This is a genomic window from Collinsella aerofaciens, assembly GCF_015561195.1.
In the GTDB taxonomy this organism is placed as follows: domain Bacteria; phylum Actinomycetota; class Coriobacteriia; order Coriobacteriales; family Coriobacteriaceae; genus Collinsella; species Collinsella aerofaciens_AC.
Genome location: NZ_JADMSU010000004.1, coordinates 1 through 57,671, shown reverse-complemented (window position 1 = coordinate 57,671; position 57,671 = coordinate 1). Strand labels below are relative to the sequence as shown.

Sequence of the window (57,671 nt, the reverse complement as noted above, 5' to 3'; positions counted from 1 at the left end):
CGGGCACCATGGCCGGTTGCGCGTTTGCGAGCATGGTCGAGCACTACATTGGCTCGTACGAGATGAACGCCCCCTACCTGGGTGGCTGCGCGCTGCACGATCCGCTTGCCGTCGCCGTGGCGATTGACCCCACGCTCGTGGGCGCGCTCGGCTGCAACTTGCGCGTCGACCTGCTAGGCGAGTACCGAGGCCGCACCATTTGCGACGAGCACCGCCTGTCCGATCCGGATAAGAGCGCGCTCGTGGCGCTCACCGTGGACGCCCCGCGTTTCCTCGCGGAGTTTAAGGCACGCATGGCCCGCATCCTTGGCTAAACGGTTTCTGCGCCCCGTTCCAGATTAGCTACCGAGTAAATACGCCCGTTGGGGGAATAGTCGCGTCGCTTCGCTTGACAACAGGCTAAACTAGCTATTAAACATTTACTATTCTGTTTAGATTGAATTTGCGGTCGTTTAGTTGTCGAGTCACGGGGCGGTCAGGCCACGATGCTCGACCGCGACCGTTACTAGGGGGAACAATGGCCAAAGCAAGTGTCCGCGAAATCAGCCGCATCACCGGTTTTTCGCCTGCGACCGTGTCCAACGCGCTCAACCGCAAGCGCAGCGTGAGCGAGGAAACCGCCAAGGTCATCCTGGAGTGCGCGCAGTCGCTCGGCTATCAGCAGTCGACGCAGCTCGAGAGCATCCAGTTTGTGCTCGCGCGCAAGACGGGCGCCATCCTGGACGAGAGCACCTTTCATCCCGCGGTCATCGAGGGCGTGGAGCGCCAGGCGCGTCGCCACGGCATGAGCACGAGCTTTGTCTCGCTCGACTTTAGCGATCTTGACGCCGTACGTCCGCAGGTCGAGGGCCTGATCGCCGACCCGTCCGCCGCCATCGTGCTGATGGGCACCGAGCTGGGCGAGGAGGACTACGCCCTGTTCGCTAACGCTGCCGCCCACCTGATTGTGCTCGATGGCTGGAGCGACCGCCAATACTTTGATGCCGTGGTCATTGCCAACACCGATTCGGTGCTGCGCGCCGTGGACTACCTTATCGAGAAGGGTCACAGGCAAATCGGCTATCTGGCTGGCGACCTTCGCATCCGCAACTTTAAGGACCGCGAGCGCGGCTATCGCCAGGCGCTTGAGGATGCGGACCTCGAGGCAAACCCGGCATGGCGCGTTACGCTGGGCACCACGCTCGAAGGTGCCTATCGCGATATGGGTGCATGGCTCGACAGCGTCTCACGCGACGACCTGCCGACGGCTTTCTTTGCCGAAAACGACGTGCTCGCCGTGGGTGCCATGCGCGCGCTCAACGAGCACGGCATTCGCGTGCCCGAGGATGTCTCGATCATCGGCTTTGACGACCTGTCGCTGGGCGCTTTTTCCAACCCGCCGCTCACCACGGTGCATGTTCCCAAGCACGAGGTGGGTGAGATCGCGGTGCGCCGCCTGGTGGGCAACATCCGCAACCCCAAGAGCTACACCTGCAAGACCGCCGTGTCGACCTATTTTGTCGAGCGCCAGAGCGTGCGCGAAATCTAGGCGAAGGCGGCATCGTCTGCGGCGTGCCAAAGCACGCTAGGGCAGTAAACATAGCGTCATTCAGAAGAGGATCCTTCGGGGTCCTCTTTTTGTTTCCCTTGTATGTTCAGTTCGTTTACATACCGTTTAGGCTGATTTCTCTACCGCCTACGGGTATTTCGCGCTAAACTTCTAAACAGAAGAGTAAAACATTTAGTAAACAGAACAAAACGAAACATGCGTCTGTTTACTGAACATGTGACTAGGGGAGGACGTACATGGATAAGATCAAGCTTGGCTTTGTGCCCACGCGCCGCAGTATCTTTAGCGCGCCGGACGCGATCAAGTATCGCGGCCTTACGGCTGATCGCCTGCGCGAGATCGGCGTCGAGATCGTGGATATCGACGACATCAACGACGAGGGCCTGCTGTTCGACGACAGCCATATCGCGCCTATCGTCGAGAAGTTCCGCGCCGAGGGCGTCGACGGCATCATGCTGTGCCACGCCAACTTTGGTACTGAGTACGTTTGTGCCCGCCTTGCCCGCGAGCTCGGCCTGCCCGTGCTGCTGTGGGGTCCGCGCGACGAGCGCCCCGAGCCCGACGGCACCCGTCTGCGCGATAGCCAGTGCGGCCTGTTCGCCACCGGCAAGGTCCTGCGTCGCTTCCAGGTTCCCTTCACCTACATGACCAACTGCCGTCTGACCGATCCCGAGTTCGAGCGCGGCGTCTGGGACTTTTTGGCCGTGTGCAACGTGGTCAAGACTTTCAAGCACACCCGCATCCTGCAGATGGCCACCCGTCCGTTCGACTTCTGGTCCACCATGTGCAACGAGGGCGAGCTGCTCGAGAAGTTCAACATTCAGCTTTCGCCCATCCCCATGACCGAGCTTGTCCAGGCCGTGCGCGACGCCCAGGCCGACGAGCAGGCCATGGCAGCCATGCTCGCCCACATTGCCGACAGCTTTGAGATCTGCATCCCCGAGGATAAGGTCCCCGCGGTCGCCGGTCTTGCCATCGCCATGAAGCGCCTGGTAAAGAAGTACGGCTGCAACGCCGGCGCCATTCAGTGCTGGAACGCCCTGCAGGACGAGTTGGGCATTATGCCCTGCGCCGCCAATGCCATCCTCAACGAGATGGGTATCCCCATCGTATGCGAGACCGACATCCATGGTGCCATCACCGCGCTGATGGTCGAGGCCGCCGACCTGGGCCGTCACCGCGGCATGTTCGCCGACTGGACCGTGCGCCATCCCGATAACGAGAACGGCGAGCTGCTGCAGCACTGCGGCCCCTGGCCCTGCAGCTGCGCGGCCGTCAAGCCCAAGCTCACCTACCCGCTGGCCTTCGATCACCCCGGCGCGCTGACGGCTGAGGCCAAGCACGGCGACCTCACCCTTGCCCGCTTTGACGGCGACAACGGCGAGTACTCGCTGCTGCTGGGCAATGCCCGCGGCATCGACGGCCCGGCCGGCATGGGCACCTACCTGTGGGTCGAGGTCGACAACCTCAAGCGCCTCGAGGCCAAGATCGTCGAGGGTCCCTACATCCACCACTGCGTCGCCATTCACGCCAACGTGGTGCCGGTGCTCTACGAGGCGTGCAAGTACATCGGCATTGCCCCCGACTTATACGACCCGATTGAAGAAGACGTCAAAGCTTACCTGCGAGGAGAGTAGAAATGGCAACTATCGAAGAGCTTGAATCCCTGCGTTGGGACCTTCGCCGCGATTGCGTCGATATCATCATGGCTGGCGCCGGCGGGCACATCGGCGGCGACATGTCGGTCATCGATGCGCTGATGACCCTCTACGCCAACCACCTCAACATTTCGCCCGAGACCGTCGACGATCCCAACCGCGATCGCTTCGTGCTCTCCAAGGGCCACGCCATGGAGGCCTACTACGCGGTGCTCTGCCACGAGGGCTATCTGGACCTCGACGACGTCAAGACCCGCTTCTCTAAGTTCGGCAGCCCCTACATCGGCCACCCCAACAACAAGCTCAAGGGCATCGAGATGAACTCGGGCTCGCTGGGTCACGGCCTGCCCGTGGCCGTCGGGATGGCGCTTGCCGGCAAGATGGATGGCCGCGACTACCGCGTCTACACCATCATGGGCGACGGCGAACTTGCCGAGGGCTCGGTCTGGGAGGGCGCCATGAGCGGCGGCAACTACCAGCTCGATAACCTGTGCGCGCTCGTGGACCGCAACCGTCTGCAGATCAGCGGCAGCACCGAGGACGTCATGAAGCAGGACTCGCAGGAGGAGCGCTGGGCCGCCTTCGGTTGGAACGTGCTGTCCATTCCGGGCAACGACGTCCAGGCCATCGACGCCGCGCTGACGCTGGCCGCCGAGACCAGGGGTAAGCCCACGGTCATCATCCTCAACACGGTGAAGGGCTACGGCTCGCCGGTTATGGAGGACAAGGCCGCCTGGCATCATCACCTGCCCAACGATGAGGAATATGCCCAGATCATCGCCGATTTCGCTGCCCATAAGGAGGCTATCAATGGCTAACAAGATCGCCAACCGCAAGGCTATCTGCGACACGCTGCTCGAGGCCGCCGCAACTGACAAGGACATCGTCGTTCTGTGTTCCGACTCCCGCGGCTCTGCATCGCTCACGCCGTTCTTTGACCAGTATCCCCAGCAGTCCATTGAGGTCGGCATCGCCGAGCAGGACCTGGTGAGCATCGCCGCCGGTATGGCCTCGTGCGGCAAGAAGGCCTGGGCCGCCTCGCCGGCGTCCTTTGTGACCACGCGCTCGTATGAGCAGTGCAAGGTCGACGTTTCGTACTCCAACACCAACGTCAAGCTCATCGGCATCTCGGGCGGCGTGTCCTATGGTGCCCTGGGCATGAGCCACCACTCTGCGCAGGATATCGCCGCTATGAGCGCGATTCCCAACATGCGCGTGTATCTGCCGAGCGACCGCTTCCAGACCGCCGAGCTTGTGCGCGCCCTGGTAGCCGACAACAAGCCGGCCTACATCCGCGTGGGGCGCAACCCGGTCGAGGACGTGTACGCCGAGGGCGAGTGCCCGTTCCAGATGGATCGCGCCACCTGGGTGCGTCGCGGTACCGATGTGACGCTTGTCGCCACCGGTGAGATGGTCCGCCATGCCGTGGACGCCGCCGATTTGCTGGCCGAGCAGGGCATCTCGGCTACGGTACTCGACATGTATTGCGTCAAGCCGCTCGATGCCGAGGCCGTGATCGAGGCCGCCGGCGCCACGCGCGCCGTCGTGACGGTCGAGGAGCACAGCCCCTTCGGCGGCCTGGGTTCCATGGTCGCGCAGGTCGTGGGTGAGCACTGCCCGCGTCCGGTCAAGTGCCTGAGTCTGCCCGATGCGCCGGTCATCACCGGTACGAGCCCCGAGGTCTTCGCGCACTACGGCCTGACGGGTGCCGGAATCGCCAAGACGGTCGCCGAGTTCCTGCCCGCAGAGTAATTGGTGCATCGGGGACAGGTTTGCGCCAATCCTTTTTGGTTGAATTTTGAGCAGGCCGGCTGCGCTCTCATGAGCCGGTCGGCCACTCGCTCCTTGTCCGTCGGGTTTTAGTTTTGAATCGACGGGGGAGACAGGAGAGTACATGAGCAAATACATCATCGGAATCGATCAATCCACGCAGGGCACCAAGGCGCTGCTGGTGGACGAGGGCGGCCATTTGATTCATCGTGCCGATCGCCCGCATCGCCAGATTGTCAACGAGGCCGGCTGGGTGAGCCATGATCCAGCCGAGATCGCCGCCAACGTGCTGGCCGTGGCGCGCGCCGTGGTGGAGGAGACCGGGGTCGATCCGGCCGACGTCGCCGGCATCGGCATCTCCAACCAGCGCGAGACTACCGTTGCCTGGAACCGCACGACGGGCGAGCCGCTGTGCGACGCCGTGGTGTGGCAGTGCGCCCGCGCCCGCGAGCTGTGCGACGAGCTGGCCGCGCGCGAGGGCGTGGCCAAGCTGGTGCGCGACACGACGGGTCTAGTGCTCTCGCCCTACTACCCGGCGGGCAAGATGGCCTGGATCCTCGCGAACGTTCCCGCGGCTGCCGAGGCCGCTGCGGCGGGCGAGCTGTGCCTGGGCACCATCGATGCCTGGGTGGTCTGGACGCTCACGGGCGGCGTGGAGTTTCGCTGCGACTGGTCCAATGCCAGCCGCACGCAGCTCTTTGACCTGCGCCGTGGCTGCTGGAGCGAGCCGGTGTGCGAGGCCTTTGGTGTCAATCCGGCGTGCCTGCCGCAGGTGACCGATTCCGATGGCCTGTTCGGCATGACGAACCTGGGCGGCTTTTTGCCGGCGCCCGTGCCCATTCACGGCGTGCTCGGCGACAGCCATGCCGCCTTGTTTGCTCAGGGCTGCCATAGCCGCGGCATGGCCAAGGCGACCTATGGCACCGGCAGCTCGGTCATGATGAACGTCGGCGACGAGTTCGTCGCCAGCTCGCACGGGCTTTCGAGCTCGCTCGCATGGCGCATGGACGGCGTGACCGAGTACGTGCTCGAGGGCAACGTGAGCTACGCCGGCGCCGTCAAGACGTGGCTGCGCGACGATCTGGAGCTCATCAATAACCCCGAGGAAGTTACCGACCTGTGCTACGCCGCCAATCCGGCGAGCCGCGTCTACTTTGTGCCGGCGTTTACCGGTCTGGGCGCGCCGCACTGGGCGAGTGACGCCGAGGGCTGCGTCTTTGGCATGACGCGCACCACGGGTCGCGCGGAGTTCGTGAAGGCCGCCGACGAGTCGATCGCCTATCAGATCTTCGACGTGATCGATGCGATGGTCGAGGATTCGGGCGCGGCGCTGGCCGAGCTTCGTGTTGACGGCGGCCCCACGCGCGACGCGTACCTGATGCAGTTTGAGAGCGACTTGGTTGGCTCGCCCATCCGCATCGCGAGCAACGACGAGATGAGCGGTCTGGGTGCGGCCTGGGCCTGCGGCATTGCGCTGGGCATGTACACGCGCGACGTCGTTGACGTCTACGGCGCTCGCGGCATCGTGGAGCCTGCCATGTCCGCCAACGAACGAGCCAAAAAGATCGCCGGCTGGCGCCATGCCGTGAAATCTACAATCGCGTACACCGCCTAGCATGATTATTCTGGGACGGGGATAAAAAACTCATTGTTCCCCGTCCCGGGTAGCTCATTTGGGACGGGGCTTTTTTGACTGGTATGATTGGTGCGACCATTCCAACTAGCTAAAAGAGCCCCGTCCTAAATTGACTACCGAGAGGATCTGCCATGGAGCGCATCGCGAGTTTTTCCGTTGACCATCTGCTGCTTGAGCCTGGCGTGTACGTGAGCCGCATCGACCGCGATCCGGCGACCGGTGCCGCCGTCACCACGTTTGACCTGCGCCTGACCACGCCCAACAAGGAGCCGGTCATGAACACGGCCGAGTGCCACACCATCGAGCACCTGGGCGCGACGTTCCTTCGCAATCATGCCGAGTGGTCGAGCCGCATTGTCTACTTTGGCCCCATGGGCTGCCGCACGGGCTTTTACCTCGTCGTTTTTGGTGAGCTGACGAGCGAGGAGATCTTGCCGCTCGTGCGCGAGCTGTTCGAGTTTGTCGCGGGCTTTGAGGGCGATGTTCCCGGTGCCGCTCCCGAGGAGTGCGGTAACTACCTGGACCAGAACCTCCCCATGGCAAACTGGCTCGCGCGTCGCTATCTCGACCGCGATCTGGCCAATATCGACGAGAAGCACCTGCACTATCAGCAGGCGTAAGGGCTTTATCGTCCAAAACGCGCGCATTGGGCGCCTTCGCTTATGCGGGGCGCCTTTTTGTTGAGTGGTCGGGATGAGCGTTCAAAATCGCTCATGTTTGTTCTAGAATGTTCGTACTATCACATAAACGAACAGGAGTGAACATGCATATCTACTCTGTCAACGATCCCGAGTTCAAATCCTATGGCAACGTTTGGGATAACGTTCCGTCCGAGCTCACGTCGCCCGTGCTCGAGGCGCTCTCTGCCACGCCCATTCCCGAGGGCAGCAAGTACGTAGCAAGTGCGCCGGAGCTCGAGGGCGTCAAGGATGCCGATAAGCTGGGCTTTCTCATGTACGGCGGCCGTCCCTTCCAGCTGGGCTGGTGCAACGGCCACAACACGCGCCTCAACTGCCTGGAGTATCACCGCGCCAGCGAGTTTAACCTGGGCGCCCGCGACTTTATCCTGCTCGTGGCGCATCGCTGGGAGATCGAGGATGGCAAGCTCGACACCGCGTGCGTCAAGGCGTTCCGCGTGCCGGCGGGTACGGTCGTCGAAGTCTTCAACACCACACTTCACTACACGCCCTGCATGGTCGACGACGGCGGCTTCCAAGTGATGGTTGCGCTGCCCGCCGGCACCAATGGTCCGCGCCCCGAGGCCGCAGCCAACATGCCCGCGGTCGGCGACAACTACTGCTACTGGAAGGCTGACAAATGGGTTCTCTGCCACGCCGACAGCCCCAAGGCAGCCGAGGGCGGCTACGTGGGCCTCATCGGCAAGAACCTCGACATCACCTGCGACTAGGGGGCTTCCTGTTTGTCTCGATCTGTAACATCTGACGGGCCAAATCGTCTCTTCCTGTTACAGATTGAGATAAACCGCAGAGGGTGCCCGAAAGATCTCGATCTGTAACACCAGGCCCGGTTTTGGCGGTCTACCTGTTACAGATCGAGACAAACCTGCCCAAACCACCACAAAGGTGCCTGTCCCCTTTGTGGTGGTTGGCGGTTTGGGCGGGCAGGTATCAAAAAGTGTCATACGGGGGCGGCTGCGGGGCGCCTGTGCGCGAAAAGAAGTGTCGGCCTGCGCCGTTGCCGTTGAGCGAGGCCCTATTTGCGGGGATACTGAAGCCACGACAAACAGCGTGTGAAAGGATCGATGTATGGCTTTCCGTAAAGACTTCCTGTGGGGCGGCGCGACGGCTGCCAACCAGTGCGAGGGCGCCTACGACGTGGACGGCCGCGGCCTGGCCAACGTGGATGTGGCCCCGCACGGCCCCGAGCGTTTCGCGGTGGTCTCCGGCCAGCGCAAGATGCTCGACTTTGAGGACGGCTATTACTATCCCGCGCAGACCGGCATCGATTTCTATCACCACTACAAGGAGGACATCGCCCTCTTTGCCGAGATGGGCTTTAAGACCTTCCGCATGAGCCTGGCGTGGACCCGCATCTTCCCCAACGGTGACGAGACCGAGCCCAACGAGGCCGGTCTGGCTTTCTACGAGGACGTGTTCCGCGAGTGTCAAGCGCACGGCATCGAGCCGCTCGTGACCATCACGCACTTCGACTGCCCGATCCACCTTATCAAGGAGTACGGCGGCTGGCGCAACCGCAATCTCATCGACTTCTACAAGAACCTCGCAACCACGATCTTCACCCGCTACAAGGGCCTGGTGAAGTACTGGCTTACCTTCAACGAGATCAATATGATCCTGCACCTGCCGTTTATGGGTGCCGGTCTGGTCTTTGAGGAGGGCGAGAACAAGGAGGCTGTCGAGTACCTGGCCGCCCACAACGAGCTCGTCGCCAGCGCCTGGGCAACCAAGATTGCCCACGAGATCGACCCCGAGGTCAAGATCGGTTGCATGCTTGCCGCAGGTAGCTACTACCCCTACAGCTGCCGTCCGGGCGATGTGCGCCAGGCGCAGATTGACAACCAGAGCAACTATTTCTTCGTCGACGTTCAGAGCCGCGGCTACTATCCGGCCTATGCCGTCAAGAAGCTCGAGCGTCTGGGCATTGACGTCGGTATGACCGACGAGGACCGCGAGATCCTGGCCGCCAACACCGTCGACTTCATCAGCTTTAGCTACTATAGCACCCGCTGCTCTGCCGGTGCCGACAACCCCGATGTCGAGCGCACCCAGGGTAACGCCTTCGCCGGCGCCAAGAACCCCTACCTGCAGCAGAGCCAGTGGGGCTGGGCCATCGATCCGCTGGGCTTTCGCATCACCCTCAACGACCTGTACGATCGTTATCAGAAGCCGCTGTTTGTGGTCGAGAACGGCCTGGGCGCCAAGGATGTTGTCGAGGAGGACGGCTCCATCAACGACGACTACCGTATCGACTACCTGCGCCAGCATATCGTCGCGATGCGCGATGCGGTGACCGAGGACGGCGTTGACCTGCTGGGCTACACCACCTGGGGCCCGATCGACCTGGTGAGCGCCGGCACGGGCGAGATGTCCAAGCGCTACGGCTTTATCTATGTCGACCGCGATGATGCGGGCAACGGCACCCTCAAGCGTTCCAAGAAGAAGAGCTTCGACTGGTACAAGAAGGTTATCGCCACCAACGGCGAAGATTTGTCCTAAGGGCACTGAGGCGCTCAACCTTGGGACTCCAACCCTCCTCGCGTACCTAAAGTACGCTTCGTCGGGCTTGTCGCTCCCAATTTCGAGCACCTCAGGTCCTTAGGAGGCGGACCTGACCGCCGTGTTTCGGAAGTCCTGCTTTGTAACGTCCTAACCAAGACACCCGGCGAGCAGCTTATGCCCGCCGGGTGTCTTGTTAAAAGAAGTGAAAGAAAGCAAAAGAAGTTAAAACTTGCAATTGCACTACGGCGCGAGAACATCCAGCGGAACAACTTGGACGCCGCGGTCAGTGACATAGGCTTGTGAGCCAAATCCAATGATTGCGACTTTCGAAACTGGCGGGTTGTTTCCGGCAGCGACCATACGCTTCTCGACAGCAACGAGACTGTCAGACGCCTCTTCGATTTGAGCAGAGCTGAGTTTAACTTCGATCGGAATCCACGTTCCACCGGGAGCCGCAATGACTGCATCGACCTCTAGATCGCGAGAATCGTGATAGTGATAGAGACCCATTCCATTTGCTTGCGCATAAACCCACAAATCATGAAGGGCCAACGATTCGAAAAGCAGTCCAAGCGTCTTGAAGTCCAGCAGTAATGTCTCCGGAGTCGCCCCGAGCGCAGCGGCCGCTAGTGACGGGTCAGCGAGATGATGCTTCTTCGATTCTCTTAGGTGCACTGGAGATCTCATTGCAGGGTTCCATGCGGGAATATCGCGAACGAAATTAACCCGAGCGAGAAGAGATATGTATGATGACGCCGTTTGTCTCGACACCTCTCCACCAAGATCGGCTACGAGCGTTTTGAGTGTCGCCAAAGTGGATTCATTGCGCGCAAGCGATTCAATGACAGCTTTGACCTTTTCAGGGTCGCGGCGAGAGCCGTCGACACGGGACAAATCTTCTTCGGCAACTATGTCGATGTATCGTTTGGCCATCGCGGACGCAGCCCGCGCATCGTGTCCGACCGCCGCAGGCCATCCACCACGAACAACGCACTCGGCAATCGAGGCAGAATCCAGCGATCCAAAAGCGCCATTGAACCTTTTGCCAGAAATAATGCCCGATAGCTTAACTGCACCGCTGGATTTCCCAAGTTCGAAAAGCGTCATGGTACCCATGCGCAGTTTGGCGAACCTTCCAGCGCCACTGTGCATCGGACGTTTGTCGTCTCGCGGTGTTGCCGACCCCGTAAATATGAACTGGCCAGGCTCACCGCCACGGTTGTCACACTCAAACCGTGCCGCGTCCCAAAGTTTCGGAACCTCCTGCCACTCGTCAATTAGCCGTGGCACCTCGCCGGAAACGGCAAGCGCCGGGTCCGTCTCGGCACGCAAGCGATTCTCGAAGTTGCGGGACGGGTCCATGAGAAGGAGCCTGGACGCCGCACGGGTCTCGGCTGTGGTCGTCTTCCCGCACCATTTCGGTCCTTCGATGAGAACGGCACCGAATATGCCCAGCAGCTGGTCGAGCTCATTTTCGATAATTCTAGTGTAGTACTTCTTTGGCATAATTTTCACCATTGTTTACCAGTGCGCTTAACCGAATTTACAGTTATTATTTAACCAAACTTCAACTCTTTGATTAACCATATTTACGCATTTCAATTAACGAAACATATTAAACATCTACTGTCTGAGTTGGCACTTGGGGACGTTCTTAAACGACTGGTTGCAGGTATTTTTCTCCTCTGGGAGCAGTTCAGCGCAAGAGGCGCCGCCTGGATATTCCGACGGCGCCCCATTTTGCACTTGGACGTTCTTGTTTGACTAGTCATTTAAGAACGTCCAATGAGTGCCCGCAGAATGAGAGTGGATAATCTCCCGTTTTTAGCCTGTTTGTGGGCTCAAAGTGGGAGATTATCCACTCTCGTTGTTTGGGTGTCCTAGGCACTCATTGGGGACGTACTTAAATGAGTGGCAGTTGGGGACACTCCTTGCCGAATGTGGCGGCTGTCGAATGTGGACGCCGTCCTTGTTATGCCACGGTTACAGCGACCTGGGCGTAGCGGGTGCAGGGGCGCTCGGCGCGCGTCTGGACGGTGAGGGTGAGCACGAAGCGGTCGCCGGGTCGTGCGTCGGCGGGCACGATGAAAGCGGTGCCTACCGTGCATTCTTGCCACATCGACAGATCCTGGACGCCTGCATAGCTCGATGGGTCTACGGCCACATCCCAATGTGCATCGAAGCCCTTGCCGTCGGGGTCGACGATGGTCGCTGTAAGGTTGACGCGCTCGCCGGCTGTGGCGCTGCGGTCGGCCGTGACCTCGATAACATGTGCCGGATGCGAGCAGATGGCCGGATCATGGGCACACCATTGCGCGCGGGCGGCAAAGTCTTCCTGATAGGCACGCAGATAGGGATTGAGATTGTCGTCTGCGGGCGTGCCGATGGAGGCAAAACCGGCGGGCGCGTTCGCATCGGGATGCCCATCAAAAAACATGCGGCCCAGCAGCGTATCGAAGTCGCGGTCGTCGATACCGCGCAGGCCAAACGGAAGCAGCGGAATATAGGTCATGCTGTCGCCTTCGGCCATAAAATCGCCGCGCTCAAACTGCACCGCGGGCATGCCTTCTAGGCCCCAATCCAGACGGGCATGCTTGCCAAACTGAAAGCGCTCGGGCTCGTTTTCGTAGACCTTACCATCGCCATAGAGCATATAGCGTGCCATGAGGGGTCCGTTGTCCTGCGTGAGATTCCGCTCAGGCCAAGGAGCCTTAAATAGCGGCAGCGTATCGGGCTGAGCCATTTTGGCGTCGACATAGCCGCCATACATATAGGGCACACGCCAAAAGATGAGCTCGGGAAAGAGCTCGCGCCCATGGTCGAGCCACGAGTTATCCTGCCCCACACCATCGGCAACGCCCATCACGCGCACTTTCTGATAGACCCGCTGCTGCACAGTGGGCCACTCGGGCGTGGCTCGATAACGCTCGGCAATACTCATGAGGGCGCGAACGATCGTATTCATACCACCCCAGCTGAGCAGCCACAGCGTGCAGGGGTCGTCGTCCATGATGGCATCGGCGATGACGCGCGACCCCTCAGTTTCCTCAGTCACATCACCCTCAAAGGCAACATTTCCCACAAACGTACGCTCGATCATCTGGGCAGGCGTGGGAAACGGCGGTTCACCGGCGGCGTCCGCATTTGCCTGCAGCTGCGGCCAAGCCTGGGTATATTCATTACTCCAGAGACTCTCAATCCAATGCTCGGGAAACGGACGATACTCACGAAGCTCCCCAGCCAGCGGATCGGGTTCATGAGGCACAACAGCCCACTCATAAGAGCGCCGCCCTTTGGTCCGCCAATGCGGATTCACCTCACCGAGCGTATGAACCCCATTCCCGAGAAAGTGATACTGCGAAGCCGTGTACACCACAGCCTGCACATCAAGCAAGTTAAGATACAGAGCCAAATGAACAAGCGAGTTCATATCGTCGACTTCCATATCGGTAGTAACAATCACCCGAGTCAACTTCTGGGACATAGGAACAGCTCCAACCAAAATCATTTCAGCCAGTTACGCGCAAGGCAAGACGGGACCCACGCCCCCATCGCCACCGACCCGGCGGCCCGCTAGAAGCGGCCGGCCAGCGTTTCGAACAACGTTGACTTAGGGGGCTCTGACCTTTAGTTTTGTAAACATTCCGCAGCGCGAGCCCGCTTATCCGATGCTCCGAAGGAGCAGGATAAGCGGGGCTCATGCGCGAGGACGTTTACAAAACTAAAGGTCAGAGCCCCCGATGGGATGGTTACCTCGAAACCCTGGCCGACCACTCCCAGCAGCCCACCGGCTCGCCGTCGATGAGTACGTTGCCCCCGTCGAAGTCTTGATAACACAGGTCGTTGAATTGGTGGATCCACACGCCGTGGTTGAACGTCTTTTTGGCCGAGCCGTCGGCCTCGCGATACACGCCGGTCAGGTCCTCGACATGGCTAAAGTACGTAAGGTGCACGTTGGCGCCGGCATCGCGCAGGCGCGCCGTGAGCGGCAGCACGGTCTGTTGCGGTGACACAAGCTCGTCGCCCTTGGAATGCGTAAACCACAGCGGCGTCTTGGCGAGCGCGGCCACGTCCTCGTCCGTGGCGTTGTACCACGGGGCGCAGCAGGGAAGGCCCGCGGCGAAGAAATCGGGGTAGTCGGCGCACAGGCGCAGGGTCATAAAGCCGCCGTTGGAAAGACCGGCGACCACGATGCGGTCGGTGTCGATGCGGTCGGCATGCTCGGCGACAAACTCGTCGATAAGCGCCTTGAGCACGGAGGAGTAGATGCTCTGGTTGGAGCGACCGAGTTGCTCGACGCCGTTGTCCATCCAAAACGTGGGCGACTGCGGCACGAGCACCCAGGCAAAGCCGCCAAAGTAGCGCTGGATCTGCGCCTGGCTAATGGCCGTCACGCGGTTGCCGATATAGGCGCGCGTGGCGCCTTCGCCCTGCGTGGCGCCCTTGCCCTCGCCGGCGCCGTGCAGATACACCACGAGCGGTGCCTTTTGGGGCACGACCGTCGCCTCGGGCGCAAAGGGGTTGAAGCATGCCGAGTCTTCGGCCTTAAAGCTGGGCTCAAAGAAGCCGTATTCGAGCGCGATGCCGTCGACGGCGGTCTTTTGCGTGGCGTTGCTCCAGCCTTTGAGCGCGGGGCAGATATCGCCACGGCAGGTGTCGAAGACCAGGCCGCAGGTGGGATCGTCGCCGTCGTTGCCGGGAAGAGCTGTGAGCTGCGTGATGCGCAGCTGGTCATCGAGCATGCGCGAGCCCATGACGCCGCCTTCGATCTTTTTGGTCAGGCGCTGCTCGGCGACCTCGAGCGCCACATGGGTGCCCACGGCGAGCTTACGTCCGTTCTCGTCGCACGGATATGCGGCGAGAATGTCGATGTAACCCACGGAGGGCGCGGCATGGTCGGCGCCGCGCTCCTTGCGCATCAGAACCTCGCCCGAGCGTTCGTGACGCTCTACATATATATGGAAGGTGTTCGCGTCGATGTCGTTGGCGCGCACGGTGCAGGGCAGGTCGAGTACGACCTTGCTGATCCAGGGGCCAAAGTCGCCCAAGGTGGTGACGGTTGCGTAGGTACACAATTTGAGTTCCATGAGCTGCCTCCCTTGCGCCGCTAGTGGGAAACAAAAGCGGCAATACAAACTAAACATGTTTAGTGTAATCTAAAATTGAAGAATAACCAGATGAACTCGGTAAACGGCAAAATTGAACACGTCGTGAACTACTAAACATATGTTTACTAGCTTCTAGCAGGGCTTCTGTTGATGAGTTAACAGGTCATAGAGGTATTTATCAAAATAAAAGCCCACGTAAAGAGCCATATATCAATAGACGGTCAAGGAGACCATCTCCCGCCATTTAAATACGCTCACTCCCGATTTCCTACCGTTCACCGGACTGTAGACGGCAAAATTGCCATAAATTCGGCGCTCCGTGTAAACTAAAGCCCGTAAACGTTCAGTAAACACCTTGTTTACAAAAGCGTATCCAAGGGTCCGGCAACCGTAAGGGGTTATAGTCGCCGGGCCAAAGGCGTGCCTGCGAACGAACGACCAGGCACACGAAGATATGGGGAGGGGTCCCATGGCAGTAGATAACAAGCAGATTGCCACCGATGTCCTCGAGCTCGTGGGCGGTGCGGAGAATGTCACCGTCGCCACCAACTGCATGACGCGCCTGCGTCTGACGCTCAAGGATAACAACAAGGTTGACGTGGAGAAGATCAAGAAGGTCAAGGGTGTTCTGGGTTGCCAGTTCGCCGGCAGCCAGCTCCAGGTCATCATCGGCCAGAACGTGCCCAAGGTGCTCGCCGAGTTCGTCGCCATCTCCGGCGTCAAGCAGGGTGAGGCCGTCAACGAGAACCTCGATGCTCCCAAGGAGAAGTTCGAGCTCAAGAACCTGCCGAACATCATCCTCGACTATCTGTCCGGCTCCATGACCCAGCTCATCCCGCTGCTCATGGCCGGCGGTCTGTTCCGCACCATCGCGGCCGTCCTCGGTCCCACCATGCTCGGTGTGCTCTCGGCCGACGACCCGACCTATACGTTCCTCTACACCACGCTCTACGAGGCAACGTTCACCTTTATCCCCATCTACCTGGGCTATGCCGCCGCTAAGAAGCTCGGCGCCAGCCCGGTGCTCGGCATGCTGCTCGGTGGCGCCCTCATGGCTCCTTCCGTGGTGAGCGTCGCCACCCAGGAGGGCGGCGGAATCATCTCCGTCTATGGCATCCAGATCGCCGCTGCCAACTATCAGCAGTCCGTCCTGCCGATCATCCTTTCGGTGCCCGTCCTCTACTTCGTCGAGAAGTTCTTTAAGAAGGTCATGCCCGACGTGCTCTCCACGGTCTTCACGCCGTTCTGCACCATGATCGTTACCATCCCCATCGCCTTTATCGTCCTCGCTCCGATCGGCAACGAGATCGGTACGCTGATCGCCAACGCCCTCTTCGGCCTTGCTGACCTTGGCGGCATCGGCATCCTGATCGTCATGGCCGTCCTCGGCGCCTTCTGGCAGCTCTTCGTGGTCTGCGGCATGCACATGCCCGTCATCCTGCTCGCCCAGGTTCAGATCATCGCTGCCGGTTACGACCCCTTCGTCTTCGTTTCCACCAACTGCGCTATGGCCGCTGTCTGGGGCTGCGCCTTCGGTGCCTTCCTCAAGATGAAGAACCCCGACGAGAAGTCTCTCGCCATCGGCTACGTCATCTCCGCTATCGCCGGCGGCGTCACCGAGCCCGCGCTCTTCGGTATCCTCATGCGCTTCCGTCGCACCATGTTTGGCATGTTCATCGGCGGTGCTATCGGCGCTGTGTTCTCCGGCCTCATGGGTGTTACCTACTACCTCGCAGGCGGTGCCTCCAACTTCCTGGTCTTCACCAACTACCTGCAGGGTGGCCAGATGAACACCGTCTGGGCTATCGTCGGTATGGCTATCTCCTTTGTCATCGCCGCTGCCGTCGTCTTTGTCTCTGGCTTCTCCAAGGAGGAGCTCGCCGAGATGGAGGCCTAAGGCCAAGCCATTCGGTCGCATATGACCTCACCTACACGACAGGGCCCCGTCAGGCGTAAGCCCGGCGGGGCCCTTCTTGCAAGGTAGACTGATGGAGGCGGGTGAGATTCGCCCGCGAGGGTTTGCCAAGCGGCGGGGGCTTTCGCGCGGGGTTACCGCGAAAGCCCCCGGCGGTTCGCAAATCCTTTATCAAACGAAAGGACATGCAGATGAGTTTGGGAAAGCTGACCGTCAACGGTCGCCAGGACGGCTTTTTGTGCGAGGGCAAACCGTTCTTCTGGTTTGCCGATACGTGCTGGAGCGCATTTACGAGCATCGCCGAGGACGACTGGGACTACTACCTGACCCGCCGTGCCGAGCAGGGCATGAACGTGCTGCAGATCAACACGCTGCCGCAGTGGGATCGCTGCTGTCCCGATCTGGGCATTTGGCCCTATGCCAGCGAGGACGGCGTGCACTTTGATTGGTCCTGCCCCAACCAGGCGTATTGGGATCGTGCCGCCGCCATGTGCCGCGTGGCCGTCGAGCACGGCATTCGTCCGGCGCTCGTGCTCATGTGGTGCAACTACGTGCCCGGTACCTGGGGTGCCAAGATCGCCGAGCGTTGCGGCGCCGAGGTTATGCCGCGTGAGGAGGTTCGCGCCCACGTTGCCCGCGTTGTCGAGAACCTGGGCGAGTTCGACCCTGTCTACGTGGTGACGGGTGATACCGATTTTGCCGGCGACGAGGCGATTGCCTATTACGAGGACGCGCTCGACGAGGTCGTCAAGCGTGCGCCCGAGGCGCTGCGCACCATGCATATCAACCGCGGCAATCGCACCATTCCGGCGCAGTATCTGGACCGTCTCGACTTTTACATGTTCCAACCCGGCCACAACTACGAGGGCCAGCCCGAGGCTTGGCGCTTGCCGCAGGACTTTATCGCCAACTATCCCAAAAAGCCGATGGTCAACTCCGAGCCCTGCTACGAGCAGATGGGCGCGTCGCGCAACGTGTACTGGCGTTTTACCGCGCAGGATTGCCGCGCGAGCGTATGGTCGTCGATTCTTGCCGGCGCCAGTGCCGGCGTGACCTACGGCGCGCACGGCGTTTGGAACTGGCAGACGTCGCGCAGCCAGGGTTCGGTCCTGGGCGAGGGCTTTGACATGCCCTTCCGCTGGCAAGAGTGCCTGCAGTTCCCGGGCGTGTGGGACTTTGGCGCGATCGAGCATGTGCTTGCCGGTCTGGGTGCCACAGCTGCCGATGACGCGCTTGCCGTGGTTCCGGCGCAGGAGCTGCTCGATGACGCGCGCGAGGCCATCCGTGTGGCGCGCGTTGGCGATCGCGTCGTCACGTACCTGCCGCGCACCACGGCGCTCAAGTTTAAGCTCGACGGCGCGCGTGGCTGGACGGCGACGGTCCTCGACATGGAGGACAAGCGCATCGCAAAACTGCCCGTCCGCGACAACGGTGACGGCACCGTGCGCGTGGCTCAGCATCCCTTTGAACACGACGCCCTGGTAATCCTTACCCCCGGGCGCTAGGCGGCTCTTCTCCAACAATTACAACCCAGTCCCTTTCATTAGGTTGCGGTGGAATAGTTCCCAAATGGCGGTCTCAAGCTGCCAAACAGGGACCATTTCACCGCAACTTCTTGGTGCCACTCATTTAAGTGCGTCCCCAATGAGTGAAACTACTCATTGGGGACGCACTTAAATGAGTGCTTAAATGAGTGGCAGTTGGGGACACTCCTTGCCGAGCTGCAAGCCGTGCGCGCCCTTTCTGGGCCTTGCGGCTCAAAATCGGTTTACGCTGTGGGCTGTTGGGGTCAAATTAGCGACATTTTGAGGATAGGTTCGATATTAGGACTGGTTCTCTAATAGAATGAGTTTGCAGGCCATTAAGCGACTGCGGGGGGGTATTCATGAAAGGTATGGGAGACACAACGGCGTATTTGCGTTGGGGCATTCGGGAGATTATATGCCTGGCGCTGTTCTATTTTACGTTTTTGGCTGGCGAGTACCTCTTCGACATGCGCGTGGCCGAGTTTGTGCCGCCGAGCGAGGTTGCTACCTACGAGACCCTCATCGTCGGTGCGAGCGTAATCGGCTTTTTTGTGCGTCCTATTCTGTACTATCGCCGCCCCCGCGCGATCGATACGACGAGCGACATCACGGGCGTGCTGCTGGTGTCGGCATTGCTGCTGATGATTATGGCGGTTCGGTTTGAGGTGGTAATTGCCGGCGGTTTGATGGCGTGTTGCACGCTGGGCTACTGCGGATCGACCGCTCATGCCAACTTTGCGCGGCGCTTTGCGCGGACGCCGTACTTGGCGCGCGCGGCGGCGCTTTCATATGCTCTGGGCGTCCTGCTTCAGGTGTTCAGCCACATGGTGATACCCGCGGGGATTCCGCAGCAGTTTGTTTTTGTTGCCTGTGCGGTCACGCAGGTGGCGCTCCTCCGCAGCGTCCGCCGTGCCAAGCTGCGCGGCGAATCTGAGTTTGGGCCTGAACCCGATATCGCCGAGCTTTCGGTGGATGCATCGGAGTTTGGCGCCAAATGGCAAAACGATCCCGAGTCAACGGCGGCTTTTCGGCGCGCCGTGGTGCGTCTGACGATTGCAACCGCCTGCCTTACCGGGTTGTTTGTCGCCCTCAATGCGGGGCTCACGATCTCGCACGCCGCCGGGTCCGTTGACTTGGGCGATTGGTCTCGCTTGCTGATGGGCGTGAGCGCTCTGCTCGCCGGCGCCCTATTTGACCTGCGCGGGCGCTCGTGTATGAACATCATCATGACCTGCGTCGCCATGTTGTCCACGCTCTCATTCGCTGTGCTTATCACCGATGCCAACGGCGCCAACATACTTGCCGCCACCGTCATCTTCTATCTGGGTGCGGGCTTCTTCGTGGTGTTTTTCACGGCGAAGTTTGCCGCTATTTCGGTTTATGCGCACTGGTCGTACCTGTGGCCGTGCATGGGCCGTGTCATCAATAACGTTTGCGCGATGCTCGTGACGGCACCGGCGGTGGCGATTGTCTCGAGCCAGAACGTGCTGTTGGCAGTGGGCGTGGGGCTTGTACTGCTTGTGGGCATTGCGATCTCGCTGCTGGGACAGTCTGGGCATCAGACCTATGACGTTGAAGTGCGCGGCGACCTGGCGTTTGCTGCTAGCGACCTTGGCACGGATCCCGTATCCGCTCAGAGCGAGCCCGCCCCCGCAGAGGTGCCGGAGTCCACACTCGACGAGCGTCTCGATACCTTCGCCGTCGCCTTTGAGCTTACGCAGCGCGAGCGCGATATTCTGGAGGCCTTGGTCGCATCGCATGAGAGTGTTCAAGACATCGCCGCAACGCTCTTCCTTTCGCGCTCCACGCTCTACCGTCATATCGCCTCGATCAACAAAAAGACCGGTGCCGCCTCGCGTGTGGCCCTCATCAACTTTTTCTGGTCCTGGACACCCAAGGACTAGCCAACCACCACAAAGGGGACAGGCACCTTTGTGGTGGTTTTGCCGGTTGACGACTCGGCAAAGCGCGCCTGCATCGACGCTTTGCCTGCGCTAAACTGGAAAGCACGTACGCGATTACGAGAGGAGCCCACATGGAGGCTTACAAGCAAGAGTTCATCAAGTTCATGGTTGAGTCCGACGTTCTTAAGTTCGGCAGCTTTACGCTCAAGAGCGGCCGTCAGTCCCCGTTCTTTATGAACGCCGGCGCTTACGTGACGGGCTACCAGCTCAAGAAGCTGGGCGAGTATTACGCCCAGGCAATCCACGATAACTTTGGCGACGACTTTGACGTGCTGTTTGGACCGGCCTACAAGGGTATTCCGCTGGCCGTCGTGACCGCAATTGCCTACCACGAGCTGTACGGCAAGGAGGTCAAGTACTGCTGCGATCGCAAGGAGGCCAAGGACCACGGCGCCGACAAGGGCAACCTGCTGGGCTACGAGCCCCAGGACGGCGACCGCGTGGTCATGGTCGAGGACGTCACCACCAGCGGTAAGTCCATCGACGAGACCTATCCCAAGGTCAAGGCTGCTGCCGATGTCGAGATCAAGGGCCTCATCGTGTCCCTCAACCGCATGGAGGTCGGCAAGGGTGGCGTGACCACCGCGCAGAAGGAGATCGAGGCCAAGTACGGTTTCCCCGTCGCGAGCATCGTCTCCATGGCCGAGGTCGTCGAGACCCTCTACAACCACGAGATCGACGGCAAGGTCGTCATCGATGACGAGCTCAAGGCCGCTATCGACGCCTACTACGAGCAGTACGGAGTCAAGTAGGTTCCGCCGTTCTGCCGAACGGCGGACCGGCCGACGCTGCGCGGGCCGCATTTGGACAATCTGACGTTCAACTTCAAGGGCGCGACCAGAAGGTCAGCGCCCTTTCGTTTCACGTCACCTTGTCTCAAATGCGGCCCGCTCGCTGTCCGTCCTCTGCCTGCGGCGTTATCTTGCTCCGGATGTGGCGCCTGGGGGCGTTCTTAAATGACTACTCAGGATGAGCGTCCAAAAATCCGCGCTCGTTCGATTGGTGCATGTCTACGCAGCGTAGGTTGTCGAGCCTGGCCTTCAAATGGATACTGACTGTCGAACCGGTTCACCCCATTTCTTCAATTTGATTGGACAGCCCATGAACCAGACACGGCAAACCAATGCCTCCCATACTTTTTTGGCAGCGCATGCCATCAAGCAGCTGCGCGAAGAGCGCGGCCTCACCCAGCGCGCCCTGGCGGAAAGCCTTGGCGTGACCGATAAAGCCGTCAGCAAGTGGGAATCCGGCCGCGGCCTTCCCGACATTTCCCTCGTTGAGCCTTTGGCCCAGAGACTCGGCATAAGCGTGGCTGAGCTTTTGGCTGGTGACATTCGGGCCAACGCCAACCGTGCAGGCAATATGCTCAAAGGCGTCTTTTACGTTTGCCCTATCTGCGGAAACGTTGTGCACGCGCTCGGAGAAGGCAGCTTTAGCTGCTGTGGCTCCACGATGTTTCCCCAGGAGGCCGAAGAGCCGGACGCGGACCACGCCTTTTCCATCGAGCGCATCGAGGACGATTGGTACGTCACGCTCGATCATCCCATGACCAAGGATCACTACATTAGCTTTGTAGCATATGCGACTATGGACGGCATCTGCTTTAAGAAGCTCTATCCAGAGCAATCGGTGCAGCCGCGCTTCCATATTACCGGGCGCGGCAGGATATATCTTTACTGCAACCAACACGGACTCTTTACGTCGCTGACGCCTCGCAAATAACGGCTGTCTATCCGCCCTCCTCATGCGTTCCCAGGGGACCCAAAATGAGCGTGGATAATCTCCCGGTTTTGGCCTGTGTGCGGGCTCAAAGTGGGAGATTATCCACGCTCGTTATCTGAGTGTCCAAAAATCCACGCTCGTCGCTATTTGAGCCCGGGCAGGCGGGTGTAGGGAAACGAGCGCTCTAAGAACTCGGAGCAGCGGGCGTAATCTTTGGCAAAGTAACTGCTGTAGAGCGAATCGAGCACGTATTGCACGGCGATGTGGCTGGCGAACTGCGTGATGCGGTGCGTCATGCTCTCATGATCGCTCACCGTGAGATAGGCGGCAAAGCCGGGGTGAATGCGGGCGCAGTACGGTGTGCCGATGACGATGACCGGGACATGTCGACTGCTGAGGATTGGCAAGATCTCCCTGAGGTTGGGGGCAAGGCCGCTGTAGGAGATAACAATCGCCACATGGTCGGTGCCCGAGGCGAGCGCCGTGCGCACCTGCGCCTCGACGCTGTCGTGGCACGTTGCGCTTTTGCCGGACGAGAGCAGGCGGTCGCGGAACATTCCCGCTGGATACAGGTTATGCGAGCCCGTGTAGATGTCCACGGTGCCGGCGCGCATGACGAGCTTGGCGGCCTGGTCGAGCTGCGTAGGGTCGAGCAGCTCCTGCGTTTCGGCCAAGGTGGTCTGGTAGAGCCCCTCCATGCGCTCCATCACCTGCGCAGGGGTGGAGGTGGCATCGAAGGGAAAGTTGATGTCCACGTCGCGCCGGTTGCCCGCCTCGGTCGCCTGACGGATGAGCTCGACCTTGAGGTCTTTGAATCCCTCGAGGCCGAGCTTTTTGCAAAAGCGGTGAACGCTCGCGACCGAAACGTTGGCGCGCGCGGCAAATTCCTTAATGGAAAGCCCGCGCACATCCTCGCCCATGGCGAGCGCCGTTTGCCCAAGTTGTTGCTCGGTGGGGGTGAGGCTTTTGCCCTGCGTGATCTTTCGCCTGATATCCATATGGCTCCTATGCGTTTGCGTCGCGATAAACCAATCATAGCGATAAATAAAACGTTCGGCTTGGCTGGGAGTTTTGGTCCGCCGGTCTATGAACGACGGACCGCTCGACGCTGCGCGGGCTCAACATAGGGCGCTGTCCTTGTTGGGCCGTTTGCGCCCGGGGCGTTACCCGAGCACGCGTACGGGGCCCAAGAGGCCGCTGGGCTCGGAGGGCTCGGTCATGCCGAACACGTCGGGGACGGCGTGGTCGAGGGTGTTGATGATGTCGATCGTAAGCGCGTGCCCGCCGGCCAAAAGCGCGCCGGCCTCAAAGCGGTAAGGCGGACAGATGCGCGTGCTGAGGGATTTGCCGTCGAGGGTGACGGTTGCGGTCTCAAAGACCTCGCCAAGGTCGATGACGGTGCGGGTGGCCGTTTCGCCCAGGACAAAGGAAGCCTGGTAGCGGAATGTGCCGGCCTTGCCGGGGAACTCGGCCGAGGAAAGGTCGTGCAGGTCTGCAAGCTCAACAGGTTCGCCGAAGGCATCGGTGCCAGGGGCAGAGAAGGCAACCGCCCAGGGCCCGTCGACGCATGCGGCTTCGTCTTCGGCGGTTGCCACGGCAACGGAACCTGCGGCCCCAAGGACCACGATGCAGCTCTCGTAGGGAGCCAGCTCGAGCGTGCCGTCAAAGGCGGCGGGCTCGGTGCCGTTGAGCAGATCGAGGCGCGCGCCTGCAATGGGCGTGCCGTCGGCAAGCGCAACCTGAGTGGAGATGCCCTGCTTGGGATGCTCGTTGACGAGCATCAGATAGGTCTCGCCCACCCGCTCGTAGCGCAGTGCGCGCAGCCAGGGCTGGGGCTCGGCACAAACCACGGCCTGCATGCCGGCGTCGGCGAGCGTGTCTGCGAGCTCGGTGGTCGCCAGGAGTTTGATGCCGGCGAGCGCGGTTGCATCCACGGAGGCAAAGCCCTCGCGGCCTGCAATGTCACCGTCGTAGCGTTTGCTCGGCAACTCATCCAGCGCGTACACGGCAACACCTGCGGCTGCGGCACGCGCGGCAAAGTCGAGCACGGCTCTGCCGACAAACTCGGCTCCGGGCATCACCAGGCAGCGGTACGCCTGGCCGTTCACGCTAAAGCCGCTACCGTCTGCGGCAATTTCAACGGCATAGCGCCCTGCATCCTCAAATGCCTCTGCCGGCACGATGTCAAAGTCGATCTGCGCGCGCATAAGCTCGGAGGCGGCATGCTGCATAAAGCTCGCCTCGCCTGCCCACTCGGCGTCCGCATGGTAGAGAAGCGCAACCGGGGTCGTTGCGCGTCCGCCGCTCAGCAGGCTCGCCGTACGGTTCATATAGCTCATGAGCTGCCCAAAGTGTACAAACTGGGGGTTTTGGCCATGCGCATAGAAATGCGGCGGGCAGTCCCAGTCGGGGAAGGCGGCCATGCTAAAGGCGTGCGGCACAAACCAATTGACGCCGCGCGCCAAAAAATGATCGGCAATCCACTTCATCTCGCGCAGGCCTTCGTGCCATCCAAATGCACCAAAGACCTCGGCCATGCAGCGCCCCTGCTTTTTGGGGTCGAGGTGCGCCGCCGAGGAGCCTAGCTTGGGCAGCACGTAGTTATAGAACTCGAGGTCCCAAACGCCGCGTCCGTAGCTGTGAAGGCCGCGGTCCATGCCGGGCACCAGCTGGTTGATCACGATGTCGACGCCCGCCATGTCCTGACCGCCCACGGCGCGGAAGTAGTGCCCGGCGCCCACGCCAAGGCGCGCGTGGCAGTCCTTATCCTCGATAACGTGGCCGATGTATTGCACGCCGTGCGCGCGGCACCAGTCGCCGAGCTGGTCGCAGAAGCACTCCTTATAGAGGGCGCTTGCGATGTCCATGTACATGTGACGCACGTGCGCGCCGGCCGGCTCGCGGTCCCACAGGTGCGGGAGCTCGGCCAGGTAGCGCTCGTCCAGCGCCGTGCGCAGGCGACGCTCAAGCTCGGCCGACCAGGGCAGGGGCGCGGCGGCCTTGCCGATGAGCGTATCCGAGATGCCGTCGGGGCCCGTGGTGCCCTTCTCGTTGGCAAATCCGGGCTCATCGGAGAAAAAGCCCAGGATCGTCTTGCCAAACTCATCGCCCAGATGTTCAAAATGCGGTTCGTAGACAGCATCGATGAGCTGCGCCACCGAGGCGCGGTCGACCATGTTGATGTAGTCCTCGTTGTAGGAGGTCTTGCCGCTCGTGAACATCACGCATGCCTGCGTGAGGCCCGCGGGTGCATCGAAGACCAGTCGGCTGGGGTTGCCGCCCGCATCGTCGATTACTCGGTAATCGATGTCGACGGGGCTGCCGTCCTGCATAAATGTCACGCCGTAGAAGCGCTCCGTTTTGTCGAACATGTTGGCGAGCGCGATGCTCGCGGCGGACGTGGGGCCCACGATGTCGAACGTGCGGTGCGTGAGCACGATCTTGCGGAGCTCGGGCACGGCCTCCTTGACGGCGCCGTTGGCAAAGCCCGTGGGGAAGTGCGCGTCGTCCAAGATCCAGAGCTTAAGGCCCAGCTGCTTGCACTCGTCAATGACAAAGCGCAAGTCGCGCCACCAGCCCTCGCCGCAAAAATCGGGGTGTGGGCGGCTTTCGAGACAGACCTCGTGGATGTCGGCGCCGGCGATCTTCTCCAGATACTCGGCAATGGTCTTATGGCTCTCGCCCTTCATCCACAAAAACGGAAGCACGTGGTTGTCGTATGTGCCCTCGAGCACCTGCTGATAGTACGCGGTCATGGATCCTCCTTGGCTCGATCGATCTGCTGCATAGCACAGATTATGGACGCGTCGGCGCGTTCTGCTAATATCTGAATCACGACGAACTATGACCAAATCAACGATTGGCAAGCCATGGAGATCGACGAGCTCGAGCGTAGGCTCAGCGAACTGAGCGCCAGTGAGATCGCTTATAAAGACGGCATGGCATTTGATTGGTCGATTATGACCGAGCATGTCGAAATCGACGGATGCCCAGTGCGCAAGATTGGGCAGCCAGGGTTTGCCTATGCCCAGCCCGGCATGCCGCGTGGCCTGACGATAAGGAAAAACTCGCGCTTTAATGCAGTTCCCGAGCACGTGCATGATTACGTGGAGCTGAGCTATGTGTATCGCGGACGCTGCCCGCAGACGGTGGCGGGGGAGAGGCTCGAGCTGGGCCGCAACGAGGTGCTTTTGCTCGACGCCCTCTGCCCGCATGCCGTGGCGGCGCTTGGTGAGGACGACATCATGCTGAGCATGACCGTTTCACGCTCTTTTTTGCGCCGGAGTCTCGAGTCGAGCCTCTCGCGCGAGAGCGCGGTCTCGCGGTTTTTGTTCAACGCGCTCAACAGCGAGACGGACCATCGGGGCCATGTCCGTTTTTACTGCGGCGAGAGCCGTCGGATTCGGCGCTACATGCAGGAGATGCTCTGCGAGCTGTACGACCCGAGCCCCAACGGTCCCGAGATCGTTTTGCGTCTGTTTCAGCTGTTTTTGGCCGAGCTCATGGATTGCTACGAGCGCGAGCTGGTGCGCGGCGCGGCGGACGGCGCGGCGGGGCCCACTGCCCTGGTGACGGGAATGCTTGGCTATATCGATCGCGAATTCGCTGCATGCTCCCTCGAGGGGATGGCGGCGGAGTTTGGCTTGAGCCCTAATTATGCGACGGCGCTCCTCAAGCGACATGTGGGCAAGACCTTTAGGCAGCTTGTGCAGGAGCGACGCCTGGTGCGTGCGGCCGAGCTTCTGCGCGGTGGCGCCACGGCCGGGGCGGCTGCGCATGCGGTGGGCTATGAAAACATGAGCTTCTTCTACCGTAAGTTTCGCGACAAGTATGGCTGCACCCCCGCGGCATACCGCCGGTAAGCGCGGGGCGGATCGTCTTCGCTCCTTCGGTGTCAAAAAGTTTCAGCTGCAGCGCTGTTGCAGCGCGCGTCTGCGAAAAGAAGTGTCCAAATCGGCGCCTTCGCCCTGGCCTGGAGCGACTCGGCGGCATACTCGTTTCATCAGCAACACGCATGAGCGAGGAGGCACTTATGGGATTCCCCGAGGGTTTCTATTGGGGCGGCGCCACGGCCGCCAATCAGTTTGAGGGCGCTTGGAACGTTGACGGCCGCGGTCCGTCGGTCGACGACCACTTCTTGGGTGGCAGCTACAAGGAGCCGCGCCAGATTACGATCGACATCGACCCCGACCGCTTCTACCCCAACCATGACGGCATAGATTTCTACCATCACTACGAGAAGGACATCGCGCTGTTCGCCGAGATGGGCTTTACCATGTTCCGCATGTCCATCTCTTGGAGCCGCATCTTCCCCAGCGGTGACGACGCCGAGCCCAACGAGGCCGGCCTCGCCTTCTACGACCGCGTCTTCGACTGCCTGCGCGCTCACAATATCGAGCCACTCGTGACCCTGTCGCACTACGAGATGCCCTATCACCTGGTCGAGAAATACAACGGCTGGGCGAGCCGCGAGCTCATCGGCTTCTTTGAGAAGTACTGCCAGACCGTCTTCGACCGCTATCAGGACAAGGTCAAGTTCTGGCTCACCTTCAACGAGATCAACTGCGGCACTCAGGACATGGGCAACCTCTTTGAGACCAGCATGATTCAGGGCTTTGAGGGCCCGGCTTCGGCGGTCCATACTACGCCGCAGGCTCGTATGCAGGCGCTGCATCACCAGTTTGTCGCCAGCGGCCGCGTCGTGCGCTATGCCCACGAGCACTATCCGCAGTTTAAGATGGGCAACATGGACTGCTTCATCCTCTCCTATGCCGCCACGTGCGATCCGGCCGACGTGTTCGCCACGCAGCAGGAGATGAATACCATGAACTGGTACTGCTCCGACGTGCAGGTGCGCGGCAAGTATCCGTTCTATGCCAAGCGCTTCTGGGCCGAGAACGATGTCGAGCTTGTGATGGAGGACGGTGACCTGCAGGATATCGCCGACGGCAAGGTCGATTTCTACACCTTTAGCTACTACATGTCCGGCACCGTGGGCACCCACAAGGATCACGAGATGACCGAGGGCAACATGACCTTTGGCGGCAAGAATCCCTATCTGGAGTCCACCGACTGGGGCTGGCAGATCGATCCGCTGGGTCTGCGCATCGCCCTCAACGAGATTTACGCCCGCTACGAGATTCCGCTGATGGTGGTCGAGAATGGCATGGGCGCCTACGATGAGGTCGAGGAGGACGGTTCCATCCACGACCCGTACCGCATCGCCTACTTGCAGAGCCACATCAAGGCCATGGGCGAGGCCATTGCCGACGGCGTCGACCTGATCGCCTACACCTGGTGGGGCCCCATCGACCTGGTGTCCGCCGGCACCGGCGAGATGCGCAAGCGCTATGGCTTCATCCACGTCGATAAGTACGACGACGGCACCGGTACCTACGAGCGCCGCCGCAAGGACAGCTTCTACGCCTACCAGAAGATCATCAAGTCCAACGGTGCCGAGGGCCTGGATTAATCGACAATATGAGTGCCACCGGGGAAAAGCGTTGGGATGGGCTCGCGATTCGAGTCCCCACCTTAGCATTTGAACCATTTGGCACTATAATCACCATAGGCATGCGCACAACGTTGCGCTTAATCAAGAGGAGAAAACGTATGGGTCTGTTTGACATGTTCAAGAAGAAGGCTGAGCCCGCGACTGCCGCTGCTCCGTCCTCCATCTCTGCTTCTGCCGGCGCCGACGTGCTGTGCTCGCCCGTCAAGGGCAAGGTCATCAAGATGGCCGACGTGCCCGATCCCGTCTTTGGCGGCGAGGTCCTGGGCAAGGGCTGCGCCGTGTGGCCCGAGGACGATCTGGTCTACGCTCCCTGCGACGGCAAGGTGACCGTCACCATGGGCCACGCCGTGGGTCTGCAGTCCGATAGCGGCATCGAGGTTCTGGTGCATGTTGGCGTCGATACCGTCAACATGAACGGCGATGGCTTCGAGGGCTTCGTCAAGGCCGACGACGTCGTAAAGGCTGGCCAGCCCATGCTCAAGATCGACCGCGCCAAGATCGCCGCTGCCGGTTACAAGGACTGCGTCGTGGTGGCCGTGTCCAACACCGCCGAGTTTGCCGATGTCGAACTCGCCGTCGAGGCCGACTCCGCTGTCGCCGCCGGTGACGCCATCGTTAAGGTCGTCCGCAAGTAAACTGCGGCATCCAAAGGATGTGCAAGGGTGGTCGGGTTTTCCGGCCACCTTTTTTTATTGCATCGCGGGGAAGCGTTTTATTGCACGTTGGGCGGGCTTGCAAACCGTTCGGACGCTAAAACGAACCGACCGCGCCTTCGCGTTGCCGAGGATGTTCATAAGTGGATAGTATGGGCTTACTTATTACAACGTGCGCCGCGTCTGGGAAGCGCGGTGCCGCTCATTGGGAGGAACAACATGAAAAAGAAGCTGCTGCTTGCGCCCCTCATGGCCGTCTTGGTTGCATGCGTGGTCGTGCTTTCCGGCTGTGGAGGTCCTTCGGTTGAGGAGCTCATCACCGAGGATCTTACGACGCAGTTTGACGAGGTCAAGAACGGTGGCGACGACTTCCTCTCTGGTCTGGAGGAGGCTTCGGGCGACGAGTTCGAGCAGCTGGGTATCGATCCCAAGGAGTACGCCAAGACCTATCTCGAGGGCTTTGACTACAAGATCGGCGACGTGACGGTCGACGAGGACAAGGGTGTCGCGACCGCCGAGGTCTCCATCACCTGCAAGTCCATGAACAAGATCGTCGAGGACTTCTCCACCCAGTATCAGGAGAAGGTCGCCGCGCTTGATACGGTTCCTTCCGATGACGAGCTGTACAAGATGGCAGGTCAGGTTATGGTCGATGTGACCAAGGCAACCGAGCCCAGGAAGACCACGGTTATCTTCAAGTACACCTGCAACGACGACGGCGAGTGGTCTGCCGATGACTCCGTCAACTCCGAGATGATGGATGCAATGCTGAGCTAGTTTGTTGCGGCGTTTTACCAAACGCCGCAACTGCTCGACGCTGCGCGGGCACCAGAGCGACAACTTGTCATTCAAAGAGGACGGCATGACCAGAAGGTCTATGCCGTCCTCTTTTCATGCCAATTTGTTCGCTCTGGTGCCCGCTCGCTGTCCGTCCTCTACCTGCGGCGTTGCCATGGTAGTCATTGGGGCGGCACTTGGGGACGTTCCTTTTCTGCCGGCAGTTGGGGACACTCCTTGCGTCAGCGTTGCATCGAATGCTCGGGAAAATACGAGCCGGTATTTGGCCGAATAGCGGGTCGCGGTTTCCGGATGGGTTGGGTTGCGGAAAGTGCAACCCGGAATATTGCTCTGAAACGGGATGCCGATTCCCCGACAAGGCTCAACCGGAAAGCGCATCCCATTCTGAGGCGGCAAAACGGGATGCGCTTTCCGCGCGACAGAATCTATGCAGCCGTGTTGAGCGACAGCCCCGCTACTCGCCCAGAATCAGCGCCGCGAGCTCATCCTGGGTGTCCACCACGTAGTCGGCGCCGGCGGCTTCCAGCTCTGCGCGGCCACGGAAGCCCCAGGCGACGCCGGCGCTCTTGAGGCCGGCGTTGTGACCGGTCAGGATATCGACATTGGAATCGCCCACATAGAGCGTGGTTGCCGGGTCGGCGCCTAGCTCTTCCATCACATGCAGCGTAACAGGCGCCTCGGGCTTGGGAGGAAACGCATCGACGCGGCCCTGCACCAGCGCAAAGCGCTCGGAACCAAAGTATTTTTCGATAAGCGGAGCGGCCGAAACATGGTCCTTGTTGGTGAGCACGGCAAGCTGCACGCCCGCGGTGCGCAGGCGGTCGAGCATCTCGATCGTACCGGCGTACGGTGCGGTGTGGTCCTCCTTGTGCTCGCCGTAGTAAGCCCTAAACTCGGCAAGCGTCTGCTCAAACATACGGCCGTCGCCCGCATACTCGGCAGGCATAAAGCGCTCGACCAGCTTGAGCATGCCGTTTCCCACCTTGTAGCGGTACTCGTCTACGGCAAACGTGGGCCAGCCGTGCGTCTCGCAGGTATGGTTGCCGGCGGCCGCCAGGTCCTCGAGCGTGTTGAGGATGGTGCCATCCAGATCAAAGATCACATGGGAAAAAGCTGCTGCCATGGGTGCTCCTGCCGCTTGAGTTGTAAAACGCACCCCATGATACTTGGCATGCGTGCCGGGCATGTTTGGAATCTGAATATCTTTAATAGCCCTGAGCCTTTGTCGTTAGCAAATCCTCGGCAGCTGCTCTCCTACGAGCATGTCGAGGATGCGGGTCGAGCCCCAGCCGGTGCGCACGCGCACGGCGGGGCGGGCGTCCTCGGCAAGCGGCAGCACGCGACCGATAATAGCGGCATTCTCGCCGTAGCGCGCGGCGCGCATGGCTGCCAGCGCGGCATCGGCCTGCTCGGCCGGCACCACGGCAACCATCTTGCCCTCGTTTGCTACCTGCAGCACGTCATAGCCGAGCATCTCGCAGGCTGCCTGCACGTCGGGGCGCACAGGCACGGCATCCTCGTCGACCTCCATGGCAACGCCGCTGGCCTGGGCAAACTCATTGAGCGTGGACGCCAGGCCGCCGCGCGTGGGGTCGCGGAAGCAGCGTGTTTCGGGTGCTGCGGCAAGCACATCGGCAATCAGGTGGTTGAGCGGCGCGGCATCGCTTTCGATGGTGCTCGAAAACGCCAAGCCCTCGCGTTGGCTCATGATGGCGATACCGTGGTCGCCCAGCGTACCCGATACCAGAATGACATCGCCGGGCTGGCAGTTGGCGCCGCTGAGCGCTACGCCCACGGGCACTTCGCCCACGCCGGCGGTATTGATGTAGACGCCGTCGGCCCCGCCGCGCTCGACCACTTTGGTGTCGCCGGTGATGATCGCCACGCCCGCCTCGTGCGCCGTCTCGGCCATCGTTTGCACAATCTGGCGGAGCTTATCCATGGGATAGCCCTCTTCGAGGATAAAGCCGCACGATAGGTAGCGCACGTTGGCACCCGAGGTCGCGACGTCGTTGACGGTTCCGCACACGGCGAGGCGGCCGATATTGCCACCGGGGAAGAACTGCGGCGAGACAACAAAGCTATCGGTCGACATGGCGATGCGCTCGCTCGTGGGCAGCGCGGCGACGCCGGCATCGTTGCCCGCAAGCAGCTCGGGCGACCCAAAGGCATCCAGAAAGACCTCATCGATAATGCGCTTCATCATCTGGCCGCCGGAGCCGTGGCCCAACAGGACAGTGCTATCGGTGATGCTATGGGACATATCGAAAACTCCAATCGTGGATGGTGCCAGTGTGCGGGTGCGTCCGGGCTAGTTACGGTAGCGGTAGTACGCCGCACAGCTGCCCTCGGAACTCACCATGCAGGGGCCGACGGGATGCTCGGGTGTACAAGCTTGGCCGAACAGAGGGCAGTCGCTCGGCGTAATGGCCCCGCGCAGCACGTCGCCGCAGCGGCACCCACGCGGCTCGACCGTCGTCTCAACGGGCACATCAAAGCGAGTGCGGGCATCAAAGCGCGAGAACTCGGGGCGGATGGAAAGGCCCGAGTTGGCAATCGGCCCCAGCCCGCGCCACGTGGTGCCGCATGGCTCAAACACCTGCTCGACCAGCTGGCGCGCCACGGGGTTGCCGTCTGCGTTGACGCCACGGCGGTAGGCGTTGTCGATCGCCGGCCTGTTCTCGACAACCATCTGGACCAGCATGCAGATGCCCTGCAGGATATCGACCGGTTCAAATCCCGTGACCACACCCGGGGTATTGAACTCGTCGACCAAAAAGCTAAAGGGCGCCAGGCCCGTGATGGTGGCGACGTGGCCCGGCAGGATAAAGCCGTCGATAGTGGTCTCGGGATCGTTGGCGATGGCGCGTAGCGCCGGCGGTGTGGTCTTATGGGCACAGTAGACCGAGACGTTCTGCAGCCCGCGCGCGTCTGCCTCCAGGATGGCGGCGGCGATGGTGGGCGTCGTGGTCTCAAAGCCGACGCCCATAAAGATGACCGGGCGATCGGGGTTGTGTTCGGCGATATCGAGTGCATCGAGCGGGGAGTACACAATGCGAATATCGCGCCCCGCCGCCTTTTGCGCGGCGAGCGAGGTGGACGATCCGGGCACGCGCATCATGTCGCCAAAGGTGGTGATGATGGCGCCGTCCATCTTGGCGAGCGCGATTGCATGGTCGATATCGCGGTTGGCGGTAACGCAGACGGGGCAACCCGGACCGCTCAGCAGTTTGAGCCCGGCAGGCATAATGGAGCGAAAGCCATAGCGCCCGATGCTCACGGTATGCGTGCCGCAGACTTCCATAAGGTTGATGCTGCGGTTGCCGACAAGCTCATGAATGCGCCCGATGAGCTCGCGAGCCAGCTTAGGATCGCGGAATGCCGAGAAGTCGATACCGGAGCGAGCCGGCTGTTCGGGCGTCACTAGTAAGTCTCCGCCGGGTTGGTGGCGAGCTGGTCCTCTTCGGCTAGCTCGGCCATGGTATTGACGAGCTCGAGTGTCTCTTGGGCCTCCTGCTCGTCGACAATCTGAATGCCAAAGCCGGCGTGCACGAGAATATAGTCGCCTACCTGTGCCGTCGGCACGAGGCGCAGCGAAACGGGGCGCTCGATGCCCATCATGTCGACGGTCGCCTTAAGGTCGTCGTCGCGTTTGACCACTTTACCGGGAACGGCAAGGCACATAATGTTCCCCTTTTATACGTTTTGCGCTGGATAGGCGCCTAATTACCCATCAGTTGATGGTAGCGCTCGCGGGAGTCACGAGCAAACGCGTTACACCTGTGAGACGGCGGCGCGCAGGCTGGCAAAACAGCCTATCGCGATGCTGTCTGCGCGAGGCGAGCGCGAGCGATGGCGGCCTGACCGTAGGCGATGCAGCCGTCGTTGACGGGCACGGCGTGGGGGACCAAGACGGCAAGACCGGCGTCTTTGAGTTCGTGGGTAAGAAGCTGAAGCAAAAGCCGGTTCATGAACACACCGCCCGAGAGCGCGACGGTATCGAGGCCTTCGCGCGCGCAGATTTCGCGTGCGATTCGTGCCGAAGAGCGTGCGATGGCGATGTGAAACTCGAGGGCGAGCCTATCGGCCGGCGCGCCTGCCTCGATTCCATTCAGAAGAGCTTCGATGAGTGGTTGGGGGTCCAAGATGGGGGAGTCATCGGCAGACGTGAATACGCCTGTATGATTGCCGCCGAGACGAACGGTCTTACCGCCGAGCGCGCGCCAGGCGGCGGCTTCAAGCTCGACGGCGGGTTCGCCCTCGTAGGTTGCCTGGCCGCAAATGCCCAGGATCGCGGCTGAGGCATCAAAGAGACGCCCCATGCTGCTGGTACGCGGGCTGTTGATGCCGCGCTCGATCATGGTGGCTGTCACGCTGCGCGTTTGCTCGTCGAGGCCGTCCAAAAGCCGAGCGGCGCCTGGGTGTTCGAGCAGGCCGAGTTCGCTGAGCAGGGCAAAGGCGTTGCGTCGAGCGTCGCGTACGGACGCTACGCCACCGGGTAGGGCCCAAGTGCGCAGATGCGCTGCGCGCTCAAAGTCAGCAAGGCCAGCGACAAGAAACTCGCCGCCCCAAATGGTCCCATCGGTACCGGCGCCGGTGCCGTCAAAGGTGATGCCAAGGACGCGCGCGTCGGTTGTAAGCTGGCCCGCGGCGATAGCCTCGGCCATTACGCTCGCGATATGCGCATGATGGTGCTGCACCTCGACGAGCGGCAGATTGCATTTTCGCGCCTGCTCGCGCGCCCACTGGCTCGATAGATAGCTGGGATGTACATCGCAGGCTAAGGCGGCGGGCGCCAAGTCAAAGAGATCTTCCAAGCGCGTGCGCGCGGCGTTCCAGGCATCGAAGGTCCCGCCGTTTTCAACATCGCCGATATGCTGCGACACAAAACAGGTTGCCTCGCCGTTCGCCCCTTCACGCGTGAGCGCAATCGTGGCCTTTTGTTGTGGCCCACAGGCGAGCACGCAGGACGGAGTGCCGTCGAGCGCCGGCAACGGCAGCGGCTGGGGTGCATATCCGCGAGCGCGGCGCACGGGCATAACGGCGCCGTCGACCACGCGCACTACAGAGTCGTCGTAGCGCGAGAGGATCGCGCGGTCGTTGCCGAGCAACGCATCGGCGATGCCGGCGGCAACGAGGTGTTCCCAGGCAAGGTCGTCGTCGGTCTCGATGGGCTCTTCGCTCAGGTTTCCGCTGGTCATGACGAGCGCGTGCATACCGCAGACTTCTGCCGCGGCAAGCAACAGATGCTGAAGCGGGGTGTAGGGGAGCATAACACCGAGCTCGGGAAGGTCGTGCGCGACGGACGGTGCGAGCGCGAGGGCGTCGGGGGAACCGCCGCTCTCGCAAACGGCACGTCGGCGCAGCAGCACAATGGGGCGAATGCTGCCGGCCAGCAAGCCACGCTCAACGTCGTTGACATGGCACAGGCGTTCAACGTCGGCAAGGTCGCGTACCATAACGGCAAGCGGCTTGTTGCTGCGGCGTTTGCGGCGGCGAAGCTCGGCTACCGCCTGCTCGTTGGAGGCGTCGCATGCCAAGTGAAATCCGCCCAGTCCCTTGATAGCGACGATACCGCCACAGGCCAGCAGCTCAACACAGCGGTCGATAATGGCGTCGCTGGTCTCGCGCGTGGTGCCGACGGCCAGCGGCGCGGCGGCTTCGCCAGGCTCATCGCCCACGCTCGCTTCGCGCCACATGATATGCGGCCCGCAATTAAAGCAGGCATCGGGCTGCGCGTGAAAGCGACGGTCGAGCGGATTGGCATACTCCGCGGCACACTCAGGGCACATGGGAAAACGGTCCATCGAGGTAGCCGCTCGGTCATAAGGCAGCGATCGGATGATGGTAAAGCGTGGGCCGCAGTTAGTGCAGTTGATAAAGGGGTAATGATAGCGTCGGTCGGCGGGATCGAACAGCTCGCGCAGGCAATCGTCGCAGGTGGCGATATCGGGCGAGACGAGCGTCGTGTGCGCGGTCTGGTCCTGCGATGCTACGATGCGAAAACCCTCTTCATTGGCGGCATCCCAACCGTTGGCTGCCAGGTCCACAACCTCGACATGCTCTACGCGGGCTGCCGCAGGCGCATGCTCAGAAAGCGCGGCGACAAAAGCATCGAGCGCACCGGCCAGAGCATGCGCTTCGATATGCACGCCGTCGCCCGCATTGAGCACCCAGCCGCAAATGCCATGCGCCATGGCCTCGCGATACACAAACGGTCGCATGCCAACACCCTGCACAATGCCCGTCACATGAATATGCACATGCCGCATGCGACACCCCTCATCAAAACCGACCAAATAGGGACAGGTGCGCTACAGCCCCAGGCTCTGCTTGGTGGCGGCGCACGTGAGCTCGCCGTGCTTAACGCCGCGCAGGCCCAGCAGGCGGTCGGCTAGTTCGTAGACGCGCTCGCCGCGACCCTTGAGCGCCAGAATCTCCAAGCAGTTGTGGTGATCCAGATGCACGTGCATGGTCGATACGATTTCGTCGGTGTAGTCGTGCTGCACTTCGTCCAGACGGCGCGTCAGGTCGCCGGTATGGTGGTCGTAGATCATGGTGAGCGACCCGATAACATGCTCATCGGGCGTGCGCATCTGCTCCTTGGCGATCGAGGCGCGAATCAGGTCGCGCACGGCCTCGGAGCGGTTGGCCACGTCGCCGCGGCGCGCGATCTGTTCGTCAAAACGGCGCAGCAGGTCGTCCGGTGCGGTAACCGAAAAGCGGACCAGCTCGGAGCCGGAACCACTACAGTGGCAGCCCGCGTCACCGTCCGCCCCGTGCGGATGCTCGTGCTCGTACCCGCAGCCGTGCTCGTGTTCGGCCACGTTACACCAGCTTCACGGAGCCGGCGGAGTTGTGGTCGGCCTCGATGGCCTCTTCGTAGCCCTCGAGTGCGTCGTGGGCCTCGTGCAGCGCGGCCATGGCTGCCTCGAGCTTGGCGCTGATGCGCTCCATGTCAAAATTCTCGGTCGCATGCAGCAGCTGATGGCTCCACTCGTGAGCGAGCTCGATGGTGTCGTCGACCTGCTTGACGCTCATGGCAAGCTGGCTCATGTTCATTCCAACATCATGCATGGGAAATCTCCAAGTGTAGGCGGTAATCCAGTGGTTCAGATTTTACTACGCCCACTCTGTGCGCAGCTGCATAAGAAAACGGGTGCGAGTCCGTCTGACCCGCACCCGTTCACTGGGGGCTGTTTGTAACTACCATACTATCCGTGGTCGCACGCGCCGCACCCGGCAGTCCGGCGAGCGGTGCAAAACCGCTCATGGACGGCGGGTAAGTAACAAGCGTATTACAGATGCTTCTCCAGCAGTGCCTGCAGCCTCGCCTTGGGCAGAGCGCCAACCGAGCGGTCAATCTCCTCGCCGTTCTTAAACACAATCAGCGTGGGGATGCTCATGACGCCATACTTCATGGCCAGGTCCTGGTTGTCGTCGACGTTGCATTTGGCAACGGCAAGCTTGCCCGCCAGCTCATCGGCAACCTCGTCAACGATGGGCGAGAGGGATCGACAGGGCCCGCACCACGGTGCCCAAAAATCGACCAGCACGGGCAGGCTGTCGTTAACGATAGAATCGAAGTTCTCGGGGGTAATCTGATTAATGTCAGCCATGGTGACCTCCATAATGCGACGCGGCTCGGCCGCGTAAAACTCAGTACGACCGTGCTTATACCCAGCCTCCCGTAAAGCAACCACTCGCGGGCGGCTCTTTTATATAATGGTGGGCACGCAAACGATTGGAGAGCGCATGTCCACGTCACAAAGCCAGAAAAAAGAAGCCATCGCCCAGGCGGCCGAGCAGGAGCTCACATCGCTTGCGGTCCGTGGCGTGCGCATCGTGGGCAACGCGTGCTCGCCGATCGTGCTGGTCAAAGGCGATTTGGACGAGGCCGAGCGTTCGGGTGGCGAGCTTGCCGCCGGCCCGGATGGCGCGGCGTTGCGCAAGGCGCTTGGGGCCATCGGCTACGCGCCCGAGGATTTTTGCGTGCTGGCAAGCGTCGCCGGCACAGGCGACGGAGCGGTCGCGGTGGGCGAGACTCTGCCGTGCGAACTGTTCCGCGAGGCGCTTGAGGCCTTGGACCCCGAGGCGGTGCTACTGCTCGACAACAACGCGGCTGACGCCATGCGCGAGACCTACGCCGATATGCTCGTGGCGATCGATGACTTCGACACCGCCATGCTCAAGCCCGGCCTGGTCGCCCATGTGCAGGGCCGTCGCGTGCTCGCGCTCGATGGCTTTGAGGCGGCGCTGACCGACAAGGCGGCCAAGCAGCGCATGTGGGCCTACATCAAGCAGCTGACCCCGGCGGCCGCGCCGCTGTAGCGAGCCCGCGTCGACAAACGACCCCGAGCGGGCGAGCCGTACCCGCGGAACGCAAATCCGTCGCGCCCGCGCCCTTACATCACAGCGCGCAGCTCAAACCGATCGCCGTTAATGCGGAACTGGCAGTTGCCGTTCATGCGCTCCACGGCAAGTTTGATGCTCTTGGTGCCAAAGCCGTGGCCCGCATGCCGGGTCACGGGCATGCCGTCGACCATGCGCGGTGCGCGGTCAAACGTGTTGGAAACTAACAGCAGCAGCTGGCCGTCCTCAAATCGCAGGTCAAAGTCGACGAATCGCTTTCCTTGGGGTGCGGCGCTTGCGGCGGTGATAGCGTTTTCCAAGGCATTTGAGAGCACGCTAAACAGGTCGGCGTCACCTACGTGGATCGTTTCGGGTACGGCGGCGCGCAAGTTGGCGGTAATGCCGTTTCTATTGATATCCGAGTTAAATGACGAAAGCGCAATGTTTACGGTCTCGTTGGCACAGAAGCGGCGTACGGCGGTGCGGTCGCCGGCTTCGCAGAGCTCATCGATGCGTTTGAGCGCCTCGTCGGTGTGGCCCTCCTCAATTAAAGTGGCCAGGCCGCGTAGGAAGTGGCGCATATCATGGCGAAGAACCGACAGCTCGCGCCCAGATTGACGCCAAGCCTCGAGCTCTTTGATGGCGGCGCTGTCGCGGGTTTCGAGCATCCAACGCTCTCGCTCGGCTGTTTCCTTTTCTTCGTATTCGCGCAGGTAAACGGCAAGAAACATAAGATAGAAGGCACAGAGCGCAAATGCCAAAAACTCAACTGTCACCACCGAGCCCGAGTGGAACAGCGTGGTGTAGACGTTGGTGGCGTAGTCAAAGATGTAATAGACGAGCGGCAGGATTAAAAGGATGCCCAGCTCGGTGGGGCTTTTAATCGCCAGGCGGGGTCCAATGTCGCCGGCCCAATGCAGCAGGACGGCAAAGACGCCGAGCGTGGTCGCGATGCGCGCCAGATAGTACGCGATCTGCGAATCGGTTGCGGCAAAGGCGGCGATGCCCATCCAGTTGCTGAACTGACAGCTCAGATAGGCGCTGGTGACGCCCAACGTCGCGAGCAGCGGACTCAAGTGGTAGCGCGCGCATAGGTAGACGGTAAGCGGCAAGTGCACGACGAGCGGATAGACCTGACGGGCAAAAAGCTCTCCGCCAACGACATTGGCGATCGAAAAGGCAGCGCCGGTTGCGGCTCCGACCCCCACCAACTCGAGTGCATGGCGTCGATTGATTTCGATACCGCACAGCGCCGCCGAAGCAAAGACGCCAAAGAGTAGCGTTGTGGCGTGGTGGATTGCCCAAAGGACCATTTCGACCGAGGAGATCATCAGCGCCTCCCGCCCTCGAAGCGCACCGCAAAGTAGGCGTCTTGGAACCCCTGCTTGCTGCTGCGCGACAGCGGAATGCACACGCCGGAGCGCATGACGATGTCCGTGCGATCGAAGTGGTCGATGTTGCGCAAGTTGACCTGGTAGCTACGGTGGCATTTAAAGAAGGTGGCATTTTGCGCCAAACGGTCCTCGACGCTGCGGAACGACTCGAGTGCCTCGATATCGCGTCCGTCGCGCAGGTGGAAGACCACGTGCTTGTTGCGCGCCTCGGCATATTCGATGTCGGACAGGCGCAGGGCGTGGTAGCCAAAGGACGTTTTGATCACGAGCTCGTCGGTTGCCGCCGGGCGCATGCTCGAAAGTTCGTCGAGTAACTGCGCCAGGCGTTCGTAAGTCACGGGCTTGAGCAGATAGTCGAAGGCGCGGACCTCGTAGGACTCCAGTGCAAACTCGGGCGACGAGGTAAGGAACACCAGGCGCACGGCGGTGTCGGCCTGGCGCAATTCGCGTGCGGTGTCCATGCCGTTGACGAGTGGCATGATCATGTCGAGCAGGATGATGTCGGCGCGCGACGCGGAATGGCGCGCCAGCAGGTCCTCGCCGCGCGTGACGAGCGCAACATCGACCGCCGTGCCCGTCTCGGTCGACCAACGGTCGATCATCCGGTGCAGTCTATCTAGAAAAGCGACGTCGTCGTCGCAGGCAATAATCTTGAGCATTCTGAGCCCCCTTAGTAGTTCGATTTTGCCACATTGGGCGCGGACCACTCGCGGGGGAGCGCCCGTTCGTGCCCCAAGGCGTGCAACTCGCGCCGAGCGGTATTGCGGTGGCGAAAGATGCCTCCTGCGCTATCGAGAGCTCGGCTATCCTCAGCTTGCCAGTTCGAAAATGGACCTGCCGCATGATTGAATCTTTATTTCAACTTTACACCTAGGTTTACAGCTGTCTTGTCAGCTGTAAACCTAGGTGTCATACTAAAGCCCCAAGATTCGCCAAAAGAGAGGGGCCTTGATGGCACAGAGCGCGAACATGGATGCATCGGAGCTTGCACGCGACATTGCGGCCGGCCTGGCATCGGCAACGACGGCAACGGAGCGCGCGGCATTGGTGCCCGCAGAGCTCGTCGAGGCCATTCAGCAACTTAAAACCCAACGCGACGCGGTAATCCTGGCGCACTATTACGTGGCGCCCGAGGTCCAGGCTGTGGCCGATTACGTCGGCGACAGCTTTTACCTGGCAAAGCTCGCCAAGAGCCTGCCGCAGCAGACCATCGTGCTGTGCGGCGTGGAGTTTATGGGCGAGAGCGCCAAGCTGCTCAACCCCACCAAGACCGTGCTGCTGCCCGAGCCGGGTGCGGACTGCCCCATGGCTCATATGGTCAAGCGCGAGACGGTCGACGCGGCGCGCGCCGAGTACGGCGACGACCTGGCCGTGGTCTGCTACGTCAACTCCACGGTCGAGATCAAGAGCTGGAGCGACGTGTGCGTCACCAGCTCCAACGCCGTCAAGATCGTGTCCGAGCTGCCGCAGCAGCATATCCTGTTCATTCCCGACCAAAACCTCGGCCGCTTCGTAGCCGAGCAGGTGCCGCAAAAGCACGTCATTCTCAACAACGGCTACTGCCCGCGCCATCACATCATCACCGTCGAGCAGATCGTCGACGCGACGGAGGCCCACCCCGACGCGCTCGTGCTGGCGCATCCTGAGTGCAAGGCCGACGTCTTGGCCGAGGCCGACTACATCGGCTCCACCGCCGGCATCATCAAGTACGCCGAGGAGTCCGACGCGAGCGAGTTCATTATCGTGACGGTCCGTGGCGTGCTCTACGAGCTCGAGCGCCGCTGCCAGGGCACCGGCAAGAAGTTCTACTTCCCCGCGGTGCAGCCCACCTGCGTCAACATGGATCTCATCACGCTCGAAAAGCTCGTGCGCTGCCTGGAGACGGGCGAGGGCGAGGTGCAGATCGGCGTGTCGGACGAGGCCGCCGATCAGGCCAAGCTCACGCTCGACCGCATGCTCGAGTACGCAGCGCGCTAGAACAATGCGGCATGAGGGACGGTCCCTTATGTCACATTCAAGGGAGAGGATTCCTGTGGAAACCAAGCAATACCACGATATGGAGTGCGACGTCGTTATTGCCGGCTGCGGCGTAGCGGGCCTGTATGCGGCTCTCAACCTGCCGACGAGCATGCGCGTGATCATGCTCTCCAAGGGCGCTGTCGACGAGTGCGATTCGATGCTCGCGCAGGGCGGCATTTGCGTGCTGCCCGAGGGCTCGGACTACGATGCCTTCTTTGAGGACACCATGCACGCCGGCCACTACGAGAACCGCCGCGAGAGCGTCGACATCATGATCCGCTCGAGCCGCTCGGTCATCAACGATCTGCTGGCGATGGGCGTGGACTTTGAGCGCAAGGCCGACGGCAGCCTCGACTTTACCCGCGAGGGCGCGCACAGCCGTCCGCGCATCGCCTTCCATGCCGATATCACCGGCAAGGAGATTACGACCAAGCTGCTTCAGGCCGTCCGCAAACTGGACAACGTGCAGATTCTGGAACACGTGGCCATGACCGACATCCTGACGGGCGAGCGTGACGGCGCCACGGTGTGCACCGGTGTCGTCGCCGTTCCCGTGGACGAGGACAACTCGGTTCGTCCCGCCGACGAGCTGGTAAATGCCGCCGAGGGCGCGCATGCCGGCGAGCCGTTTAAGATCCGTGCCCGTCACACGCTGTGGGCAACGGGCGGCATCGGCGGCGTATACGACCACTCGACCAACTATCCGCAGCTCACGGGCGATGCCTGCTACATCGCTCAGGAGCATGGCATTAAGATGGAGCACCTGGACTACGTGCAGATCCACCCCACGGGACTGTTCTCGCCGCAGCCAGGCCGCACCTTCCTGATCAGCGAGAGCTGCCGCGGCGAGGGCGCGATTTTGCTCAACGCCGCCGGCGAGCGCTTTACTGACGAGTTGCAGCCGCGCGACGTGGTCGCCGCCGCTATTCGTGAGCAGATGAAGCAGGACGGCACCGAGCACGAGTGGCTGAGCTTTGCCCCCGTCGAGCGCGACGTGGTGACCGGGCACTTTGCCAACATTCGCGCGCGCTGCCTTGAGGACGGCCGCGACATCTTGGACGAGCCCATCCCCGTTACGCCCACGCAGCACTACTTTATGGGCGGCGTGTGGGTCGACAAGGACGGCCGCACCTCGATGCCCGAGCTCTACGCCGCGGGCGAGACGGCCTGCAACGGCGTGCACGGCAAGAATCGCCTGGCTTCCAACAGCCTGCTCGAGTCCCTGGTTTGGGGCCGCCGTGCCGCCTGGTGCATGCGCACCGGCGAGTCGCTCGCCGTGGAGCGGGCGGGCGAGCCCGCGCTTGACGGGCGTCATCGCGCCCTGAGCGCCGACTCCCTGGCAATCGATGATTTGGCCCGTGCCGCCGGCACGCAGGCCGTGGAGGAGTAGACCATGAATCCCATTACCATGAAGCTCGTCGTCGATGACCTGATTTTGCAGGCTCTGCGCGAGGACATTACGTTTGAGGACGTGAGTACGGCGAGCGTGTGCCCCACGGCGCGCCCCGCTACCGTTGAGCTCATCGCCAAGGCCGACGGCATTATCGCCGGCCTGGACATATTCGCCCGCACCTTTGAGCTGCTGGATCCGCAGAGCTCCGTGTTGTTCGATGTCTCGGATGGCGACGAGGTGCACGCCGGCGACCACGTGGGCCAGGTGCGCGGCGATGTGCGCGTGCTGCTTTCGGGCGAACGCGTGGCACTCAACTACCTGCAGCGCATGAGCGGTATCGCTACCTACACGCACAGCATGGCCGCGGCGCTCGAGGGCACCAAGACCGTGCTTGTCGACACACGCAAGACCACGCCGGGCATGCGCGTGTTTGAGAAGGCGGCGGTCGAGATCGGCGGCGGCAGTAACCACCGCTACAACCTGTCGACGGCCGTCATGCTCAAGGACAACCACATCGACGCCGCCGGCGGCGTGACGCGTGCGATCGAGATGGCGCGCGCCCATGCATCGTTTACCACGACGGTCGAGATCGAGTGCGAGAACCTGGACATGGTGCGCGAGGCCGTGGAAGCCGGCGCCGATATCATCATGTTCGACAACATGACTCACGACGACATGGCTGCCGCGATTGAGCTTATCGCCGGCCGCGCCAAGACCGAGTGCTCGGGCAACGTGGATGCCAGCAATATCCGCGCCCTGGCTGATCTGGGCGTCGACTACATTAGCTCGGGCGCCCTGACGCACTCCGCGCCGATCCTCGACCTCTCGCTTAAGCACCTGCGTCTGTTGGACGGTAAATAATGGACGCCCGCGAGCGTCGCCGTGCCATCATGGCCGTGCTCGAGGGAGCCACGGAGCCCGTATCGGGCAGCGCGCTTGCCCGCGAGGTTAGCGTGAGCCGTCAGGTCGTGGTTCAGGATATTGCCCTGTTACGTGCCGATGGGCACGATATCGTGGCGACCAACCGTGGTTATGTGCTGCAGGAGGCCCCCAGCAGCCCCGCCGTGCCCACGCGCTTGGTCAAGGTTCGCCACAGCGTGGAGCAGGCAGGCGATGAGCTCACGAGTATCGTCGACGCCGGTGGCGCCGTGCTCAACGTGATCGTCAATCACCGCGTGTACGGTAAGATCACGGCCGACCTGGACATCCGCAATCGTCGCGATGTTGAGCGCTACCTGCACGATATCGAGAGCGGCAAGAGCTTCCCGCTGCTGACGGTGACCAGCGGCTACCACTTCCATCGCATTGCGGCGGAGGACGAACAGACCCTCGACGAGATCGAGGCCATGCTCAAGGAGAAAGGCTATTTGGCAGACCTGATGCCCTACGAGGACGATCTGTCGTAGCCGATGCTGCAAACGTCCCTAAGCGGCAATCTGACGTTCAATCGTCGGTCGCGTACAAAAGTACGCTTCCCTCCTCTTTCACGTCACCTTGCTCGCTTAGGGACGTTTTCGCTGACGTGAGCTCAACCTGCGACGGTGCCTAATTGGTTATCCGCACAAAAAAGGAGGCCTCCGCGGCGATGCGGAAGCCTCCTTTTTGTGCACGGTGTACTTTTGAGTGTGCAAGTGGGGGAGTTGTTACTCCTCAACGATCTCGGTGATCGCGCCAGCGGGGCAAGCGTCCTGGCAAGCGCCACAGGCGACGCAGGAGTCCTCGTCAGCGACGGTAGCAACGTCCTGGAGCTCCAGAACGCCAGCGGGGCAGGAGTCGACGCAAACGCCACAAGCGATGCACTCGTCGGCATCAATTACGGGATGAGCCATGGTAGTTTCCTCTCTGTTGACCGACGCTACAGGCGATGCGCGCCGGTTTGATTCGGGCAAAAACATACCACGGGAGCGACCGTTTGCAATACCCTCTGGCCGGCATCTTCATACCGTTCGCCGAGTATGCCAAGGTTTACTAAAAAACGCGCAGGTGGGGCCGTTGAGCTGCGAAAATGTTAGCTAAAGGTGACTTGAAATATTGAGCTATTGAGCGCGCCTGCGGAAAGGGCATCCCGTTATTTGGCCGAAAACCGGGTCGCAGTTTCCGGATGGACCGCCCGGCGGAAACTGCATCCCGGAATTTTCGCTCAGATTGGGATGTATTTTCCCGAAGGCTCTGGTTGCGGAAACTGCGACCCGGAATCCACGCTCAAACCGGGACGAGCTTTCCATAAGGCAGCCCCAGGCACTCCCGGATGCAAACCTTAGCCATCTCTACATAGATCTCAATAGATTTGCTGAGAACTCAATCAGCGCATCTACCTGCGTATTTGAGAACCTAAACTCTCAGCAACAAGAAATCTTATATGAATTGACTTAGATTTTGTATATTCCGGCCCATAAGGGGATACACTACATCCTGAAAGACAAGCCGAAACACCGCGCGGCAGACCGCCGAGTCGGTGCAAACGCACAAGAGAGAGGGAATTTCTAATGAGTAAGATTCTTGGTATCGACCTTGGTACTACTAACTCCGCAATGGCCGTTCTCGAGGGCGGTTCTCCGACCATCATCGTGAACGCCGAGGGCGACCGCACCACCCCGTCCGTCGTGGGCTTCCGTGCCGACGGCGACCGCGTTGTGGGTAAGGCCGCTAAGAACCAGGCGGTCACCAACCCCAAGAACACCGTGTTCTCCATCAAGCGCTTCATGGGCCGCAAGTACTCCGAGTGCACCTCCGAGATCAAGACCGTGCCGTATGAGGTCAAGGAGGGCCAGGGTGGCCGTGCCGTCGTCGATATCGAGGGCAAGGACTACACCGCCGAGCAGGTGAGCGCCATGACGCTCGCAAAGATGAAGGCCGACGCCGAGAAGTATCTGGGCGAGACCGTCACCGACGCCGTCATCACCGTCCCGGCCTACTTCAACGACGCCCAGCGTCAGGCCACCAAGGATGCCGGCAAGATCGCCGGCCTCAACGTCAAGCGTATCGTCAACGAGCCGACCGCTGCTGCTCTGGCCTATGGCCTGGACAAGCAGGGCACCGACCAGCGCATCCTGGTCTTCGACCTGGGCGGCGGCACCTTCGACGTCTCCATCCTCGACCTCGCTGACGGCGTGTTTGAGGTCCTGTCCACCTCGGGTGACAACCACCTGGGCGGCGACGACTGGGATCAGCGCGTCATCGACTGGATGGCCGATAAGTTCCAGCAGGAGAACGGTGTCGACCTGCGTCAGGATCCCATGGCCCTGCAGCGTCTGAAGGAGGCCGCCGAGAACGCCAAGAAGGAGCTCTCCGCCGCCCAGCAGACCACCATCAACCTGCCGTTCATTACCATGAACCAGTCCGGCCCGCTGCACCTCAACTACACGCTGACCCGCGCCGAGTTCGAGAAGATCACCCGCGACCTGCTCGAGCGCTGCAAGCAGCCTGTCACCAACGCCCTGCGTGACGCCAAGCTCAAGCTCTCCGATCTGACCGAGGTCATCCTCGTCGGCGGCTCCACCCGTATGCCCGCCGTCCAGGAGCTCGTCAAGACCATGACCGGCAAGCAGCCCAACATGTCCGTGAACCCCGACGAGGTCGTTGCCGACGGCGCTGCCGTCCAGGGCGGCGTGCTCACCGGCGACGTCGAGGGCATCCTGCTGCTCGACGTTACCCCGCTGTCGCTGGGCGTCGAGACCATGGGCGGCATCATGACCAAGATGATCGACCGCAACACCACGATCCCGACCTCCAAGACCGAGGTCTACTCCACCGCTGCCGACAACCAGACCAGCGTCGAGATCAACGTGCTCCAGGGCGAGCGCGAGCTTGCTCGCGACAACAAGTCGCTCGGTAAGTTCCAGCTGACCGGCATCCCGGCTGCCCGCCGCGGCGTGCCGCAGATCGAGGTCACCTTCGACATCGACGCCAACGGCATCGTCAAGGTCTCTGCTAAGGACAAGGGCACCGGCAAGGAGCAGCAGATCACCATCTCCGGCTCCACCGCGCTTTCCGATGACGAAGTCGATCGCATGGTCAAGGACGCCGAGGCTCATGCCGAGGAGGACAAGAAGCAGAAGGAAGAGGTCGAGGTCCGCAACCAGACCGATAGCCTGTGCTACTCCACCGAGCAGACCCTCAACGAGCTGGGTGACAAGGTTTCCGCCGACGTGAAGTCCAAGGCCGAGGCCGCTATCGCCGACGCCAAGAAGGCGCTCGAGGGCTCTGACGTCGAGGCTATCAAGGCCGCCGGCGAGTCCCTGCAGTCCGTGGCCTACGAGCTGGCCCAGGTTGTCTACGCCGACGCTCAGCAGCAGACCGACGGTGCCGCCGGCGCCCAGCCTGCCGACGATGACGTGGTCGACGCCGACTACGAGGTTGTGGACGACGAGGACAAGTAATCATGTCCGCCCGTAAAGCTCGCACGGAGGCGGCTGCCGCTGGCGCCGCCCCCGTTGACTCTGAGGAGAAGGACGTGAAGATTCCCGTAGAGGCCGTCGACGATACCGAGGCCAACGAGGCCGAGGCCGCCGAGGCTGCCGAGAACCAGGTAGAGGATTCCAACAAGGAGGCGACGATGACCGAGGACGAGATGGTGGAAGCCGCTATCCGCGCCGGTGAGGAAGCCGCCGACAACGACTTTAAGCTCAAGTTCGAGCAGGCCCAAAAGGAGCTTACCGACGTGCGCAGCGAGCTCGATGCTGCGGCAGAGGCCCAGAAGGCCGCCGAGGACAAGGCGAAGGACGCCACCGAGCGCACTGCCCGTCTACAGGCCGACTGGGAGAACTTCCGTCGCCGCACCGCCAACGAGCGCATCGCCGAGCGCGAGCGCGCGACCGAGAAGCTTGTCACCGCGCTGTTGCCGGTGATCGACGATATCGAGCGCGCGATCGACCATGCCCGCAGCCAAGAGCTTTCCGACGACTTTAAGCAGTTCGTCGACGGCGTCGATGCGGTTCATGCCAAGCTGCTCGATGTGTTTGCGCACGAGGGCGTTGAGCCCATCGACCCCAAGGGCGAGGCGTTCGATCCGCTCGAGCACCAGGCTGTGGGTCGCGTCGAGGACGCATCGCAGTATGACGAGACCGTCAACGACGTGTACCAGAAGGGCTACCGCATGGCGGATCGTATTCTGCGTTCCGCGATGGTGACGGTGACCTACGGTGGCGAGAAGCGCCCCGCACCGGAGCCCGAAGCGGCGCCCGAGGATGCTACGGCCGATACGGCCGAGAGCACCGAGGAGTAATTGAGAAGGGCCCCGGGGCAACACCCGGGGCCCTTTCTGACCTAGTGCCATATGAAAGCATGAGCCGTCGTCTGCATGGACGGCGGACGTAACAGGAGAGGAGCTACGATGGCTGCAGGCAAAACCTTCTATGACATCCTGGGCGTATCCAAGAGCGCCTCCGACAAAGAGATCAAGAGCGCGTTTCGCAAGCTCGCGCAAAAATATCACCCCGATGCCGGCGGCGACGAGGCCAAGTTCAAGGAGATTAGCGAGGCCTACGAAACGCTTTCGGACGAGAAGAAGCGCAAAGAGTACGACCAGATGCTCATGTTTGGCGGCATGCCGGGCGCGGGCGGCGCGTATGGCGGCGGCTACGGTGCCGGCGCGGGCGCCAGCGGCTGGGGCGACATCTTCGACAGCATATTTAGCGGCAACGGCGCCTGGGGCAGCGATTGGGGCTCGGGCTTTGCCGGGGCCGCGGGCGCTGCCGGTGCCGGCGCGGGCCGCAGCCGCGCGCGCAAGGGCGGCGACCTGTCGCTGACTGTCGACGTAACGGCCGAGGACGCGTTTCGCGGCGTGACGCACAAGGTCACCTATCGCATTCCCTCGACAGGCGAGCAGCAGACCATCACGGTCTCGGTGCCCGCGGGCGCGGTCGATGGCGGCAAGCTACGCTACAAGCGTCGCGGCGAGTATGGCGTTGCGGGTGGCGAGCGCGGTGACCTGGTCGTGACCACGCATGTGGAGGAGCACCCGCTGTTTAAGCGCAAAGGCGCCGATGTGACCATGGAGGTACCGGTCTCGGTCTACGAGGCGGCGCTCGGCTGCACGGTGGACGTGCCCACGCCCGGCGGTGCGACGGTCCGTTTGAAAGTGCCCGCGGGTACCCAGACGGGCAAGAAGTTCCGCTTTAAGGAGATGGGAGCGCCCGACGTTAAGCACCGTGGCCGTACGGGCGCGCTGCTCGTCGAGATCAAGGTGCAGGTCCCCACGAACCTATCCGATGACGAGCGCGATGCCATGACCAAGCTGCGCGAGGCCGACACGCGCGATTATCGCGAGAAGGTCAACCGTTACAAGGCGACGTACTAGGGCGGTCGTGGCGCACACCCGCGCCCGCGGGCTTATGATGGACGATAACGAGACGGAAAGGGGTCAGGTAGCATGGCCGAGGACAATAGGAACAAACCGCTGTACATGATCAGCGTGGCGGCCGAGTTGACCGGCATGCATCCGCAGACTCTGCGCGTCTACGAGTCCAAGGGCCTGGTGAACCCCCAGCGCTCGGGCGGCAACACGCGTCTGTATTCGCGTGCCGATATCGAGCGCCTGGAACTCATCAATCAACTGACCGACGAGGGCATCAACCTTGCCGGTGTGGTGCGTATCCTCGATATGAAGGAGCGTGCCGAGGAGCGCGAGCGCGAGAACGAAAAACTCCGTGCCCGCGTGCGCCAGCTCGAGGACGAGCTGCACGAATACAAGATGCAAAAGAAGATTACCGCCCTGGCCCCACGCGACGGCTCGGTTAACCCCGAACAGGTCATGCGCAAACTTTTGGGCGCAGGCGGAGACTTATAGTTACGCGGTTTTACCAAACCGCGTGGCACTCATTGGGGACAGACTTAAATGAGTGCCTGCAGAATGAGAGTGGATAATCTCCCGTTTTTGCCTGTTTGCAGGCCCAAAGTGGGAGATTATCCACTCTCGTCATTTGAGCGTCTAAGTCTGCCTCTCCGGGACCCAACTCGTCCTGTGCTTTACTGAGATAAAGTGAACGCGCAGATTCGTAACCCACTCGCAACCGTTCTATGGCACGATATTGAACGAATGTATGCTATGCGCCCAAATCGTTTTGGGCAGAGTGGGAGACAGTATGGTCAAGCTGTACGAGGACGGCATCTACCTGCGCGGCGGCAGCGAGGTTGTGCCTGAGGCCGAGGCTGCTGAGCGCGGCATTACGCAGACGCCTGAGGATGCCAAGCGCGGAACCATCGCGTATTCGATCCTTCAGGCACACAATACGTCCGGCGACCCCGAGGCGCTCAAGATTCGCTTCGATGCCATGGCGAGCCACGATATTACCTTTGTCGGCATCATCCAGACGGCGCGCGCCTCGGGCATGGAGCAGTTCCCGCTGCCCTACGTGCTCACCAACTGCCATAACTCGCTGTGCGCCGTGGGCGGCACCATCAACGAGGACGACCACGTCTTTGGCCTCTCGGCTGCCAAAAAGTACGGCGGCATCTTCGTTCCGCCCCATATCGCGGTCATCCATTCCTTTATGCGTGAGAACTTCGCGGGCTGCGGCAAGATGATCCTGGGTTCCGACTCGCACACCCGCTACGGCGCCCTGGGCACCATGGCCGTGGGCGAGGGCGGCGGCGAGCTGGCCAAGCAGCTGCTGCGCGACACCTACGATGTCGCCTACCCCGGCGTCGTCGCCATCTACCTCACGGGTTCCCCGCGCCCCGGCGTTGGTCCGCACGACGTGGCGCTCGCCATCATCCGCGCCGTCTTTGCCAAGGGCTACGTCAAGAACAAGGTCATGGAGTTCGTGGGCCCCGGCATCGCGAGCATGACGACCGACTACCGCAACGGCGTCGACGTCATGACCACCGAGACCACCTGCCTTTCCTCCATCTGGGCAACCGACGAGGACACACACGCGTTTTTGACCATGCACGGCCGCGGCGACGACTACCGCGAGCTCAAGCCCGCTGATGTCGCCTACTACGACGGCTGCGTCGAGGTCGACCTGTCGAGCATCAAGCCCATGATCGCGCTGCCGTTCCATCCTTCCAACGGCTTTGAGATCGACGAGCTCAATGAGAACCTCGAGGACATCCTTCACGAGGTGGAGCTCGAGGCCGCCAAGATCGGCGAGGGCAAGACGCACTTTAGCCTGCTCGACAAGATCGTCGACGGCAAACTGCACGTGCAGCAGGGCGTTATCGCCGGCTGCTCGGGCGGCAACTACGACTCCGTGGTCCAGGCTGCCCGCGTGCTCAAGGGCGCCAACACCGGCTGCGGCGAGTTCTCGCTGTCGGTCTATCCCACGAGCCAGCCCGTGGCGCTCGAACTCACGCGTCGCGGCTATATCTACGACCTTATGGAGGCCGGCGCGATCGTGCGCACGGCGTTCTGCGGCCCGTGCTTCGGCGCCGGCGACACGCCCGCCAACAACGGCCTTTCGATCCGCCACACTACGCGCAACTTCCCCAACCGCGAGGGTTCCAAGCCGGGCAATGGCCAGCTGAGCGCCGTGGCCCTGATGGACGCCCGCTCCATTGCGGCGACGGCTGCCAACGGCGGCGTCCTGACACCGGCGACCGACCTGCCCGAGGAGACTTGGGACGAGGCCTGCGAGTACACCTTTGACGACGCGCCGTACAAAAAGCGCGTGTACTGGGGCTTTGGCAAGGCGGAGCCTGCCGACGAGCTGGTCGAAGGCCCCAACATCAAGCCGTGGCCCGCGATGGAGCCCCTCGGCGACGACATCCTGCTCAAGGTGTGCTCCAAGATCATGGACCCGGTCACTACGACCGACGAGCTCATTCCTTCGGGCGAGACGAGCTCCTTCCGCTCCAACCCGCTGGGCCTGGCCGAGTTTACGCTGAGCCGTCGCGATCCGGCCTACGTGGGCCGTTCCAAGGAGGTCGACGCGGTGGAAAAGCGTCGCGTTGCCGGCGAGGCAGCAGGCGACCTGGCGGCGCTCGATGCCGAGCTTGCCGGCGTGTTCGAGGCGCTGGCCGGCGCGGGTGTCGCGGCCGATGCCAAGGCGACCGAGTACGGCTCCATGCTCTACGCCAAGAAGCCGGGCGACGGTTCTGCCCGCGAGCAGGCTGCGAGCTGCCAGCGCGTGATCGGCGGCCTGGCCAACATCGTCCACGAGTACGCCACCAAGCGTTATCGCTCCAACGTGATGAACTGGGGCATGGTGCCCTTCCAGATGGAGGTGGAGCCCAACTTTGAGGTGGGCGATTACGTTTTCGTGCCGGGTATCCGCGCCGCGCTCGATGGCGACCTGAAGGACATTGCCTCCTACGTGGTGCGCGCCGATGGTGCGGTCGAGCAGATTGAGCTCTACATTGCCGATATGACGGCAGAGGAGCGTGCCATCGTCAAGGCCGGCTGCCTGATCAACTACAACAAGTTCAAGGCCGCTGCCGAGTAACTCTTCTGTACGCCCCGGCACACCTTTCCCTCGTGCTCACGCGCTTCGCGAGGGTCGCCCGAGGGAAAGGTGTGGCCGGGGCTACCGCGACGTTCTCGTTGGGTCTTGAGGGGCGCTAATAAATAGACTTGCTTGAAGCCGCCTCTGTTAATGGGGCGGCTTCTTTTTGCCGAAAACCACCACAAAGGGGACGGACACCTTTATGGTGGTTCTTGGTTTGTCTCGATCTGTAACATCTGGGTCCCTATTTGACGAGCGGTTGTTACAGATTGAGACAAACGATCGCCGCCGATTATTTCGTCTCGATCTGTAACATCTAGGATCGAAAAGGGCCGCTAGATGTTACAGATCGAGACAGTGGAACATCGGAACCGAAACCACCACAAAGGTGCCTGCCCGGCGGGTCCTTATTTCGATGGGGTCCAGGTTATTTCATCGTCAAATAGCCAAGTGCGTGCCGAGCCACTGTTGCGCGCTGTCTGCGGATCGGGCTCGCAGGTTTGTTCGTAGGCATCCTCGGTACACCGATCCATAAAATCGACGACTGCCGTCTGGTCGCCTTCCATGACGTAGATCACGTTGCCATCCGAGATATAGACTCCCGGCCCTTCGTTGTCCACGTAGCCGGGGTCGTATGAAACGTTGCACAGTCTGCTCCCGTTTGCCGCATCGAGTTCAAGGGTCGAATAATACCCGCCAACCATTTGGTTATTCTTGGCTCGATATATTGCGGCGCCGTACCATCGCCTAAACGTCTTGCCTTTGAGTAAACTGGTTGCCTTGCCGATAAGCTGCTCATCTTGGGTATAGCGCGTGGCTCCAAGTTCGATTCGGGGATAGTTGCTGACCCCAAGCGCTGCGGGCGTACCGTCGAAATCGACAGTGATTGAATCGGGTTTGACGATATCGGTGAGGATTTCGATGGGATAGCTTATGGTTTCAACCGCCGCCTGCGTCGCCGAGGCAGGGAGAAATGCGAGATAGATAATGCCTACGCCGACTGCGGTAATTGCAAACGCTAAGACGAGCAGGCCGATATAGGTGGAGCGTTTCACGGTGGGGCACCTCTCATGCAATATGCAATCATTAAGATAAGCGATACCAGCTTACGACAATAGTCAAAAGAAAGCGACCGCCCGGAATGAGAGGGGCTAAAAGGCCCTATTAGGCTCCGATTTGACCTCTAATAGGAATATTTGCCTCCCTCTCATTCTGGGCGAGAGGTCAAAAATTGAGTTCACGAGTTTTGCGCAATACTATTCTCACTAAAGCCGCTATTTTCACTATAAGCACTATAAATACGATAGGGAGGACGACGAAAACATTGTGACGTGCGATAGCTAAGCCGTTTAAGCCGGACTCTGACCTTGAATCTCCGCCTCTATCTGTGCGAACGGGCTATTGTCGGTTCTCGATTCCATCGCTGCGTTCTCGCTGGGTCTTGGGATCGCCAAACGTAGACTGGGCTTGATGTCGCTTCTTTTAATCGGGGCTGATTCTTCTCTGGACCACCACAAAGGGGACGGGCACCTTTGTGGTGGTTCTTGGTTTGTCTCGATCTGTAACATCTTGGCCGCTAAAAGTGGGCCTGGTGTTGCAGATTTAGATTTTCGATTCGGGTGTCTTCTGTTTGTCTCGATCTGTAACAGTTAGACCTTAATTTGCCGAGTAGATGTTACAGATTGAGACAAACGGTTGCCGCTGGTCATTTCATCTCGATCTGTAACATCTAGGACCAAAAATGGCTGCTAGATGTTACAGATCGAGATGGTAGTGCGCCTGGGCAGCGGCGGGCTGACATCTCAGTAGCCTATCCATCAATCACTCATAAAATCTTATATATAGAGACTTAGATTTGTGTATAAGATCGCGCAAAGCTGGCAACAATACTTCTCGAACAACGTGAAGCCGCCCCGTAGGGCGGCCGCCCCAAGAGAGGTGATTCCATGAGAATCGATAAGCTAGCAATGACGTCGCGCGAGGCGTTGCAGATCGCCATGAGCACGGCCGCTGACGCTCAGGCCGGCGCGGTGGAACCGATTCACCTGCTGTCCGCCCTGCTTGGTGCCGGCGAGCGCAATATCTCCGTGATCATCGAGCGCATCGGTGCCGACCCGGCCCAGCTCGCGCGCTCCACACAGGATGCCATCGACCACGCGCCCAAGGTTTCGGGCGAGGGCCAGCAGATGGGCCTGTCCAACGAGCTCGTCCGCGTCATCGAGAAGGCCGAGAAGAAGGCCACCAAGATGGGTGACAGCTTTGTGGTGACCGAGCATCTGCTGATGGCGCTTGCCGAGGACAAGGGCGAGGCTGGTCGTGTACTGCGCGACGCCGGCGTCACCAAGGAGCGCATCGAGCAGGTCTACGAGGAGCTGCGCGGCGATGACCGCGTGACGTCTGCCGAGGACAAGACGCAGTTTGAGGCGTTGGAGCAGTACGGTCGCAACATCTGCGATCTGGCCCGCGCCGGTAAGCTCGACCCGGTCATCGGCCGTACCGACGAGATCCGTCGTACCATCCAGGTCCTGTCCCGCCGCACCAAGAACAACCCCGTGCTCATCGGCGAGCCGGGCGTCGGCAAGACGGCCATCGTCGAGGGCATCGCCCAGCGTATCGTGGCCGGCGACGTGCCCAGCACCCTGCGCGACCGCGACCTCATCGAGCTCGACATGAGCGCGCTGGTCGCCGGCGCCAAGTACCGCGGCGAGTTCGAGGACCGCTTGAAGGCCGTGCTCAAGGAAGTGCAAAAGTCCGAGGGCAAGGTCATCCTGTTCATCGATGAGCTCCACACCATCGTGGGCGCGGGTGCCACCGAGGGCTCCATGGACGCCGGCAATATCCTGAAGCCGGCGCTCGCCCGTGGCGACCTGCATGCGATCGGCGCGACCACGCTCGACGAGTACCGCAAGTACATCGAGAAGGACGCGGCGCTCGCCCGTCGTTTCCAGACCGTTATGGTGAGCGAACCCACCGTTGAGGACACCATCTCGATCCTGCGTGGCCTCAAGGAGAAGTACGAGATCTTCCACGGCGTGCATATCACCGATAGCGCGCTCGTGGCGGCCGCCGACCTTTCCGATCGCTACATCGCCGACCGCTTCCTGCCCGACAAGGCCATCGACCTGGTCGATGAGGCCGCAAGCCGCCTGCGCATGGAGCTCGACAGCATGCCGGTCGAGATCGACGCCACCACGCGTCAGCTCACCCAGCTGCAGATCGAGGAGCAGGCACTCATGAAGGAGACCGATGACGCTTCCAAGGAGCGTCTGGAGGCCCTGCGCCAAGAGATTGCCGAGGTTCAAGAAAAGCTCAACGTGCAAAAGGCCGGCTGGCTCAACCAGAAGAACGCCATCGACCACGTACAGGAGCTCAAGGGACAGCTCGACGAGGCCAAGAGCGAAGAGGAGCGTGCGACGCGCAACGGCGACCTGGGCCGTGCGTCCGAGCTGCGCTACTCCGTGATTCCGGGCCTGCAGCAGCAGATTCAGGATTCCGAGGCTGCGCTCGAGGCGCAAAAGCAGCAGGACGGCGAGGGCCTCAACGAGCAGGTGACCTCCGATGAGATCGCCGAGGTCGTGAGCGCTTGGACTGGCGTGCCCGTCTCCAAGATGATGCAGGGCGAGCTCGACAAGCTGAAGGGCTTGGAGGGCGAGCTGCATAAGCGCGTCATCGGCCAGGACGAAGCGGTCTCCGCTGTCGCCGCGGCCGTGCGTCGCAGCCGTGCGGGCCTCTCCGATCCGGACAAGCCCATCGGCAGCTTCTTCTTCCTGGGCCCCACCGGCGTGGGCAAGACCGAGCTCGCCAAGGCGCTGGCCGAGTGCCTGTTCGACGACGAGCGCGCACTTGTGCGTATCGACATGTCCGAGTACATGGAGAAGTTCAGCGTCCAGCGTCTGATCGGTGCGCCCCCGGGATACGTGGGTTACGACGAGGGTGGTCAGCTTACCGAGGCTGTGCGCCGTCGTCCGTACTCCGTGATCTTGCTCGACGAGATGGAGAAGGCTCATCCGGATGTCTTCAACGTGCTGCTGCAGGTGCTCGACGACGGTCGTCTGACCGACGGCCAGGGTCGTCAGGTGTCCTTCAAGAACACGATCATCATCATGACATCTAACGTGGGCTCCAAGGCTATCGCCGAGCTTTCCGGTAAGGACGAGGAGGAGATGCGCCATCAGGTTGACGCGGCCATGGCTCAGACCTTCCGCCCCGAGTTCCTCAACCGTATCGACGATATCGTGGTGTTCCATCCGCTCGGCATGGCGCAGATTGAAAAGATCGTCGACATCCAGCTCGCCGACGTCCGCGCGCGTCTGGCCAAGGAGCGCATGACGCTTGCCATCACCCCGGCGGCCAAGCAGATGCTCGCCGTGGGCGGCCTGGACCCGGTCTTTGGCGCCCGTCCGCTCAAGCGTCTGGTTCAGCGCGAGGTCGTGGATGCCATCGCCGCCGCTATCATCGACGGCAGGGTGCGCGAGGGAGATCAGGTGACGGTCGATGCCGACAAGGACGGCGGTTTTACCATCGTGTGCGACAACACCCCGGCGGCCACCTACGAGGTCCCCGACGCCGAGTAGATTTTTGGGCCATGCCTTAAAATCTGTCAGCCGTCTCTAAACGCCAAGGGCGGCGGATCCAATCGGGTCCGCCACCCTTTTTCGTGCGACAATCGATGATGTTGAGCGGATGCGATGCAAGGAGCTATGCAGATGAAAGACGAGAACAAGACGAACGCACCGGCGGCTGAGATAGCGTCCGCCGCACCAAGGCCCGCGCCGAAACCGGCGCCCAAGCCGCGCGACCCCTACATCCGTGCCGAGAACGAGGACGATGACGGCTACGACCCCTACAGCGATCGCCGCCCCGAGCGCGAGCCGCTGTTCGAAGCCGACCCCTGGCGCTAGTTGCATCAAGTAGCTAATTTGGCGATGATTTTCTGGGACGTGTCTCTATAGTTTTGTCAACCGCGCGCTTCGCGACATTTCGGCACGACGCATCCGGGCGCCTTGCGCCCCCCGCCTCCTCTTCGGTTGACCTCGCCGTCCGCTAGGCCGCGTACGGGACGGCGTCGCGCATGATCGCGTAGATGACCTTGAGCCTCTTCCTCGCGACCGCCTTCA

The 57,671-nt window shown here is 61.3% G+C and carries 47 protein-coding genes (1 of these 47 running past the window's edge); 30 read left to right on the top strand and 17 right to left on the bottom strand.

Going from position 1 to position 57,671, the window contains the following annotated elements; translation table 11 throughout:
• The 9 genes from I2H81_RS05320 to I2H81_RS05280 form a co-directional block, all read left to right on the top strand.
• Window positions 1-314: the end of a nucleoside hydrolase gene (locus I2H81_RS05320; protein ID WP_195644832.1), read on the top strand. Its footprint begins 661 nt before the window's first position; the window shows 314 of its 975 coding nt (coding positions 662-975); its start codon lies off the left edge, out of view; its stop codon occupies window positions 312-314.
• 203 nt (window positions 315-517) lie between these two features.
• Window positions 518-1,528 (top strand): LacI family DNA-binding transcriptional regulator, encoded by a 1,011-nt coding sequence (locus I2H81_RS05315; protein ID WP_195644831.1) that lies wholly within the window; start codon window positions 518-520, stop codon window positions 1,526-1,528.
• Between the two features lie 257 nt (window positions 1,529-1,785).
• Window positions 1,786-3,186: an L-fucose/L-arabinose isomerase family protein gene (locus I2H81_RS05310; protein WP_195644830.1), complete on the top strand. Its 1,401-nt coding sequence runs from the start codon at window positions 1,786-1,788 to the stop codon at window positions 3,184-3,186.
• A gap of 2 nt (window positions 3,187-3,188) precedes the next feature.
• The gene (locus I2H81_RS05305) at window positions 3,189-4,025 is read left to right on the top strand and encodes a transketolase (RefSeq protein WP_229108087.1); all 837 of its coding nucleotides are present in this window, start codon (window positions 3,189-3,191) and stop codon (window positions 4,023-4,025) included.
• The gene (locus I2H81_RS05300; protein WP_195644829.1) at window positions 4,018-4,959 is read left to right on the top strand and encodes a transketolase family protein; all 942 of its coding nucleotides are present in this window, start codon (window positions 4,018-4,020) and stop codon (window positions 4,957-4,959) included. The genes I2H81_RS05305 and I2H81_RS05300 overlap by 8 nt, the downstream gene beginning before the upstream one ends.
• A gap of 142 nt (window positions 4,960-5,101) precedes the next feature.
• Window positions 5,102-6,592, top strand: coding sequence for an FGGY family carbohydrate kinase (locus tag I2H81_RS05295; protein WP_195644828.1), 1,491 nt, complete (start codon window positions 5,102-5,104; stop codon window positions 6,590-6,592).
• Between the two features lie 152 nt (window positions 6,593-6,744).
• Window positions 6,745-7,233, top strand: a complete 489-nt coding sequence (locus I2H81_RS05290) for an S-ribosylhomocysteine lyase (protein WP_117634557.1) — start codon at window positions 6,745-6,747, stop codon at window positions 7,231-7,233.
• A 143-nt stretch (window positions 7,234-7,376) separates the two neighbouring features.
• Window positions 7,377-8,021, top strand: a complete 645-nt coding sequence (locus tag I2H81_RS05285) for a DUF4867 family protein (RefSeq protein ID WP_195644827.1) — start codon at window positions 7,377-7,379, stop codon at window positions 8,019-8,021.
• A 358-nt stretch (window positions 8,022-8,379) separates the two neighbouring features.
• Window positions 8,380-9,810 (top strand): 6-phospho-beta-glucosidase, encoded by a 1,431-nt coding sequence (locus tag I2H81_RS05280; RefSeq protein ID WP_195644826.1) that lies wholly within the window; start codon window positions 8,380-8,382, stop codon window positions 9,808-9,810.
• Between the two features lie 243 nt (window positions 9,811-10,053).
• Here the strand turns inward: I2H81_RS05280 and I2H81_RS05275 are convergent, their stop codons facing one another.
• The 3 genes from I2H81_RS05275 to I2H81_RS05265 form a co-directional block, all read right to left on the bottom strand.
• Window positions 10,054-11,319: an ATP-binding protein gene (locus tag I2H81_RS05275; protein ID WP_195644825.1), complete on the bottom strand. Its 1,266-nt coding sequence runs from the start codon at window positions 11,317-11,319 to the stop codon at window positions 10,054-10,056.
• A gap of 466 nt (window positions 11,320-11,785) precedes the next feature.
• Window positions 11,786-13,297, bottom strand: coding sequence for a nucleoside hydrolase-like domain-containing protein (locus I2H81_RS05270; RefSeq protein WP_195644824.1), 1,512 nt, complete (start codon window positions 13,295-13,297; stop codon window positions 11,786-11,788).
• 265 nt (window positions 13,298-13,562) lie between these two features.
• Window positions 13,563-14,900, bottom strand: a complete 1,338-nt coding sequence (locus I2H81_RS05265) for a prolyl oligopeptidase family serine peptidase (protein ID WP_195644823.1) — start codon at window positions 14,898-14,900, stop codon at window positions 13,563-13,565.
• A gap of 490 nt (window positions 14,901-15,390) precedes the next feature.
• Here I2H81_RS05265 and I2H81_RS05260 point away from each other — a divergent pair, with 490 nt between their 5' ends.
• The 5 genes from I2H81_RS05260 (at window position 15,391) to I2H81_RS05240 (ending at window position 22,048) form a co-directional block, all read left to right on the top strand.
• Window positions 15,391-16,818, top strand: a complete 1,428-nt coding sequence (locus I2H81_RS05260) for a PTS transporter subunit EIIC (protein ID WP_195644822.1) — start codon at window positions 15,391-15,393, stop codon at window positions 16,816-16,818.
• Window positions 16,819-17,027: 209 nt separating this feature from the next.
• Window positions 17,028-18,341 carry an apiosidase-like domain-containing protein gene (locus tag I2H81_RS05255; RefSeq protein ID WP_195644821.1) on the top strand — a complete coding sequence of 438 codons (1,314 nt, stop codon included), beginning with the start codon at window positions 17,028-17,030 and terminating at the stop codon, window positions 18,339-18,341.
• Window positions 18,342-18,721: 380 nt separating this feature from the next.
• On the top strand, window positions 18,722-20,266 hold the full coding sequence (locus I2H81_RS05250) for a helix-turn-helix transcriptional regulator (protein ID WP_195644820.1): 1,545 nt from the start codon (window positions 18,722-18,724) through the stop codon (window positions 20,264-20,266).
• A 131-nt stretch (window positions 20,267-20,397) separates the two neighbouring features.
• Window positions 20,398-21,078 (top strand): orotate phosphoribosyltransferase, encoded by a 681-nt coding sequence (gene pyrE / locus I2H81_RS05245; RefSeq protein ID WP_195644819.1) that lies wholly within the window; start codon window positions 20,398-20,400, stop codon window positions 21,076-21,078.
• Between the two features lie 349 nt (window positions 21,079-21,427).
• Window positions 21,428-22,048: a helix-turn-helix domain-containing protein gene (locus tag I2H81_RS05240; protein ID WP_055250846.1), complete on the top strand. Its 621-nt coding sequence runs from the start codon at window positions 21,428-21,430 to the stop codon at window positions 22,046-22,048.
• A 143-nt stretch (window positions 22,049-22,191) separates the two neighbouring features.
• Here I2H81_RS05240 and I2H81_RS05235 read toward each other — a convergent pair whose 3' ends face one another.
• Window positions 22,192-23,046 (bottom strand): MurR/RpiR family transcriptional regulator, encoded by an 855-nt coding sequence (locus tag I2H81_RS05235; protein WP_195644818.1) that lies wholly within the window; start codon window positions 23,044-23,046, stop codon window positions 22,192-22,194.
• A gap of 165 nt (window positions 23,047-23,211) precedes the next feature.
• Window positions 23,212-25,803: a glycoside hydrolase family 2 gene (locus tag I2H81_RS05230; protein WP_195644817.1), complete on the bottom strand. Its 2,592-nt coding sequence runs from the start codon at window positions 25,801-25,803 to the stop codon at window positions 23,212-23,214.
• A gap of 114 nt (window positions 25,804-25,917) precedes the next feature.
• Here I2H81_RS05230 and I2H81_RS05225 point away from each other — a divergent pair, with 114 nt between their 5' ends.
• From I2H81_RS05225 to I2H81_RS05210, 4 genes are all read left to right on the top strand, one after another.
• Window positions 25,918-26,910: an AraC family transcriptional regulator gene (locus tag I2H81_RS05225; protein WP_195644816.1), complete on the top strand. Its 993-nt coding sequence runs from the start codon at window positions 25,918-25,920 to the stop codon at window positions 26,908-26,910.
• A gap of 170 nt (window positions 26,911-27,080) precedes the next feature.
• Window positions 27,081-28,520, top strand: coding sequence for a glycoside hydrolase family 1 protein (locus tag I2H81_RS05220; RefSeq protein ID WP_195644815.1), 1,440 nt, complete (start codon window positions 27,081-27,083; stop codon window positions 28,518-28,520).
• 140 nt (window positions 28,521-28,660) lie between these two features.
• On the top strand, window positions 28,661-29,197 hold the full coding sequence (locus I2H81_RS05215) for a PTS sugar transporter subunit IIA (RefSeq protein ID WP_117806548.1): 537 nt from the start codon (window positions 28,661-28,663) through the stop codon (window positions 29,195-29,197).
• Window positions 29,198-29,434: 237 nt separating this feature from the next.
• Complete coding sequence (locus tag I2H81_RS05210; protein ID WP_035136614.1) at window positions 29,435-29,992, top strand: hypothetical protein; 558 nt, start codon at window positions 29,435-29,437, stop codon at window positions 29,990-29,992.
• Between the two features lie 475 nt (window positions 29,993-30,467).
• Here the strand turns inward: I2H81_RS05210 and I2H81_RS05205 are convergent, their stop codons facing one another.
• From I2H81_RS05205 to trxA, 8 genes are all read right to left on the bottom strand, one after another.
• Window positions 30,468-31,136, bottom strand: a complete 669-nt coding sequence (locus I2H81_RS05205) for an HAD family hydrolase (protein ID WP_195644814.1) — start codon at window positions 31,134-31,136, stop codon at window positions 30,468-30,470.
• 105 nt (window positions 31,137-31,241) lie between these two features.
• Window positions 31,242-32,276 carry a hydrogenase expression/formation protein HypE gene (gene hypE / locus I2H81_RS05200; protein ID WP_195644813.1) on the bottom strand — a complete coding sequence of 345 codons (1,035 nt, stop codon included), beginning with the start codon at window positions 32,274-32,276 and terminating at the stop codon, window positions 31,242-31,244.
• Window positions 32,277-32,324: 48 nt separating this feature from the next.
• Window positions 32,325-33,437, bottom strand: coding sequence for a hydrogenase formation protein HypD (hypD, locus tag I2H81_RS05195; RefSeq protein WP_271817479.1), 1,113 nt, complete (start codon window positions 33,435-33,437; stop codon window positions 32,325-32,327).
• Window positions 33,437-33,697 carry a HypC/HybG/HupF family hydrogenase formation chaperone gene (locus I2H81_RS05190; protein ID WP_195644812.1) on the bottom strand — a complete coding sequence of 87 codons (261 nt, stop codon included), beginning with the start codon at window positions 33,695-33,697 and terminating at the stop codon, window positions 33,437-33,439. Before I2H81_RS05190 ends, hypD begins: the two co-directional genes overlap by 1 nt.
• 131 nt (window positions 33,698-33,828) lie before the next feature.
• The gene (hypF, locus tag I2H81_RS05185) at window positions 33,829-36,285 is read right to left on the bottom strand and encodes a carbamoyltransferase HypF (RefSeq protein WP_195644811.1); all 2,457 of its coding nucleotides are present in this window, start codon (window positions 36,283-36,285) and stop codon (window positions 33,829-33,831) included.
• Window positions 36,286-36,327: 42 nt separating this feature from the next.
• Window positions 36,328-36,840, bottom strand: coding sequence for a nickel-responsive transcriptional regulator NikR (gene nikR / locus I2H81_RS05180; RefSeq protein ID WP_118205863.1), 513 nt, complete (start codon window positions 36,838-36,840; stop codon window positions 36,328-36,330).
• A gap of 1 nt (window position 36,841) precedes the next feature.
• Window positions 36,842-37,090 (bottom strand): hypothetical protein, encoded by a 249-nt coding sequence (locus tag I2H81_RS05175; RefSeq protein WP_195644810.1) that lies wholly within the window; start codon window positions 37,088-37,090, stop codon window positions 36,842-36,844.
• A gap of 221 nt (window positions 37,091-37,311) precedes the next feature.
• Entirely contained in the window at window positions 37,312-37,632 is a 321-nt protein-coding gene (gene trxA, locus I2H81_RS05170; RefSeq protein WP_022093990.1) for a thioredoxin, read from the bottom strand.
• Between the two features lie 136 nt (window positions 37,633-37,768).
• Here trxA and I2H81_RS05165 point away from each other — a divergent pair, with 136 nt between their 5' ends.
• Window positions 37,769-38,344 carry a hypothetical protein gene (locus tag I2H81_RS05165; RefSeq protein ID WP_195644809.1) on the top strand — a complete coding sequence of 192 codons (576 nt, stop codon included), beginning with the start codon at window positions 37,769-37,771 and terminating at the stop codon, window positions 38,342-38,344.
• 74 nt (window positions 38,345-38,418) lie between these two features.
• Here the strand turns inward: I2H81_RS05165 and I2H81_RS05160 are convergent, their stop codons facing one another.
• Both I2H81_RS05160 and I2H81_RS05155 read right to left on the bottom strand, forming a co-directional pair.
• Entirely contained in the window at window positions 38,419-39,696 is a 1,278-nt protein-coding gene (locus I2H81_RS05160) for a sensor histidine kinase (RefSeq protein WP_195644808.1), read from the bottom strand.
• On the bottom strand, window positions 39,696-40,418 hold the full coding sequence (locus tag I2H81_RS05155) for a LytR/AlgR family response regulator transcription factor (RefSeq protein ID WP_195644807.1): 723 nt from the start codon (window positions 40,416-40,418) through the stop codon (window positions 39,696-39,698). The genes I2H81_RS05160 and I2H81_RS05155 overlap by 1 nt, the downstream gene beginning before the upstream one ends.
• 292 nt (window positions 40,419-40,710) lie before the next feature.
• Between I2H81_RS05155 and nadA the strand changes: the two genes are divergently transcribed.
• From nadA to I2H81_RS05135, 4 genes are read left to right on the top strand one after another with little or no spacing between them, the layout of a single operon-like run.
• A complete protein-coding gene (gene nadA, locus I2H81_RS05150; RefSeq protein WP_117583639.1) occupies window positions 40,711-41,736 on the top strand; it encodes a quinolinate synthase NadA in 1,026 nt (341 codons plus the stop codon).
• A gap of 28 nt (window positions 41,737-41,764) precedes the next feature.
• The gene (locus I2H81_RS05145) at window positions 41,765-43,168 is read left to right on the top strand and encodes an L-aspartate oxidase (RefSeq protein WP_195644806.1); all 1,404 of its coding nucleotides are present in this window, start codon (window positions 41,765-41,767) and stop codon (window positions 43,166-43,168) included.
• A gap of 3 nt (window positions 43,169-43,171) precedes the next feature.
• Window positions 43,172-44,032 (top strand): carboxylating nicotinate-nucleotide diphosphorylase, encoded by an 861-nt coding sequence (nadC, locus tag I2H81_RS05140; RefSeq protein ID WP_117564546.1) that lies wholly within the window; start codon window positions 43,172-43,174, stop codon window positions 44,030-44,032.
• The gene (locus tag I2H81_RS05135; protein ID WP_195644805.1) at window positions 44,032-44,577 is read left to right on the top strand and encodes a transcription repressor NadR; all 546 of its coding nucleotides are present in this window, start codon (window positions 44,032-44,034) and stop codon (window positions 44,575-44,577) included. The genes nadC and I2H81_RS05135 overlap by 1 nt, the downstream gene beginning before the upstream one ends.
• A gap of 237 nt (window positions 44,578-44,814) precedes the next feature.
• On the opposite strand, the gene I2H81_RS05130 is transcribed toward I2H81_RS05135, so the two are convergent.
• Window positions 44,815-45,066, bottom strand: coding sequence for an indolepyruvate ferredoxin oxidoreductase subunit alpha (locus I2H81_RS05130; RefSeq protein WP_158564522.1), 252 nt, complete (start codon window positions 45,064-45,066; stop codon window positions 44,815-44,817).
• A gap of 591 nt (window positions 45,067-45,657) precedes the next feature.
• On the opposite strand from I2H81_RS05130, the gene dnaK reads away from it, so the two are divergent.
• The 5 genes from dnaK to I2H81_RS05105 all read left to right on the top strand — a co-directional run bounded on the left by dnaK (window position 45,658) and on the right by I2H81_RS05105 (window position 52,554).
• A complete protein-coding gene (gene dnaK, locus I2H81_RS05125; RefSeq protein WP_055310046.1) occupies window positions 45,658-47,550 on the top strand; it encodes a molecular chaperone DnaK in 1,893 nt (630 codons plus the stop codon).
• 2 nt (window positions 47,551-47,552) lie between these two features.
• Window positions 47,553-48,395, top strand: a complete 843-nt coding sequence (locus I2H81_RS05120) for a nucleotide exchange factor GrpE (protein WP_117767175.1) — start codon at window positions 47,553-47,555, stop codon at window positions 48,393-48,395.
• Between the two features lie 108 nt (window positions 48,396-48,503).
• Entirely contained in the window at window positions 48,504-49,469 is a 966-nt protein-coding gene (locus tag I2H81_RS05115) for a DnaJ C-terminal domain-containing protein (protein ID WP_055285310.1), read from the top strand.
• 72 nt (window positions 49,470-49,541) lie between these two features.
• Window positions 49,542-49,958 carry a heat shock protein transcriptional repressor HspR gene (locus I2H81_RS05110; protein WP_006235210.1) on the top strand — a complete coding sequence of 139 codons (417 nt, stop codon included), beginning with the start codon at window positions 49,542-49,544 and terminating at the stop codon, window positions 49,956-49,958.
• A 295-nt stretch (window positions 49,959-50,253) separates the two neighbouring features.
• The gene (locus tag I2H81_RS05105; RefSeq protein WP_195644804.1) at window positions 50,254-52,554 is read left to right on the top strand and encodes a hydratase; all 2,301 of its coding nucleotides are present in this window, start codon (window positions 50,254-50,256) and stop codon (window positions 52,552-52,554) included.
• A 407-nt stretch (window positions 52,555-52,961) separates the two neighbouring features.
• On the opposite strand, the gene I2H81_RS05100 is transcribed toward I2H81_RS05105, so the two are convergent.
• Window positions 52,962-53,609: a hypothetical protein gene (locus I2H81_RS05100; protein ID WP_195644803.1), complete on the bottom strand. Its 648-nt coding sequence runs from the start codon at window positions 53,607-53,609 to the stop codon at window positions 52,962-52,964.
• Window positions 53,610-54,500: 891 nt separating this feature from the next.
• Here I2H81_RS05100 and clpB point away from each other — a divergent pair.
• Both clpB and I2H81_RS05090 read left to right on the top strand, forming a co-directional pair.
• Complete coding sequence (gene clpB, locus I2H81_RS05095; protein ID WP_195644802.1) at window positions 54,501-57,128, top strand: ATP-dependent chaperone ClpB; 2,628 nt, start codon at window positions 54,501-54,503, stop codon at window positions 57,126-57,128.
• A 132-nt stretch (window positions 57,129-57,260) separates the two neighbouring features.
• Window positions 57,261-57,455, top strand: coding sequence for a hypothetical protein (locus tag I2H81_RS05090; protein WP_229108085.1), 195 nt, complete (start codon window positions 57,261-57,263; stop codon window positions 57,453-57,455).
• Window positions 57,456-57,671 lie beyond the last annotated feature (216 nt).

Bases quoted from the DNA above. Each gene is read 5' to 3' on its own strand.
- I2H81_RS05315 (WP_195644831.1), top strand. From the start codon at position 518: ATGGCCAAAGCAAGTGTCCGCGAAATCAGCCGCATCACCGGTTTTTCG.
- I2H81_RS05310 (WP_195644830.1), top strand. From the start codon at position 1,786: ATGGATAAGATCAAGCTTGGCTTTGTGCCCACGCGCCGCAGTATCTTT.
- I2H81_RS05305 (WP_229108087.1), top strand. From the start codon at position 3,189: ATGGCAACTATCGAAGAGCTTGAATCCCTGCGTTGGGACCTTCGCCGC.
- I2H81_RS05300 (WP_195644829.1), top strand. From the start codon at position 4,018: ATGGCTAACAAGATCGCCAACCGCAAGGCTATCTGCGACACGCTGCTC.
- I2H81_RS05295 (WP_195644828.1), top strand. From the start codon at position 5,102: ATGAGCAAATACATCATCGGAATCGATCAATCCACGCAGGGCACCAAG.
- I2H81_RS05290 (WP_117634557.1), top strand. From the start codon at position 6,745: ATGGAGCGCATCGCGAGTTTTTCCGTTGACCATCTGCTGCTTGAGCCT.
- I2H81_RS05285 (WP_195644827.1), top strand. From the start codon at position 7,377: ATGCATATCTACTCTGTCAACGATCCCGAGTTCAAATCCTATGGCAAC.
- I2H81_RS05280 (WP_195644826.1), top strand. From the start codon at position 8,380: ATGGCTTTCCGTAAAGACTTCCTGTGGGGCGGCGCGACGGCTGCCAAC.
- I2H81_RS05275 (WP_195644825.1), bottom strand. From the start codon at position 11,319: ATGCCAAAGAAGTACTACACTAGAATTATCGAAAATGAGCTCGACCAG.
- I2H81_RS05270 (WP_195644824.1), bottom strand. From the start codon at position 13,297: ATGTCCCAGAAGTTGACTCGGGTGATTGTTACTACCGATATGGAAGTC.
- I2H81_RS05265 (WP_195644823.1), bottom strand. From the start codon at position 14,900: ATGGAACTCAAATTGTGTACCTACGCAACCGTCACCACCTTGGGCGAC.
- I2H81_RS05260 (WP_195644822.1), top strand. From the start codon at position 15,391: ATGGCAGTAGATAACAAGCAGATTGCCACCGATGTCCTCGAGCTCGTG.
- I2H81_RS05255 (WP_195644821.1), top strand. From the start codon at position 17,028: ATGAGTTTGGGAAAGCTGACCGTCAACGGTCGCCAGGACGGCTTTTTG.
- I2H81_RS05250 (WP_195644820.1), top strand. From the start codon at position 18,722: ATGAAAGGTATGGGAGACACAACGGCGTATTTGCGTTGGGGCATTCGG.
- pyrE (WP_195644819.1), top strand. From the start codon at position 20,398: ATGGAGGCTTACAAGCAAGAGTTCATCAAGTTCATGGTTGAGTCCGAC.
- I2H81_RS05240 (WP_055250846.1), top strand. From the start codon at position 21,428: ATGAACCAGACACGGCAAACCAATGCCTCCCATACTTTTTTGGCAGCG.
- I2H81_RS05235 (WP_195644818.1), bottom strand. From the start codon at position 23,046: ATGGATATCAGGCGAAAGATCACGCAGGGCAAAAGCCTCACCCCCACC.
- I2H81_RS05230 (WP_195644817.1), bottom strand. From the start codon at position 25,803: ATGACCGCGTACTATCAGCAGGTGCTCGAGGGCACATACGACAACCAC.
- I2H81_RS05225 (WP_195644816.1), top strand. From the start codon at position 25,918: ATGGAGATCGACGAGCTCGAGCGTAGGCTCAGCGAACTGAGCGCCAGT.
- I2H81_RS05220 (WP_195644815.1), top strand. From the start codon at position 27,081: ATGGGATTCCCCGAGGGTTTCTATTGGGGCGGCGCCACGGCCGCCAAT.
- I2H81_RS05215 (WP_117806548.1), top strand. From the start codon at position 28,661: ATGGGTCTGTTTGACATGTTCAAGAAGAAGGCTGAGCCCGCGACTGCC.
- I2H81_RS05210 (WP_035136614.1), top strand. From the start codon at position 29,435: ATGAAAAAGAAGCTGCTGCTTGCGCCCCTCATGGCCGTCTTGGTTGCA.
- I2H81_RS05205 (WP_195644814.1), bottom strand. From the start codon at position 31,136: ATGGCAGCAGCTTTTTCCCATGTGATCTTTGATCTGGATGGCACCATC.
- hypE (WP_195644813.1), bottom strand. From the start codon at position 32,276: ATGTCCCATAGCATCACCGATAGCACTGTCCTGTTGGGCCACGGCTCC.
- I2H81_RS05190 (WP_195644812.1), bottom strand. From the start codon at position 33,697: ATGTGCCTTGCCGTTCCCGGTAAAGTGGTCAAACGCGACGACGACCTT.
- hypF (WP_195644811.1), bottom strand. From the start codon at position 36,285: ATGCGGCATGTGCATATTCATGTGACGGGCATTGTGCAGGGTGTTGGC.
- I2H81_RS05175 (WP_195644810.1), bottom strand. From the start codon at position 37,090: ATGCATGATGTTGGAATGAACATGAGCCAGCTTGCCATGAGCGTCAAG.
- trxA (WP_022093990.1), bottom strand. From the start codon at position 37,632: ATGGCTGACATTAATCAGATTACCCCCGAGAACTTCGATTCTATCGTT.
- I2H81_RS05165 (WP_195644809.1), top strand. From the start codon at position 37,769: ATGTCCACGTCACAAAGCCAGAAAAAAGAAGCCATCGCCCAGGCGGCC.
- I2H81_RS05160 (WP_195644808.1), bottom strand. From the start codon at position 39,696: ATGATCTCCTCGGTCGAAATGGTCCTTTGGGCAATCCACCACGCCACA.
- I2H81_RS05155 (WP_195644807.1), bottom strand. From the start codon at position 40,418: ATGCTCAAGATTATTGCCTGCGACGACGACGTCGCTTTTCTAGATAGA.
- nadA (WP_117583639.1), top strand. From the start codon at position 40,711: ATGGCACAGAGCGCGAACATGGATGCATCGGAGCTTGCACGCGACATT.
- I2H81_RS05145 (WP_195644806.1), top strand. From the start codon at position 41,765: ATGTCACATTCAAGGGAGAGGATTCCTGTGGAAACCAAGCAATACCAC.
- nadC (WP_117564546.1), top strand. From the start codon at position 43,172: ATGAATCCCATTACCATGAAGCTCGTCGTCGATGACCTGATTTTGCAG.
- I2H81_RS05135 (WP_195644805.1), top strand. From the start codon at position 44,032: ATGGACGCCCGCGAGCGTCGCCGTGCCATCATGGCCGTGCTCGAGGGA.
- I2H81_RS05130 (WP_158564522.1), bottom strand. From the start codon at position 45,066: ATGTTTTTGCCCGAATCAAACCGGCGCGCATCGCCTGTAGCGTCGGTC.
- dnaK (WP_055310046.1), top strand. From the start codon at position 45,658: ATGAGTAAGATTCTTGGTATCGACCTTGGTACTACTAACTCCGCAATG.
- I2H81_RS05120 (WP_117767175.1), top strand. From the start codon at position 47,553: ATGTCCGCCCGTAAAGCTCGCACGGAGGCGGCTGCCGCTGGCGCCGCC.
- I2H81_RS05115 (WP_055285310.1), top strand. From the start codon at position 48,504: ATGGCTGCAGGCAAAACCTTCTATGACATCCTGGGCGTATCCAAGAGC.
- I2H81_RS05110 (WP_006235210.1), top strand. From the start codon at position 49,542: ATGGCCGAGGACAATAGGAACAAACCGCTGTACATGATCAGCGTGGCG.
- I2H81_RS05105 (WP_195644804.1), top strand. From the start codon at position 50,254: ATGGTCAAGCTGTACGAGGACGGCATCTACCTGCGCGGCGGCAGCGAG.
- clpB (WP_195644802.1), top strand. From the start codon at position 54,501: ATGAGAATCGATAAGCTAGCAATGACGTCGCGCGAGGCGTTGCAGATC.
- I2H81_RS05090 (WP_229108085.1), top strand. From the start codon at position 57,261: ATGAAAGACGAGAACAAGACGAACGCACCGGCGGCTGAGATAGCGTCC.